This window comes from Methylobacterium sp. SyP6R (assembly GCF_019216885.1).
Lineage (GTDB): Bacteria > Pseudomonadota > Alphaproteobacteria > Rhizobiales > Beijerinckiaceae > Methylobacterium.
In genome coordinates, this window is the sequence record NZ_JAAQRC020000001.1 from 2,703,145 (window position 1) to 2,760,076 (window position 56,932).

The window sequence follows — 56,932 nt, forward strand, 5'->3', positions numbered from 1 at the left end:
CCGTGCTTCGACGGGCGCCACGCCTTGATCGGCAGCTGGATCGTCGGCGACGAGCCCGCGGGCTTATGCCTGCGCGAGGGCGACGGGCCGATCACCACGGACCGGGCCCGCTTCGTGCCGCACATCATCGACCCGTGACCGGCCCGGGTCACGAGCCGTCGGCGGCGCAGCACCGCCCACCTTCCCGGACCGGGCACAGATCGCCGCAGGACGGCACCCCCGGCAGGCGCTGGCGCAGGCAGCAGGTGCGCCGCCGCCGGTCGCACAGGGCCCGGGCGAGCGGGCTGAGGGCGCAAGCCGGCCCGCCGCACCAGCCGAGGCAGGTCGCGACCTCCGGGCGGGCCAGGGTCTCGGGCTCGCCGAGCTCGCGCGCGACGTAGTCGAGGATCACCGCCGCGTTGCCCCAGATCACCCGGGGGGCGATGCCGCATTGCGCCCGGCACAGTTCGACGAAGGGCCGCAGATGATCCTCGATCAGGCCCGCGAGCCCGGGCGAGCCGCCCTCCGGCGCCTCCGGCCGCACCAGGAACCGGGCCGGGCGGCCCGCCCCGTCGAGTTCGAGGCGCGTCGTCGCGAAGGTGAGCGGCAGCGGCCGGCCGAGGCGCACGAGCGCCGTCATCGCCGGGGTGGCGAGCGGCGCGAGGTAGAACTGGCTCCAGTACGAGACGAGCGCCCGCCGGTCGACCGCACCGGACCTCGAGCCGAGCCCGGCCTCGAAGGCGGAGAGGGTGGCGTTAAACACCGCGGGATCGTGCAGGGCGGAGAGCGGTGTCGCCGCGCGGCCCCCGGGATCGGCGGCGACCCCGTCGCGGTAGGTGCCGAGCGAGGCAGGCACATGGGGTGCGAGGTCGGGGATCATCGCGCGGTCCCCCGTCCCGCCGCCCGGTCGGTCCGCAGGGTGTGGGCGATCGTGAGCGCCAGCCAGGCCAGGGCCGCCGCGTAGAGCGGCAGCGTGGCGGTGAAGTAGCCCGGCCAGCCCGCCCAGCCGGCGAGCGCCGGGGCGGCGACGCGCAAAGGCATCGCCGCGAAGAAGGCGGCGCCGAACAGGAGCGCGTAATCGGTGGCGGGGCGCGGCCCCTGCGACCAGCGATAGATCATGTTGAACACCGGCACCCCGAGGAAGCCGCCGAAGACGAAGTTCAGGATCGTGGCCGTCACGGCGAGATCCGCGGAGCGGAGCGCGCAGGACGCCGCCATCAGGCCGCCGGCGGCGAGCACGCCGGTCCCGCCGAAGGCGATCAGCCGCACGGTGCCGAACCGGGCCGCCAGGCCCCCGGCCATCGCTGCCATCACCAGGTTGACCGCCGGCAGGACGGTGCCGGTGAGGAAGCCGACCCGGGTCAGCGGCACCCCGAGATCGAGCAGCGCCAGGGTGTTGGGCCCGCCGATGAGATAGGCGGCGGCGAAATAGGCGCCGAGCGCCGCGATGCGGCCGGCGAGCACCCGCAGGCGCGCGAACCCGCCCGACCGGCGCTCGGGGACCCCGCCGGCCCCCTGCAGCCGCGCCTCCGGATAGGCGAGGATCGGCAGCAGGCAGAGCGCGTCGAGGGCGGCGCAGCCGAGCAACGCCGCCGGCCAGCCCAAGGCGTCGTAGGAGCCGACCAGCACGCCGACGCCCAGGATGCCCCCGAGCGATCCGCCGCAGAGCTTGGCCGAGGCGACGAAGGCCCGCCTGTCCGCGGGCACGGTCTCGACCACCAGCGCTTCGAGCGCGATGTCCATGGTGGCGACGCAGGCGCACGTCGCGATGGCGAGCGCCAGCAAGGCCGGCAGCGGCCAGTCCTCGCCGAAGCTCAAGCCCACCAGCAGCGCGACCGTGGCGCCCTGCGCCGCGACGATCCAGCCGAGGCGGCGGCCGAGAAAAGGCAGGCGCACCCGGTCGAGCACGGCCGCCCACAGGAAGGTCAGCCCGACCGGCAGGTTGATGAGCTGCAACAGCCCGACGCCGCCGAGGTCGAGTCCCCGCGCCCGCAGGATCAGCGGCGCCCCGCCCGACAGGAAGCCGAGCGTGGCCCCGAAGGTCACGTAGAGGCAGAAGAACGGGGCGAGCGGGCGCCATCCGGCGAGGAGACCGTGGGCGTTGCGGATCGCGGCGGCGTGCCTCACCGCGGGGGGAGCCCGCTTGCCGTGAGAACCGGGCGGTACTTTGGAATCACACTAATTCTTCTTTGCGTACAGTGACTTGCAGATTACGGGGGTGGGCCCCGGTCCGCAAGGGCGCCGCCGCATCCGCCGGGTGCAGGCCAAGGGCCCGCGCGCGCAGGCGTCGGCCCGAGCTTACTGCGCGAGACCGTTGGTCACGAGGCAGGCGCGCACCGCGTTGAGAGCGGCCGCGAGGGCGGCGTTGCCGGCGCTCCCGTCCGTGGGGAGGGCACCCGACAGTTTGCACCGTCCGACCGGCGCGGCGCCGTTGAAGCCGACGGCGCCGGCGACGCGCAGAGCGGTGCCGAATTCGTGGGTATCGGGCCCGAGGAACTGGAACCGGTTCGTGGCCGTGTCCACGCGCTGCATGTAGGGGGTCGTGTTGCTCAGATAGGCGAGGCCCGCGTTGCTTTGGTTGGCGACGACCGCGCTGAAGACGGGATGATTCGCCAGATAGGCCCGCGCCGTCGCCGCCGACGCGACGCCGTTGCCGAGGGCGAGGCCCGACAGGCTGCTGCCCGTGCTGACGAAGGTCGCGTTGCCGGTATTGTCGACCTTGATGTTCGGCCCCACCGGCATTGGCGTGCCGTTGCCGCCGTCCAGGTCGATGATGTGGAGGTCGCCGACGGAGACCGCGCCGGGGCGGTCGGCGACCGCCTCGACCTTGATGGCGCTGCCGGCCGAGATGGTGCGCACGGTGATCTGCCCGGCGCTGTCGCCCGGGACGGCCGCCTGGACCAGCAGGGCCGCCCCCGACCCGCCGACCGGCTGGTCCCGGATGAAGGCGAATTCCAGGTTGTCGGCGTTCGACAGCCGCACGCCCACGCCGTCGGCGTGACGGCAGATGATCTCGATCCCCGTCATCAACGAGGTGTTGCCGTTGAAGGAGGTTCCGCCGAAGTTCACGCAGTCGAGAGAGCCCGTGCCGCGCCCCGGATCCTGGCGCATCTGCAACGACACCAGCCCGTATTGATTGTCCCCGGCCTCGCCGAGCTGCTGCGCTTGGCCCTTGCGGACGCGGTAATCCGGGTAGGTGTCGTAGAGCGCCGCTTCGGTGCCGGGGGACACCGCATTGGCCAGATAGAGGCGGTGCAGCGCGTGGGTCACGGAGGTGACATGGAGGAGGCGGGGTGCGATCCCCGCGCCGTCGACCATGAGGTTGTCGAAGCCGCCGCCCACCGTCTTGAAGTTCTGCGCCGGTGGCACGCCGCGCTCGGCGGCCGTCTGCGACCGGTGGCGCAGGACCGTGACCGGCGCCGTCGGGAGAATGCGCGTCCCGACCGGCGGCGCGCCGGTGTCGTGGCTGCTGCCCATGCCCTGCCCGCGCACGAGGACGTAGCTGAACCTGTTGTCCAGGGTACGGTCCACCCAGATGTCGCCCGCGGGAAGCTGGAGGGTGCCGCCGCTGCGGGCACCCAGTGCCGCCATCGCGCGGTTGATGGCGATCCCGTTCTGGGCCGCCTTGGACTCGTCGCCGGCGACGACGCCCCACCACCCGGCGGGGATGACGGGGCCCGAGAGGTCGAGCTGGAACCACGTCCCGGCGGCATCCTGCACGGCCATCGGGCCGGCCGCGGTGCCACGGACGTAGCGGGCGGCGGCACCCTCGTCCCCCGCCGAGGCGAACCCGCTGACGACGAACGATCGCAGCGGGACGGCCCGCCCCCCGATCTCGCCGCGCGTCATGTCGAGCGTCGGGACCACGCTGCCCAGGGCCGCCGTCGCGCCGTCCGCCAGCGTCAGGCGAGCCCCGGAAACGCCGCCCTCTCCGGGCCCTGCCGGAGCGGGGCCGGCGTCGTTGGCCGGACGGTTCGGCACGGGTCCGGGAAGCGCGGCACCCTGGGCCAGGGCGGGCGCCGGCGCGAGGCTCGAGGCGGCGATCATGACCAGAGGGGGAAGACGCATGCCGTACCTCGCTGCGGGATGGGAGCCGACCGCCCGGAATCCTCGCGGAGGGAAGCCGGCCGCACGATCGCGCGGCCATATCACGGAGCCGGGGCGGCCCCGACCCCTGTGCCTGACCCCTGTGCCCCGACGGCCCGTCCCCCGATGAATTCTCGACCTCGCCGGCGTCATTAACGATCCGGTAACCACGCTGCGCGCTTCATGGCTTTCGGTAACAACTCGTCAACCGCCGTGACCAGCATCAGCCTCACCCGCCCCTCCCTCCCGCTGCGCGGCCGCTCGTTCCGGGCGCTCGTGCTCGCGCCGGAGACGCCGCTCGGCGACTGGTTCTCGCACCTGGATGCCCTGGTGCAGCGCTCGCCGACGCTCTTCTCCGAGCGCGCCGTGATTCTGGACGTCTCGGGCCTGGCCAAGGACTCCCTCCGGGGAGATGCGGCCGGCCCCGAGGCGGCCGAGCCCGCCGAGGGCGACCACGATGCCGCGGCGGCGACGCCCGACATCGCCGGCCTCCTCGACGAGCTCAAGCAGCGCGGCATCCGCATCATGGGTGTCGAGAAGGCCGAGCCGGCCTGGCTCGGCCCGGCGCTGCCGCCTCTGCTCAGCGGCGGCCGCCCGGCCGAGATGGCGGAGCCGGAAGCCAAGGCCCCCGAGGCCAAGGCCCCCGAGCCCGTCAAGCCGCCGGAGCCGCGCAAGCCGAACTCCCTCGTCCTCGAGACCCCGCTGCGCTCCGGCCAGTCGGTCTATCACCCGGAAGGCGACGTGACGGTGATGGGCTCGGTCGCCTCCGGCGCCGAGATCCTGGCCGGCGGCTCGATCCACGTCTACGGGGCCCTGCGCGGCCGCGCCATCGCGGGCGCGGGCGGCAATCCCCGGGCACGGATCTGCTGCCGCAAGTTCGAGCCCGAGCTGATCGGCATCGACGGCCTGTTCCGTACCGCCGACACCACCGATCCGAAGCTGCGCAAGAAGGCGGTCCAGGTCTGGCTCGAGGGGGAAACCCTCCGCATCGCCGCCCTGGACTGAACGACAGGACGGCCGGGCAGGCTCGTCGCGGGCGCCCCGGCGCCCCGGTCCGCCCGGCGAGACACGCAACCAATCCCGTGAGCGTGCGGCCCGGATCCCGGGACGCCGCCTCATCCCGATGACTCGGGGGAGCACTCCCAATGGCCAAGATCATAGTGGTGACGTCCGGCAAGGGCGGGGTGGGCAAGACCACCACGACGGCGGCGCTGGGGGCCGCCCTCGCCCAGGCCGGGCAGAACGTCTGCGTCGTCGACTTCGACGTGGGCCTGCGCAACCTCGACCTCATCATGGGCGCCGAGCGCCGGGTCGTCTACGACCTCATCAACGTCGTCCAGGGCGATGCCAAGCTGCCGCAGGCGCTGATCCGCGACAAGCGCCTCGACACGCTGTCGCTGCTCCCCGCCTCGCAGACCCGGGACAAGGACGCGCTCACCGACGAGGGCGTCGCCCGCGTCGTCGGCGAGCTTCGCGAAAAATTCGACTGGGTGATCTGCGACAGCCCGGCCGGCATCGAGCGCGGGGCGACGCTCGCCATGCGCCACGCCGACATCGCGGTCGTCGTCACCAATCCCGAGGTCTCCTCGGTGCGCGATTCCGACCGCATCATCGGGCTCCTCGATTCCAAGACCGAGCGCGCCAAGAACGGCGAGCGCCTGGACAAGCACCTGATCCTCACCCGCTACGACCCCAACCGGGCCGAGCGCGGCGAGATGCTGAAGATCGACGACGTTTTGGAGATCCTGTCGATCCCGCTGCTCGCCGTGATCCCGGAGAGCGAGGAGGTCTTGAAGGCCTCGAACCTCGGCAGCCCGGTCACGCTGAACGCGCCCCAGAGCGCGCCGGCCCGGGCCTATACCGATGCGGTGCGCCGCCTGAAGGGCGAGACGGTCGAGATGATCGTACCGAGCGAGAAGCGCTCGCTGTTGGGCAAACTCTTCCCCCGGAGGGCGGCATGAACCTGCTGAGCCTGCTGTCGCGCCGCGGAACGGCGCCGGTGGCGCGCGAGCGCCTTCAGATCCTGCTGGCCCACGAGCGCACCGCCTTCGGCCGCTCGGATCTGGTGGCGGTTTTGCGCGAGGAGATCCTCGCGGTGATCGCCAAGCACGTCGCGATCGACCAGGAGAAGGTGAAGATCACCATGGAGCGGGGCGACGCCGTCTCGACCCTGGAGATCGACGTCGAGCTGCCGAAGGCCGTCCACCGGGCTGCCTGACCCCGGCATCTCGGTTCCTGCGCCCCTTGCGCTCAAGGCCTGCCCGCGCGATGTCCATCGCCAGGGGCCGGACGGAGCGAGCTGTTGGCGGACGCCTTTCCACTGCACGACAGGCTGGCCCTGGTCACCGGGGCCGGCAGCGGCATCGGCGCGGCCCTGTCCTTAAGCCTCGCCCGGAAGGGCGCCCGCCTCGTCCTCGTCGACCGCGATCCCGACGGCCTCGCCCGCAGCGAGGCCGCGATCCGGGCGCTGGGACGCGAGGTCGGCGCCCATTGCTTCGACCTCACGGATTCCGACCGCATCGCCGGCTTGCCCGACGCGGTCGCCGCCCGGCACGGGCCGCTCGATCTCCTGGTCAACAATGCGGGCGTGGCGCTGGCCGGCCGCTTCGCCGATCTCGAACTCAGCGATTTCGACTGGCTGATGGACGTGAACTTCCGCGCCGTGGTGCGGATGACCCACGCCTTCTTAGGCCAGCTGGAGAGCCGGCCGGCGGCGCAGATCGTCAACCTGTCGAGCCTCTACGGCATCGTCGCCCCGCCGGGTCAGACGGCCTACGCGGCGAGCAAGTTCGCGGTGCGCGGCTTCTCCGAGGCGCTGCGGCACGAATATGCCGGCACCAACCTCGGGGTCAGCGTGGTGCATCCGGGCGGCGTCGCCACGGCGATCGCCCGCAACGCCCGCGCCGGCCCGCGCCTCGACCCCGCCGCGGTCGCGAGCGGCAAGGCCACCGCCGAGCGCTTTCTTCGCTTAGCCCCCGAGGCGGCGGCGACACGCATCCTGCGCGGCATCGTCCGGCGGGAGCCCCGCATCATCGTCGGGCGCGACGCCGCCCAGGTCACGCTGATCCAGCGCCTGATGCCGGTGCGCTACTGGTCGCTGATCGCCCGTGCCATGGAGTAGAGCATGCCGAGCCTGCGCGCCCACGTCTTCGACTGGATCATCCGCTTTCAGGTGAAGCCGAGATTCGCCCGCACCGGCGGCGACATCGCGGCGGTGCGGCGGCTCATGAACCAGGCGAAGTTCCCCGAGCCGCCCGGCATCGTGTTTCGCGAGGGCAGCGTCGGCGGCGTCCCGGGCGAGTGGGCCGAGCGCCCCGACCTCGCAACCGATGCCCCGCGCCTGTTCTACCTGCATGGCGGCGGCTTCATCGCCTGCTCGCCCCGCACCCACCGGTCGGTCACCGGCGGCTTCGCGCTGCGGGGCTTCCGGGTGTTCTGCCCCGATTACCGGCTCGCCCCCGAGCACCCGTTCCCGGCCGCCCTCGACGATGCGGCGGCGGCCTGGTCGGCCTTCGCGGCGGCCGGGCCCGCCGGCATCGCGGGGGATTCCGCCGGCGGCAACCTCTCGCTCGCGCTGATGCTGCGGGCGCGCCGGGACGGGCTGCCGCTGCCCACCGCCGCCGTGCTGTTCTCGCCCTCGACCGACATGCTGGGCGAGGGCGAATCGATGCGCAGCAACGCCCGCCGCGACGCGATGTTCGATCCCACGAAGCTCCAGGACCTCGTCGAGGCCTATCTCGCCGGGCACGATCCCGCCGATCCGCTCGCCTCGCCCCTGCGCGGCGACCTTTCCGGGCTGCCGCCGCTGCTGTTCCATGTCGGCGCCCGGGAGGTGCTGCGCGACGATTCGGTGCGCTTCGCCGAGAGGGCCAAGGCCGCGGGCGTCTCCGCCGCCGTGACGGTCTGGCCGGTGGTGCCCCATGTCTGGCAGCTCGCCCAGACCTTCCTGCCCGAGGCCCGCCGCTCCCTCTCCGAGGCCGCCGCCTTCCTGAAGAGCCACGCGCGGGTGCCGGAGGCCGTCCGGTGACGGCATCGTCGGCCGCGCCGTGGCCGGACAAGCCCCTCGCCGTGCTGGTGATCGGGGCCGGCTTCTCCGGTCTCGCCATGGCGATCCGCTGCCGGCAATCCGGCATCGACGACCTGCTGGTGGTGGAGAAGGCGGGCGCGGTCGGCGGCACCTGGCACGAGAACACCTATCCGGGCGCGGCCTGCGACATCCCGGCCCATCTCTACGCCCTGTCCTTCGCCCCGAAGCCCGACTGGACCCGCACCTATGCCGGCCAGCCCGAGATCGCCGCCTATCTGCGCGAGCTGGTCGAGCGGTTCGACCTCAAGAACCACATCGCCCTCTCCACCGCCGTCACCGGCGCGGTCTGGGACGGGACGCGGTCCCTGTGGCGGATCGAGACCGAGCGCGGCCCGCTGGAGGCCCGGGTGCTGGTCTCCGGCATGGGGGCCCTGCACCACCCGGCGATTCCGGCGATCCCCGGCCTGCACACCTATCTCGGCCCGCTCTTCCACACCTCGTCCTGGGACCACGGCGTCCCGCTTCAGGGGAAGCGCGTCGGGGTGATCGGCACGGGGGCGAGCGCGATCCAGGTCGTGCCGGCCATCGCCCCGCAAGTGGGGCATCTCACCCTGTTCCAGCGCACGGCCCCCTGGGTGATGCCGCGCAACGACCGGCCGATCGGCAAAGGCCTCCAGGCGCTGTTTCGCCGGCTGCCCGCTGCGCGCCGGCTGTTGCGCGCGGTCCAGTTCTGGACCCGGGAGGCGCGGGCGGCCCTCGGCTTCACCCGGGTCTCGGGCCTCACGCGGCTGGCCGAGGCCGCGAGCCGGCATCATCTGCGTAAGCAGGTCGCCGATCCCTCCTTACGGGCGAAGCTCGTGCCTCCCTACCGCCTCGGCTGCAAGCGGGTGCTGCTCTCGGACGAGTACTACCCGGCCCTGACCCGGCCGAACGTGACCCTGGAGACCGACCCGATCCGCACGGTGACGCCGGACGGGGTGACGATGCAGGACGGCCGCCACCACCCCCTCGACGTTCTGGTGCTGGCCACCGGCTTCGACGTCACCGCCTCGCTTGCCCGGGTGCCGGTGGTCGGCCGCGACGGACTGATCCTGGCGCGCGCCTGGGGCGAGCGGGTGGCGGCGCATCGCGGCCTGGCGCTCGCGGGCTTTCCCAACTTCTTCATGCTGCTCGGGCCGAATACGGGCTTGGGCCACAATTCCGTTGTGCTGATGATCGAGGCGCAGGTCGAGTACGTGCTCGCCTGCCTCGCCGAGATGAAGGCGCGCAACCTCGCGGCGATCGAGCCGACGCCGGAGGCGCAGGCGCGCGACCTCGCCGAACTCGAGGCCCGGCTCTCAGACAGCATCTGGCAGCAGGGCGGCTGCGCCAGCTGGTACCAGGATGCGCAAGGGCGCAACGTCGCGCTCTGGCCCGGCACGGTGGTGGCCTACCAGCGGGCGATGCGGGCGCCGGACTGGTCCGAATTCGTGCTGACGCCGGTGTGAGCGTGCGGGCTCACATATCGCCTCTGATGGCCAACCCGTTGTGAGAACGCGCTCATTGCCCTCCCCCTTGTGGGGAGGGGCCAGGGGTGGGGGTGGTGCCGGATAGACCTCGGCAGTGCCTCCTGCACCACCCCCACCCCCGAATCCCTCCCCACAAGGGGGAGGGGAGGCGCTTGATCTTTCAACGACGCAGTACGATCGAGCCGGCTTGGCGGGACCGCTCCGCCGCAAGAGTCGTGGGACGCATGCTTGCGCTGCAGCGATAGCGCTTTGCGCCCGTCACAGACGCGTGCTATCGGCCGGTGCCAACTCAAGACGGGCGGATCGCATCGTGCGAAGCCGATCCCGCGGTTTCTCTCAAGGGTGCTGCACGCACCAGGAGTTGGTTCATGGCCCGCATCAGCACCGATTCGATCATCGAGGGCCTGACCTTCGACGACGTCCTGCTCCGCCCCGCCGCATCCTCGGTGATGCCGGCCGAGGTGAATCTCGGCACCCGCCTCACCCGCACGATCCGGCTCAACATGCCGATCATCGCCTCGGCGATGGATACGGTGACCGAGGCCCGGATGGCCATCGCGATGGCGCAGAACGGCGGCCTCGGGGTGATCCACCGCAATCTCGAGCCGCCGGAACAGGCCGAGCAGGTGCGGCTGGTCAAGAAGTACGAGTCCGGCATGGTGCTCAACCCGATCACCATCCACCCGGACGAGACCCTGGCCGACGCCTACGGGCTGATGCGCCACCACGGCATCTCGGGCATCCCGGTGGTCGAGCGAGGCCCCAACGGCTCGCGCGGTAAGCTCGTCGGCATCCTGACCAACCGCGACACGCGGTTCGCCACCAACCAGAGCCAGCCGGTCGCCGAGCTGATGACCCGCGACCGGCTGATCACCGTGCGCGAGGGCGTGACCCAGGACGAGGCCAAGCGCCTGCTGCACCAGTTCCGCATCGAGAAGCTGCTCGTCGTCGACGACCACTACCGCTGCATCGGGCTCATCACCGTCAAGGACATCGAGAAGCAGGTCGCCTACCCCAACGCCATCAAGGACGAGCAGGGCCGCCTGCGGGTGGCGGCGGCCACCACCACGGGCGATGGCGGGTTCGAGCGGGCCGAGCGCCTGATCGATGCCGGGTGCGACGTGATCGTGGTCGATACGGCGCATGGCCACTCGGCCAAGGTGCTGGAGAGCGTGCGCCGGGTGAAGACCCTCTCGAACGCCGTGCAGGTCATCGCCGGCAACGTCGCGACCCGCGAGGGCGCGAAGGCGCTGATCGATGCCGGCGCCGACGCCATCAAGGTCGGCATCGGCCCGGGCTCGATCTGCACCACCCGCATCGTCGCCGGCGTCGGCGTGCCCCAGCTCACCGCCATCATGGAGGCGGTCGAGGCCGGCAACGAGGCCGACGTACCGGTGATCGCCGATGGCGGCATCAAGTATTCCGGCGACCTCGCCAAGGCGATCGCCGCCGGCGCCTCGGTGGCGATGCTCGGCTCTCTCTTGGCCGGCACCGACGAGGCGCCCGGCGAGGTCTTCCTGTACCAGGGCCGCTCGTACAAGAGCTACCGCGGCATGGGCTCGGTCGGCGCCATGGCGCGCGGCTCGGCCGACCGCTACTTCCAGGCCGAGGTCAGCGACACCCACAAGCTCGTGCCAGAGGGCATCGAGGGCCAGGTCCCCTACAAGGGCCCGGTCGCGGCGGTGCTGCACCAGCTCATGGGGGGGCTACGCGCCGCCATGGGCTATGTCGGCGCCCCGACGATCCCGGAGATGCAGGAGAAGGTGCAATTCATCCGCATCACCAATGCCGGCCTGCGCGAGAGCCACGTCCACGACGTGACGATCACCCGCGAGAGCCCGAACTATCCGGGGCGGGTGTGATCGATTGATCTCAAAGGTCGCAAGACGACGACCTTTGGCTTCATGTGTGGTGTACCGCAGGTCGGTTCATCGATACGTTCGGCTGTCCCGCTCATAGCCTCATCTTTAGATGTCGGTCGATCGAAGATGGACCGACACGATTTTCGGTTGTTTGGTCCAGCTCAGGTTTCGGCTCGGCGGTGTCGGGGAGCCGGTGGAAGCCTTTGGGCCGTGCGGATGATATCGGTCCGCTCGCCCAAGGCCTCGCAGCGCTGCTCGACCACGCGTGCCAGTTCATCCGGAGTTGGCGATGGATCGGTTGACGACGAGCGCATCGACCTGCGGCCGCAGCGTCTCGGCCGGCTGCAGTTCGGGCGTGTAGGGCAGGTAGACCAGCCGCACGCCCTCGGGCACCGCCGGGTCGGGCTTTGCGTGCCAACCGGCATTGTCGAGCGGCACCGATGCCCGGCAACACGTTCCGGCCCCGACCTCGCGAGTCCGATCATCCGGAGGCCGCATGGTCGGCTCGACATTAAAACATGGTGTCGTGCCGGCGAAAGAGGGGATTGGGAATTCCCCGCCTCCCGACACCGGAGCGTCTCCGAGCCCCATTTTCTCTCGATTGCCTCATCGCCCCGTCCGGACCCTCGACGGCATCGGACCCGGTCGAGTCCGGCCTTGTTCAACGGGTTGAGCCGTGCGCGCCGGCAGGTGCGATGACCGGTGTCGGTCGACCCGCGGCGGGACCCCTCCATCCCGACGGCGAAACTCCGCGTTTCGACGAGGCGGGTGAGGATTTCGCTCGCGCCCGTGCCGGCGAGACTGAGCCGGACTGCGCCAAGGAACCGGGACGTAGAGAGTTCGAACGCCTTGAGGAACAGGGTCTCCTTGGCACCGTAGGCATTGCAGAGCGATCCGCGCTGCACGGCCGTGCCCGGGTGAGAGCCGAGATGGACGTCACCGCGGGCCCCTGCTGGTCGAACAAATCGAGCGCCTTTTCGAGGACCGCCGGCTCATCGAACTGCCAAGCGCCGATCATTTTGCGTGACCTGCAAAATTCATGATTGACATCTGCGTCAAGTTTGACAACCATGTCGAACATAACGCGATCCTCGGCCCATCGCGGGGTACGGGACAGTCAGCTCGAAAACTTGGCGCAGAGACGACATGTCGGGGTCCGGCCCCGGCCGGATCCGCGCGCCCGACCGGCATTCGAGGCTAGTTCTGACGAACGTCAGCCATGCCTGCAAAGCCGAGACTCAGCTGGATAGAACCCATGATCATCAACAATGGGAAACTATGATGTCGAGCATTCTCCAGCAGGCGCAAATCATCACAAGCGACATCCTGTCGAATGAAATCGCTCGGCGATGTCGCACAGGAAATGCCTGGCCCTCTCCAGTGCATCTCAGTGACTAAAAATTGGTCGTATAGTTTTATTAAAAACTTATAAGCAAATTGTCTTTGTTGCACTATTTCAGTATTTAGTGAATTGCACTTTGTCGAATATCCAGAACGATCGTATTTCATGCCGCAATTCGCAGCGTTCGATGATTTAATGTCAAATCTATGCTTCGTGGTATCTGCGCGGCTGTAAGAAGATGGAGTTCATCCGATGACCACCGCCTCGTTTTCGAGTCTGACTTTGCGAATCCCCGATGCCGAGATTCCAACAGTCGACGATACCGCTATCGTATCCCGTAACGTCCAGACATGCGCTCTCGAGCGAGACGGTTTTACCCTCATTCACCCGGATGACCTATTTCTCCAAGCCACGATGCAACGCTCGTTGATGCGCCTCGCAACCGAATTCGAGACCCTTCCGGAGGATCCGTACGGTCGCGGCGCAAATCGGTTTCGGGCACATTCCCGCGGCGTATTCATGCCGTGGAACCGGCGCGTCGAGTGGCTTCCGCCGGCCGTCAGCGAGGACGGACATCCGCAGACGGAATATTATCAGGGGCGTTACCACCCTGGCTTCACCGATACACGTCGCAGATTCAGGGCGGTCAGCCATGATGTACTCACGGGCTGCTACCTGCAGCATCTCGTCCAGAGCGACTTCGCACGGACCTTCTGGGACGAGTACGAAGCGCGTCAACCGCATCAGCTCGGCATCAGTCTTGTCAAGCTGTTGGTAGCCCCAGGTGAACTCGCTGCCTTCTCGACACCCGATCACTTGCACCAAGATGGCGAGCGTTTCACATTCGCACATTTGTTTCGTCGCGAGAATTGCATCGGTGGAGAGAATGCTATTGCGGCGCCCATTCACGCTGGCGTCCACCCCGACGAACTAGAAGAAAAAGACATCTTCGCGCGGTTCACGTTGGAACAGGCGCATGCCGGCTACGCAATCCACGACCCCGCCGTCAGTCACCACGTCGGCTCGATCCGGGCTGAAGATCCGGCGCGGCCAGCCGAACGGTCGATCATTCTGATCGACTTCACTCCGCTTCTTGCAGAGCACCACGTGTGACGTCTTTCCGCATGGTCGGCCCGGTTAGTGCCGAGCAACTTTCGCATGAAACTGGAGATACTTCATGTCTCAAGCACGTGAGCAGAGCAATAATTCTCTCGACTCGACAGGGTTGCCATCAATCGCCAATGCTGAGTTGGTTCGCCATTATGATAATGTGTTTGACTCCGACTCGATTTGGCGAATGCGTCAGCAATTACGGCGTGATGGGTATGTTCGCCTGACCAATCTTCTGACAGACGAACTAAAGGCACGACTTCGCCATGAAGTCACGGCGCTCACCGAAACGCGGTCTAGGCGTATCGACATCAAGGTGCAGACGACCGACAACTCTCCGCGGAAAATGCGGACTGTCAATTACACCGAGATTTCCAACGCTTCGCCATTCATCAGCGAACTCTACAGGTTGCCCGGTTTGCGCAGCCTGCTCGACCGGATTGCCGAGAGCGCGGTGCGGGATTGTGATTTCGACAACGAGCGCATGACCATTACGCGTCAGGATCAAATCGGCGACACGCATGGTTGGCATTGGGGCGATTACCAATGGGCATTGATCTTCATCGTCGAGGCACCGCCAATCGATCATGGCGGTATGCTGCAATGTGTCCCCCACACCATCTGGAATAAGGCGAATCCTGAAGTTCACCGGCACTTGGTCGAAAATCCGATCCGGACCTACATGCACGAAACAGGAGATATTTATTTCTTTGCAACCGACACAACTCTACATCGTACGTACCCGCTAGAGCGAGATGGGACCAGAATTATTCTGAATTTCACGTTTGCGGGCCATCGCGATCTCGAGCGCCAACACGGCCACGAGACGATGGACGCGATCTACGATTTCTAACTGGTCGACTGAACCGCGACGCTCCGGAGAGTGGGCGTCGCGGTGTCACTGATCCTCAGCCAGGGGGAGATTTTCCATGAAGATCGCACTTATGGGTACATCATTGAAAGAAAACGAGCATCGTATGCCCGTTCATCCTTCCCATCTAAAAGATATCGATGCCGCGCTCCGGTCGCGCCTCACCTTGGAACGAGGATACGGGTCAGTCTTCGGGTTAGACAGCAAAAAAATCGCCGATCTCGGATATTCGTTTGAGGATCGCGAGAGCCTTTTATCTTCCTGCGACATCGCCGTTCTGCCCAAGCCGATGCCGGGCGATCTTCTTGCTCTAAAGCCGGGAGCTATTCTCTGGGGATGGCTGCATTTCGTGCTCTATGGGCATCTCGCAGATATTTGCATTGCTCGGCGCCACACGGTTGTGACTTTCGAGGGGATGTTCGAAACTCAGAATATGAAAGGCATCGGCTCCAAACGTTCGAGGCACGTGTTCTCCGGAAATAACCGTTTGGCGGGTTATGCTGGTATCCTGCATGCGCTCAGTCTCAAGGGCCTCGACGGCCTGTACGGCCCCTCACAATCTGTCGTTGTCATCGGGTTCGGCTCTGCGGGTCAAGCGGCGATTGAAGCGCTGCTTGCGCGCGGATTTGATAACATCACCGTTTATACGCGACGCCCCGTCGGCGAGGTGACTGAGCGGCCGCCCGGGGTCGCATTTCGGCAAATTTTTCGTGACGAAGCTCATGGGAGTTGTGTCGAGCCTGCCAATTCAAACGAACCTCTTGTGCCATTCGTCGATGTTTTGTCGACCGCCGATATTATCGTCAATTGCGGAGAACAAGATCCGGAAGAACCGCTCATGTATGTTCGTGAAGGTGATCTCGGTGCTTTTGACCATCGTTGCTTAATCGTCGACATCAGTTGCGACCCTGGGATGGGATTTTATTTTTCCCGTACAACAAGCTTCGAACATCCGACATACGAGTATGGGCAGGCGACGATATGCGCCGTCGACCACACACCAGCCTATCTTTGGGATGCGGCAACTTTCCAAATTTCACGCGAAGTCCTGCGCTACCTCCCCATCGTTGCTGACGGACACGACGCAATTTTCCATAATCCGGTTCTTTCAAACGCAGCCGAGATCGTTCGCGGAACAGTGCAAAACAAGAAAATTCTTACGTATCAGAAGCGGTCGACGATATACCCCCACGGACGGATCGGTGAATGAGATGATCGATCAATCTCGTAAATGCTGAATTTGCCAATCGGATTTAGATACCGTGCGCCAGCATATAAGTTTCGGACCAAATGTGCCGCCGTCCCGCGCTGGAATCAGCCATGCGGTCGTTATAAATGATATATGCTATATTGGAGGTCAGCTTTCTGTAGACATGCTCGGACGTTATCGCGCCGGTACGGCCGAGGCTGAAGCTATCAACAGTTTCTTAAATCTATTTGCCGTCCTCAGTGCAGCAGGATTTGAAGTCGAAGATCTGGTTTTCCTCGGCCTGGCGCTTGCGGAGCTCGACGAGCTTCCCGCGATCAGCGCGATCTACAACCGCTTATTCCGCTCCGGCAAGAGACCTGCCCGCACAGTCGAACAGGCTGCCGGGCTACCATACGGGGCAAGGTTCCGTGTGAACGGCGTGGCTATTCGCGAGTCGCGGCGTCTACCGTGCCGCTGTATCTGCTGCAGGCAGAGCGCATGAACTCGATCCTGCACCGAACACTGGGACGCAAACCCCCGCTTGTCGCCAACGGCAAAGGCGTGTTTTTGAACGATCGCGAGGGCCGGACATATCTCGATGCATGCGGAGGCGCAGCTGTATCCTGCCTCGGCCATGGCGACGGTGAGATCGCGGCGGCAGTTTTCGCGCAAATGCGCGATGTTGCCTACGTTCACTCAAGCTTTTTTACCACTGAGGCGACGGAATTACTCGGCGATCGCTTGGTCGGGCTCTGCGGTCCCTGGGCTCGATCGGCCCTCTTTTTCAGTAGCGGCTCCGAGTCGATGGAAGCAGCTCTTAAGTTGGCACGGCAGTATCATCTTGAGCGCGGTGAGCCCCATCGCGTGCACGTCATCGGACGCACCCTGAGTTACCATGGTGCGACATTGGGCGCTCTCGGGTTCGGCGGCCTCGAGAATCGAAAGGTTGCTTTCGCACCCTGGTTTTCGAACGACCATCGAAGCCTTGTCCAGACTTGTTATCCCTACCGCTATAAGCGGCCGGACGAGACTGATGCTGAATATGGTGGGCGTTTGGCTGCAGAGTTGGAACTGGAGATCCAACGCGTCGGAGCCGCTCGGATTGCCGCTTTCGTGGCAGAGACCGTAGCCGGAGCAACGATCGGCGCAGTCCCTCCGGTCGACGGATACTTTCGCCACGTTCGTGACATTTGTAACCGGCATGGCATTATCCTCATACTCGACGAAATCATGTGCGGCATGGGGCGCTGCGGGTCTTGGCTGGCCTGTCATGACGAAGGCGTCGAGCCCGATATCGTTTGTGTGGCGAAAGGATTAGGCGGGGGATTTCAGCCGGTCGGCGCCATGGTCGTGTCCTCTCGAGTCCATTCCGTCCTTGAGGCCGGTTCCAGAAGTTTCATGCATGGGCAAACGTATATGGGCCACGCGACGGTGTGCGCCGCCGCGCTCGCCGTCATCGAAAAACTCGATCGCTTGAAGCTAGTTCGCCGTGTTGCCGATCGGGGCCCCGTTCTAGGCCAACTCTTGAGGGAGGCACTCGGCGGGCACGCTCATGTCGGCGATATCAGAGGGAGGGGCTTTTTCTGGGCCGTCGAGTTCGTCGAAGACAGAGCAACCAAGCAGCCGTTCAATTCGGGCGGCGCTGTCGCGACGCGGATCAAGGCCGCGGCGATGGAGAAGGGACTGCTGTGCTACCCTGGCGGCGGCAACCTCCCTGGCGGCTGTGGCGATCACATTCTCTTGTCGCCGCCTTTCATAACGTCCGACGAACAACTTGAGCAGATCGCTGCGAAACTAAAGGATGCGATCCATCAAGTTTTCGCCAAAGGGACGCAGCCATGAGGTGGGCGTTTTACCAGGGCCGGTTGCAAAGCGGAGATGTGAAGTTTGTCGATCCTGCAACCCAGGCAATGTGGCTGGGTGCTATGGTTTTCGACGGCGCTCGTGCATTTGAGAGTACCGCACCGGATCTCATGGGCCATTTCCCGCACTGTGTACAATCAACTCTGGCCCTGGGACTGGAGCCTGCGATCGAGGTCGACGAGATGTTCGGCATCGCAATCGGGAGCGTGCGCCACCGCCCCTCTGGAACGGGACTTTATATTGGACCTATGGTCTGGGCGGAGGAGGGCGATGTTGTGCCGGATCCTCGCTCCACCCGCTTTGCACTGTCGACCGACGTCGAGCCAGTTCCAAAGATGGATCCTGACCCGAGCCGTATGGCGGACTCCTCCTGCGGGAGGAGGGCCCGATGACGATCGCGCGAAAAGATCTTGGGTTCGGTCCTGGGTTCAGTCTTGTTCGTTCCCTCCAACGAGAGCGAAGACGAGGTGATGGAAATGGCCAACGATATCGTCTGCGATCTCGTTTTCTATATCCAGTCGGCCGACCTCGGTCGCGCGCGGTGGCTGACGGTCGAGATGCGCGGGCAGCGTCGACATCGACGACCGAAGCCAGGATGCAGATGCTCTTCGGCGCCTACAAGCAGTCCGGTAACCGGCGTGGCCATGCGGAGCGTAGCGGAATATTGTTCGATCTCGAAGGCGTGGTCTCAATCTCAAGACATCGAAAAATTATTGCATTCTTGCGTGATATTGCTCTGCGGGTCATTGTATTGTATTTCAGGAGGGCGTGAATGTTGTATGATCATTGATAAAAAATAAACACTTGAAATAAATCATTCCGAAAGAGTGAGATACGTGACCACTCATAACGTCGTTGCCGCGAATCGCTTTCGGGCGGGGTGCTGGATCCTCGCAGGCGCATTTGCGTTCTCGCTGATGAACGCACTGGCAAAATTTATCGCAATCGCCGGACATGCAAATATCCCATCCTTGGAGGTGACATTCTGGCGATACGCTATAGCAACTCTGGTGCTCTTGCCGGCCGTAATGTCAAAGCCGGCTCGGTTGCGGGTGGAGGCACCCTCGCGGTATCTCTGGCGGACCATCGCGGGACTCGGCGGCATCGCCCTCATGTTCGAGGCTGTCCGCAGTATTCCACTTGCGTCGGCAACGGCGATCGGTTTCACAAGTCCGATTTTCGCTATGGTGATCGCAACCTTTGCGCTCGGAGAGCCGATCATCGGTCGGCGCTGGCTTGCCGCCTCCGTGGGACTTTTGGGGGCTCTCGTAATCGCAACGCCGGACTTCAACATGATCAGCACGGGAGCTTTGGTCGCACTGGCTGCGGCTGCCTTTATGGGTGCTGAAGTCGTGGGGGTTAAATGGCTGAGTCAAACGCATGACAGTAAAATAACGATCCTCTTCTACAGCAATTTGGCTGGTTCGGTGCTCGCGGGCATCTTCGCTGCGCCCGTGATGATCATGCCGAGCCTTGAGATTGTCTGGCTCTTTGTGGCGGTCGGCGTTGTCGCCGTTGTCGGTCAAGCTTGTGTCATCCAAGCCGCACGGCTGGCGGAGGCCAGTTTCTTGGCACCGTTCTTCTACGTATCGCTCATCTACGCCGCTGGGATCGGCTACGTCGCATTCGGCGAGCGACCTTCCATGCAGTCGACGATCGGGTGCGTCATCATCATGTTCAGCGCGGCTTTGACGCTGACGACACGATCGCACAGCGGCAAGCTCTCACCCCCTTTACCCGCCGAAGACTGACCCGGCCCCAGCAGTGCAGCGCGATCCTGTCCTTCTCTGCATCGCAGCTTGCATCGTCGAACTCGATCATCGCCTCGACCCTCTCCGTCTCCGCAACGATCACGACGAAGTCCGCGATCGTCTGTTCGAACTGGTTGCGCGTCAGCCAGAACGTCCTGCGGCTGAAAACCCCTCTGCGGCCCCGGGAGCGCACCCGACGGAACCCAACAAGCGACCGAAAATCAGATCGGGCCGCTGTTTGCCGCGCCGAGTGTAGCCCGCCCGGCTCTAACCCGCGGACCTCCCGGTGCTCGTCGTCGACGCCGATCGTGGCCGAGACCGGCGGCCGAGCGCGGCAACAGCAAAAAGCGGGGCCGTCCGCCGCGTCATGGCTCCATCCGAAGTGGGAGCCTTCGGGAAACCCGGCGCGCGTTATGTCGCGAGCCCCGTCGCCGGCTCGCGCAGCGGGTCCTCAGCCCGCCCCGTCCCGTCCCGCCAGGTCCCGACGCACCGCCGCGGCCCCCGCGACCGTCCCGCCGGCCGCCTCGATCGCCCGCCGCGCTGCCTCTACCCAGGCTCGGTTGCCCCGCGCGGATCCCCACGGCGCGTCCTCCAGCCCGACCCGGACATGGCCGCCCCGGGGGACGGCCGCCGACACCAGCGGCAGGATGTCGACGCCGAGGCCCGCCACCATCCAGGGCGATCCCGGCGCGCATTCGGCCAGCAGCGCCAGATGGGCGTCGAGATAGCCCGGCCGCGGCGGGAAACCCCAGGCGAACTCGTCCGAGAACATGAAGCGGTAGACCGGCACCGGCGGGCGCGGCTCCAGCGCCGCGAGGGCGGCGCCGAGGCGGGTGAAGCCCGGCTCGTAGATGGCGTAGCCCGGGCGGATGCGGTGGGTGCGGGCGATGCGCAGGCCCTCGCGAATATCGGCCATCGGGTTCTCGTAGAGGAAGCCGCTCGCCTCGTCGGACGCCTCGTCATGGCGCAGGAAGGTGGTCGAACCCGGATCGCACACCGTCCACTCGATCAGGCCGCGCCGGGCCAGCTCCTCGGTATGGGCGTAGCGCGTCGCCGCGCTCGCGGCATAACCGGAGCCGGCGAGCGGGATCGTCGGGTAGACGATCGCGTCGGCCTTCGCCCGGATGCCCTCGATGATGCGGGCATAGGTCTCCCAGGCGTCGTTCTGGCGCCCGGTTTCGGGATCGTAGGCGTGGACGTGGACGATCGCCGCCCCTTCCGCCACCGCGGCGAGCCCGTCGGCCACCACCTCGTCGACGGTGATCGGGATGCCGGGCTGGCGCTCGCGCCCCCACGGCCCGTTCAGGGCTGCCTCGATCCAGGTCTCCGCCATCGGTGCCTCCCGTGATTTCGTCCGCATCATGCGCCGGGAGCGCGCCGCTGTCTTCCGGGTCGGTTCGGCTCGTGCAGGCACTGGCAGACTCCGCCCGGGAGGCTTTCTTGCCCAGTCATCACGAGATCCCCGCCACACCCGACACGACGGTCCTGGGCTGTTTCGACGCCGCCCCGAAGCCGGTGCTGACGGTCGAATCCGGCGACACCGTCACGCTGCATTCCCATCCGGCCGGCGGGCGCGCGACGCTCCATCCCGATCCCGCCCGCCGCCCGGCCGATTGCCTCGCGGCCCTCGATGCGCTCGCGCCGGGCTTGGGGCCGCACTTCGTCACCGGGCCGATCCATGTCCGCGGCGCTCTGCCAGGCAACGTGCTCCAGGTCGATCTCCTCAACCTGAAATTCCGGATGGATCGGGGTTTCGTCGCGATCCTGCCGCTGCTCGGCACGCTCCCGGACGAGTTCACGGATTACGAGACCATCCGCCCGGACATCGACGTCGGTCGCGGCGTCGCGGGTCTGCCCTGGGGCACGGAACTGCCGCTCGATCCGTTCTTCGGCATCCCCGCCACCGCGCCGCCGCCGGCCTGGGGCACGGTGACCTCGTCGGTGCCGCGCCGCTTGGACGGCAACATGGACAGCAGGGAACTGAAGGCCGGCATCACCCTGTATCGTCCGGTCTTCGCTGAGGGGCGGGGTTCTCTGCCGGCGACGGCCACGGCGTGCAGGGCGACGGCGAGGTCCGCATCACGGCGCTGGAGACCGGGCCCACCGGCACGTTCCGGCTGACGGTGCGCAAGGATCTGTCCCTCGACTGGACCTTCGCCGAGACGCCGACCGACCTCGTGTCGATCGGCCTGCACGAGAACCTGGACGAGGCGATGCGCCAGGCGGTCCGCGACATGATCCGCCACGTCTGCGCCCGCACTCGCCTCTCCCGCAACCCGGCCTACATGCTGTGCTCGCTCGCCGGAAACCTGCGCATCACCCAGACGGTGGACGGCGACAAGGGGGTTCACATGCTGCTGCCGAAAAGCGCGCTTCCCGGAATCGGGTGAGCGCATGGACCTGCGCTTCGCCGACTTACCCTCCCGCGACCGCTACCGCCTGCTCACCGCCCTGGTGACCCCGCGGCCGATCGCCCTCGTGACCACGCGCTCGGCGGCCGGCACCGACAACGCGGCGCCGATCAGCTTCTTCCAGGTGCTGGCCGAGGAGCCGCCGATCGTCGCCTTGAGCTTCAACCTGCGCTCCGACGGGACCCTGAAGGACACGGCTCTTGCCATCGCCGAGACGGGCGAGTTCGTGGTCAACCTCGTCGACGAGGGGCTGGTCGCGGGCATGAATATCTGTGCCGCCGAGTTCCCGCCCGGCGAGAGCGAGATCCCGGCGGCGGGGCTGACGCTCCTGCCCTGCACCGGCGTGGCGCCGGGGCGGATCGCCGAGGCGCCGGCGAGCCTCGGCTGCCGCACCCATACGGTGCTCGATCTCTCGCCCGAGCGCCGGATCGTGCTCGGGCAGGTCGTGTCGCTGCATGCGAGGGACGACCTCTTCACCCCGGACGGGCGCCACCTGCGCGAGGGCGCCTTCCTGCCGGTGGGACGGCTCTACGGCGACCTCTACGCCCGCACCGGCGACCGCTTCGCGGTGCCCCGGGTCACGGTCGAGGACGCGAAGGGGCGCTGAGCACAGTTGCAGACGGGACGCGGCGGAATTTCTGGCAGCGTCGCCACTTCCTCCCACCCGCGACCTCAGGATGAGGTCGCGGGTGGGAGAGCTCGATCACTGCGGGCTTTGCGGTCGTGTCGTGGACGACGGAGTCGCAGGGTGCAGCTCTGCCTAGCCTCTTGATACGCATCGTTTTCACCGCCGAGCCGAAGAGGCTTCGGCGAATGACGCTCACCCCCGGACCGCGTCCGGCACCCCGAACACCGCCAGCGTGGTCTCCCCGGCCGAGAGCCGCTTTTCCCAGCCGATCTCGGCCTGGGCGCGCTCCTCGGCCTTGGCGATCAGCCCTTCCGCAGCCTCGCGCGGGATCACCACGACGCCGTCGTCGTCGCCGAGGATCAGGTCGCGGGGATGGATCGTTGCGCCGCCGATCGTCGCCGGGGCATCGACGGTGCCGCCGTCCTTCGAGGCCGGGCCGCGGGCGGTGACGTGGCGGGTGAACACCGCGAAATCGTCCCAGCCGCCGAGGATGCCGGTGTCGCGCACCGCCCCGTCGGCGATAAGGCCGACGATGCCCTTGCGCCGCGCCGCGGTCGACAGCAGGTCGCCGATCATCGCGACGTCGCTGCGCCCTCCGGCATCGATCACCACCACGTCGCCGGCCTGCGCCACCGCGATGGCGTGGTGCACGGCGCCGTAATCCTTCGGGTCGCAGATTGCGGTGACGGCGCTGCCTAGAAGCGTCGGGCCTCCGGCGATGCGCCGCAGCGGCCGGATCGCCGGATCGACCTGGGTGCGGCCCTCCAGAAGATCGACCACCACCGCCACCGGCACGGCGGAAAACCGCGCGATCAGGTCGGCGGAGAGGCGGGGCGGGGTCTCGGCGATGATGCGGGTCGGCATGGCGTCTCCTCCTTGTGGCCGTCTTCGGTTTTGCGGCCGGTCGCCGATCTCTATAGGCTGGGCCGCACCCCGCCGACAGGCGCGAGGACAACATGGCTCCCTGAAGGGGGCTCACGGGAGGAACGACATGGCGGAGGGCGGGAGCGCCCCGGGCTCGCGGCGGCTCGAGGGCAAGGTGGCGCTGCTGTTCGGCGCCGGCTCCGCGGGGCCGGGCTGGGGCAACGGCAAGGCCGCGGCGGTGACCTTCGCGCGCCACGGCGCCCGGGTGGTCTGCGTCGACGTCCGGCGCGAGGCGGCCGAAGAGACCGCCGAGATCATCCGCCGCGAGGACGGCGCCGCCACGGCGGCCTCCTGCGACGCCACCGATTCGGCCGCGGTGGCCGCCCTCGTCGCCGAGGTGATGGCGGCGCAAGGGCGCATCGACGTGCTGCACAACAATGTCGGCTACGCGCAGATGGGCGGTCCGGTCGAATTGAGCGAGGCCGACTGGCACCGCACCCTCGACCTCAACCTCACCACCTGCTTTCTCACCTGCAAGCACGTGCTGCCGCACATGCTGGCGCAGCGCGCGGGCAGCATCGTCAACATCTCGTCGGCGGCGGCGATCCGCTACACCGGCTATCCGTATGCCGCCTACTACGCCGCCAAGGCCGCGGTGAACAACTTCACCCTAGGCCTCGCGTTGCAATACGCCCGTGATGGCATCCGGGCGAACGCGATCATGCCCGGTCTGATGAACACGCCGCTGATCCACCAGCAGATCTCCGGCCAGTACCAGGACCCGGACGAGATGGTGCGCGCCCGCGACGCCGCCTGCCCGATGGGCCGGATGGGCACCGCCTGGGACGTCGCCAACGCCGCCCTGTTCCTGGCCTCCGACGAGGCCGCCTACATCACCGGCGTGGCGCTTCCCGTCGATGGCGGCCTGACCGGGAGGATCGCGTGAGCCTCCAGGACGCGTCCGACCTGCTCTGGCGCCACTGGCGCGAGGGCCGCCTGCTCACGGCCCTCCCGCCGGACCTCGCGCCCGCCGACCGCGACGAGGCCTACCGGATCCAGGCCCTGCTGGAGCCGCGCAGCGCCGCACCGCTCTACGGCTGGAAGATCGCCGCGACGAGCCTCGCCGGCCAGCGCCATATCGGCGCCGACGGGCCGCTCGCCGGGCGGCTGCTGGCCGAGCAGGTCCTGTCACTGGAGGATGTGATCCCTCTCGCCGGCAACCAGATGCGGGTGGCCGAGCCCGAGGTGGCGTTCCGGATGGGGGCCGACCTGCCGCCGCGCCCTCGGCCCTACACCGTCGACGAGGTGATGGCGGCGGTGGAGGCAGCCCATCCGGCGATCGAGTTCCCGGATTCGCGCCTCGACGCCTTCGAGAGGGCAGGGGAGGCGGCGCTGGTCGCCGACAATGCCTGCGCCCACCTCTTCGTCCTCGGCCCCCCGGCGCCGGAGGGCTGGCGCAGCCTCGACCTCGCCGCGATGCCGACCCGCATCGCGGCCGAGGGAAGGGAGCCCCACCACGGCCGCGGCGGCAACGCCCTCGACGATCCCCGCCTCGCGCTCACCTGGCTCGCCAACGCGTTGTCGAGGCAGGGGATCACCCTGCGCAAGGGTGAGGTGGTGACCACCGGCACCACCACGGTGCCGCTGCCGGTCGAGCCGGGGGACGTGGTGCGGGCTGAGCTGGGGGGATTGGGGGCGCTGACGGTGCGGGTCGGAACGGAATAACCCGCCGGTTCTCGGGGTTGCGGGCGGCTGCAACCCTGGAGCGCTGATCGGGCGCCCGGCTTTGCAGTATACGGGTGTGACCGCGGCCTCGCCGCTCTGCGGGTAACGCCCCACGAAAGCCCGTTCTGATGAGCCTGCGCCTCGCCTTCTGCGCCGCCCTGCTGCTTGCCGGCGCCTCGGCCGGGGCCGCGGAGCCGATGCGGAAACCTGACCCGGAGACGTCCGATGCGGCCTTGCGGCCCTCGGCACCGATCTCGCGGCGCGACCTGATGCTGCCGGGTGATCCAGCCCGGCCGGTCACGCTGGACGTCACCCTTCTGACCCCGTCGGGCCCCGGGCCGTTTCCCGTCATCCTCTGGAATCACGGTTCGGCGAACGGGGCGGCCCGCCGCTCCATGGCAACCAGCACCAACACCTTCGCGACCTACTACTTCTTGTCGCGCGGCTACGCCGTGGCGGCGCCGATGATGCGCGGCTTCGGCCGCTCCGGCGGGGACGTCTCGGTCTCGGGCTGCGCGCTCGACGCCTACGGCGCGGCCAACGCCGCCGACATCCTGGCGGTCCTCGACGGCCTCGCCCGCGACCCGACGCTCGATATGGGCCGCGTCGTCGTGGCAGGGCAGAGCTTCGGCGGCTTCAACGCCCTCGCGACCGGGGCCCGGCGCGACCCGCGCATCCGGGCCGTGATCGATTTCCACGGTGGCCTGCGGGCGACGACCTGCCGGGCCTGGGAGCCGGCTTTGATCGAGGCGGCCCGCGGCTTCGGCGCCCGCAGCCGCGTGCCCTCGCTCTGGATCTACGGCGACAACGATCGCTTCTTCCCGGCGGCGACCTGGCGGGCGATGCGGACGGCCTACGCCTCCGGCGGCGCCCCGGTCGAGGTGGTCGCCTATGGCCGCTTCCGGGACGATTCGCACACGTTGCTCGCCTCGTCCGACGGCCTGCCGCTCTTCGCGCCGCGGCTCGACGCATTCCTCGCCGGCCTCGGCCTGCCGTCGGCGGCGACCCATCCGGAGTATCTGCCGACGCCCTCGCCGCCGCCGAGCGGCTATGCGGCGATCGACGATGTCGAGGCGGTCCCACACCTGACGCCGCCGGCCCGCGACCTCTACCGAACCTTCCTGACGCGACCCATTCCCCGCGTCTTCGTGATCGCGCCGGGTCGGCACGCCAACGAGACCTATGGCGGGTTCGATCCCCTGGCGCGGGCCCTGGCGGAGTGCCGGGCGCTGAGCATGGCGTGCAAGGTCTACGCGGTGAACCGCGACGTGGTCTGGACGCAGCCCTCTTCGGTGCCGCCGCCGAGCGGCTTTGCGGCGATCGACGACGTCGGCGCCGTTCCGTACCTCACCGAGGCAGGCCGCACCGGTTACCGCCGGTTCCTCGCCATGGACCGTCCCCGGGCCTTCGTGATCGCGCCGGGTGGAGCCTGGGGCGCTGCCGCATCGGGGACGGATCCGCTGTCGACGCTGCTCGACGGCTGCCGTGCCAAGCAGCTTGCCTGCCGCCCCTACGCGGTCGACGGCCAGGTCGTCTGGACCGAGCCGAAGGCTGGAGCTTCCTCGCAATAAGAAAGGGGATGCGGGCCCGCCCGCACCCCCTTTCTCAATTCCATCCGTCGCAGGACCGGCGTCAGGCCGCCTTCACCCCCTTCAAAAACACCGCCACCTCCCGCTCCAGCTCCCCGGCATAACGCCCGAGCCGGTCCGCCGCGCCGAGCACCTCGGCGGCCGCCGCCCCCGTGCTGCCGGCCTCGCGCTGCACCGCCACGATGCCGGTCGTCACCGCCTGCGTGCCCTGCGCCGCGTGCTGGACGTTGCGGGCGATCTCCTGGGTCGCCGAGCCCTGCTGGTCGACGGCGCCGGCCACGCCCTCGGCGATCTCCGACATCCGCTCGATCACCCCCGAGATGTCCCGGATCGCCTGCACGACGCCGCCGGTGGTCTCCTGGATGTGGCCGATCTGCTGAGCGATCTCGGCGGTGGCGCGGCTGGTCTGGCTCGCCAGTTCCTTGACCTCGGCGGCGACGACCGCAAAGCCCCGGCCCGCCTCGCCGGCCCGGGCCGCCTCGATCGTGGCGTTGAGCGCCAAGAGGTTGGTCTGGCCGGCGATCGACGAGATCAGGCTCACGATGTCGCCGATCTGGTCGGCGGACTTCACCAGGCGCTGCACCGTCTCGTCGGTCCGGCGCGCCTGGTCGACCGCGTCGCGGGCGATGTCGGAGGATTGCGCCACCTGGGCGGCGATGCCGTCGATCGACACCGACAGTTCCTCGCTCGCCGCCGCCACCATCTGGACGTTGGCCAGCGTCTGCTCGGCGGCGCCCGCCACCTCGGCCGAGCGGCCGTTGGTGGTCTCGGCGGCCTGGGTCATCGTCCGGGCGGTCGCCTCCATGCCGGCGGCGGCCTCCCCCAAGGTCTCGGTCATCGCCACGACGTTGGCCTCGAAGGTGCGGGTCACGGCGTCGAGGCGCGCGGCCCGCTCGGCCTTGGCGGCGGCTTCCGCCCCTGCGGCCCGGTCGGCCTCGTCCTTGGCGATCAGCGCCTCGCGGAACACCCGCACGGTGCCCGCCATGGCGCCGATCTCGTCGCGGCGGCCTTGCGCCGGCACCTCGGTGGCGAGGTCGCCGCCGGCGAGCGCCCGCATGGCGCCCGAGAGCCGGTCGATCGGCCGGGTGATGCCGCGCCCGATCAGGAGGGCAAGCGCCGCCCCGATGGCGCAGGCGAGCGCCACGCCGGCGGCCAGCAGCCACAGGGCCCTGTCGCGCTCGGCGCCGAGCTGGGCGAGCTCGCTCGCGCCGATGCCCTGCGCCGCCGAGACCAGCTCGGCCGAGCGCCGGTCGAGGTCGGCGAAGATCGCGGCCTGTGTTTCGTTCGCCTTCACGATGTCCGGGATGCTGTCCTTGAACGCCCGCACCTTGGTGTTCAGGTCGCGCAACACGCCTTGCGCGGCGGCATCGATGTCGCCGTAGAGGATCGTCTCGCCCTGGTCGATCAGTTCGGCGGCGGTCGCGTCGAGGGTCGCGGCGGCGGCGGCGTCGCGGGCGAGGATCAGGCGCTGCTCCAGCCGCTCGGCCTCCTTGGCGGCGGAGATCGCCTTGCCGCTGGCGACGAGCAGGCTCGTGGCCGAGGCGACCTTGTCCTGCTGCTGGCGCAACGTCACCTGGGCGGCGGTCTGGGCGTTGTTCTGCGCCTGCTCGATCTGGCGCAGGCCGACGATCAGGCTGCCGAACAGGGGCGCGAGGTCGTCGCCGAGCGCCGCCTTGCCGCCGGCCGCGACCGGCTGGTCGATCTTGGCGCCATAGGCGTTGAGGGCCGTCAGGGCGGGCTCGACGGTCTCGACCGAGGTCATGGCGCCGAGGCGGCGCAGCAGCACGGCGACGGAATTCACCTTCGATTGCAGCTCGAGGTTGCCGTCGTCGCCGTCGCCGGCCAGGTAGCCGACCTGGAGCACCTGCATCTCGAGCGCCGAGCGGATCGCGAAGGCCACCACGACGGCCGTGTTGGTGGCGGTCTTCTGGTCGGCGAGGGCCTTGTCGAGGGCCTTGCCGGCCTCGGCGAGCTGGCGCTCCTGCGCCGTGCCGATGCCGGCGACATTGGTCTGCAATTCGGCGATCAGAGCCGCGTGGCGGTCCTGGAGCGCCCGCGCCGTCGCCTTCTGGGTGCCGAAGGCCTTCACGGCGGCCTCGAACCCGTCGAGCGCGCCCGCGATGCCGGCCGCCGCGGCGGCGGCCGGCGGGTCGTCGGCCAGGCGGCCCGAGAAGGCGCCGGCGCTGGCCCGTACCCGGCCGATCGCCGCCGTCAGCGCCCCGTCCCGGCGCACATCGTCGCTCTTCAGGGCACGGTCGGTGGCGAGCGCCAGTTCCCCGATCTCGCCGGCCAGCAGCTGTGCCGCATTGGCCGTGTCGACCCGCCGGGCGAAGCCCGTCAGGCTGTGCCACCCGATCGCCGCAACCGCGACCGTCAGCAGGAGGATCAGCCCGAACCCCCCGAATACGCGCGCCCTGATGGACATTCTTCCGTATCTCCTCACCGCCCGCAGGATAGCGGTGAGGTCTGAAGCAATTCCTACTACATCACTGCAGCCTGCGGTTGAGGCGCCCGATCTGTGCTTTGTCAGCGTCAGGCGGATTGTCAGGGGATCAGCCGGTCGGCGCGTAACCGCGAGAACAGGTCGAGGAAGGCGTCCTCGGTGGGCTGGTAATCGAGGAAGCCGAGGCGGCGGCTTTTGCTCATGTCGGTGACGACCTCGATCGGCCGGCCGAGATCCGCATCGGTGTGCCAGGGCGAGGCGAGACGGTCGAGGTCCGGCTCGGCGAGGCCGTGCCTCGTCGCGATCTCCGCCCAGAGCGGGGCGTCGCCTTCCATCTGCTCCTCGAGCGGCCGGATCGTGCCGTCGAACGGTGCCGGCTCGAGCCCGAACCAGGCCGCGAGGCGCCCCCACATCCAGCTCCAGCGGAAGACGTCGCCGTTCACCACGTTGAAATCCTGGTTCGCCCCTTGCGGCGCGGTCGAGGCCCAGAGCAGGTGGCGGGCGAGCAGCCGCGCGTCGGTCATGTCGGTGAGCCCGTTCCACTGCATCGGCGAACCGGGAAAGCGGAACGGCCGGCCGGTCTCGCGGCAGAGCGTGGCGTAGACGGCGAGCGTCGTGCCCATGTTCATCGCGTTGCCGACCGCCTTGCCGATGACGGTGTGCGGCCGGTGCACGCTCCACGAGAAGCCGTCGCGCCTGGCCGCCGCGAAGACCTCGTCTTCCTGGGCGTAATAGAAATTCTCGACCGGCAGCCGGCCCTGCTCCTCGCGGAACGGGGTCTGGGGCACCGCGCTCTTCCCGTAGGCCTCGAACGGCCCGAGATAGTGCTTCAGGCCCGTCACCAGCGCGACGTGGCGCACGCTGCCGGCGGGCCGCAGCGCGTCGAGGAGGTTGCGCACCATCGCGCCGTTGACCCGGATCATCTCGGCCTCGGTCGGCCGGCGCATCCAGGTCGAGAGCACCACCCGGGTCGGCCGGTGCGGGGCCAAGGCGGCCATGAGCCCGTCCGGGTCCTGCAGATCGGCGGCGACCGGCACGACCCCCTCTTGCGCCGGCGGGTTGCGGGCGAGACCCAGCACGGTCCAGCCGGCCTCGCCCATCACCTCTGCTGCAGCGCTGCCGACGATCCCGCTGGCGCCGACGATCAGCACGGTCTCCGTCATGTCCGGTTCCTTTGTTCGCTCTTGGTCGGCGGGACAACGCGGGCGGGCGTGTCGGGTCCCATGAGAGCTTGCCCCATGCGAGCTTGCCCCATGCGAGCTTGCCCCATGCGAGCTTGCCCCATGCGAGCTTGCCCCATGCGAGCTTGCCCCATGCGGTGGCTTCCCGTCCCGATCTGGCCGTCTGCGAGTTCTTGTTCGAGACATTGCGAACGACTAAATAAATTGACCGTTATACGGCTGATCGAGAGGTGGTCATGGTTGGGGTGGCGACGAAAGTGCTGTCGACGGTGAACACGCCCTATGGGGCCGACCTCTCGGCGCGTCAGCTCGCCGCCAAGATCTTGGATCCGGCCAGCGTCAATGCCAATGATGCCTCAGTTTTTGCGTTTTTCTCCGAGGTAAGCGAAGAGCTTCAGAAGCAGTTCATCGCTTCCATGGGTATCGACGAGGGTCGGGTACGGAGCATCGCCGCTCAGTTTGCGGCCAAGGCTGGATATCCGTTGCCTCTGTCGACTTGAAATCATGCCTCGCGTGCGGCCGAGCCAATGGTCACGACTGTTCGATCTGTCGCTGCGCCTTATCGACCAGGCCAGAGACATTGCGTACGACTTCGATTGGACATTCGGCGGTGGAACGGCCCTGATGTTGCAGATCGATCATCGCGAAAGTCACGATGTCGACCTCTTTCTGGATGATCCGCAAATATTGCCGTTCCTCAACCCAATCGCACAAGATTTGGTGCTGGATCGATGGCCTGATGATTATGAGAGCGACGGCGCGCGGGTGTTGAAGTTGATTTTCGACGGTTTGGGTGAGATCGATTTCATATGTTGTGGGTCGATCACTGATGCGTCCGCGAAAGCATCCGAAGTCCGTGGTCGGAGTGTTCGCGTCGAAACGCCGGCTGAGATCGTTGCCAAAAAGATCTATTGCCGAGGCTCGCGGCTTCAACCGCGCGACATGTTCGACATTGCGGCTGTCGCACAAGAATGCGGCCAGAGCTACGTCGTCGATGCGTTAAAGGCATGCGGGGCGGATCGATGCACCGAGGCGCTGGCCGTTGCCAATGCCATGGACCCGGCATTCGCATCCAGCCTCATGGGGCAACTCATGCTTCGGCCACATAACAGGCATCTGCCGGTCGAGGCGCAATCGACGACTCAAACAATCCTTCGTGTCGCCCTCGGCCTGTAAGCTCGGCACGCCGGTCGAGATCGCCGGCCGTGCCGCGAGCTGGCCATGCCGCTAGGGTATGGCTTCTTCGCCTAGGCCATGCCCCCGACGGAGCCGGACGCGAGGCTCCGCGTTCCTGATCGCGGCAGCGGGGCCTTCGACGGCGCCCCGGCATGCCGGCGGAGGCGCCCGTGGGTCAGCTCGCGACGGTGGACGAGGATCCGTCAAAGTCGGACGCGCAGGAGCCGGAGCGCCGGCTGAAGCCGGCCCTGCTGCTCGGCGCCCTCGGGGTGGTCTACGGCGATATCGGCACGAGCCCGCTCTACGCCTTCAAGGAGGCGGTGAAGGCCGCCGGCCACGGCCAGGCGGAGCCCGCCGCGGTGATCGGCGCGGTGTCGCTGATCCTGTGGGCGCTCCTCGTCGTGGTGTCGTTCAAGTACGCGGTGCTGATCCTGCGGGCCGACAATCACGGCGAGGGCGGCATCGTGGCGATGCTGGCCCTGCTCGGCGCCCGCCACGCCGAGCCCCGCAGCTGGGCCGGCCTCCTCCTGGTGGTCGGGCTGATCGGCGCCGCGCTCCTCTACGGCGACGGGGCGATCACGCCGGCGATCTCGGTGCTCAGCGCCGTCGAGGGCCTGAAGGTCGAGGCGCCCGGCCTCGCCCGCGCGGTGGTGCCGATCACCCTGGCGATCCTGGTCGGGCTGTTTCTGATCCAGAGCAAGGGCGCGGCCTTCATCGGGCGGATCTTCGGCCCGGTGATGCTGGTCTGGTTCGTGGTCCTGGCCTTGTTGGGTCTGGGCGGCATCCTGCACGCGCCGCAGATCCTGGCAGCGCTCAATCCCCTGAAGGCGGTCGAGTTCCTGACCCATGCCGGGTGGGGCGTCAGCTTCGCGATGCTCGGCGCGGCCTTCCTGGCGGTGACCGGCGGCGAGGCGATGTATGCCGATCTCGGCCATTTCGGCGCCCGGCCGATCCGGCTCGCCTGGTTCGGGCTGGTGCTGCCGGCCCTCGTCGTCAACTATTTCGGGCAAGGCGCGGTGCTGCTCGCCGAGCCCGGCGCGATCGAGAACCCATTCTATCATCTCAGTCCCGACTGGGCGCATTACCCGCTGATCGGGCTCGCCACCCTCGCCACCGTCATCGCCTCGCAGGCGATCATTTCCGGCGTATTCTCGCTGACGCAGCAGGCGATGCAGCTCGGCTTCCTGCCCTTCATCCGCATCGTCCATACGGCGCGGGACGCGCAAGGCCAGATCTACGTGCCGGCGGTGAACTGGCTGCTCGCCATCGCGACCTTGAGCGCGGTGCTGATCTTCGAGACCTCGGATGCGCTGGCCGGCGCCTACGGCATCGCGGTCTCGCTCCTGATGGCGATCACGACGCTGCTCGCGGCGCTGATCGCCCGGCGCTGGGGCTACAACCTGCTCCTCGTCCTCCTGGTCAACGGCGCCTTCCTGACGATCGACCTCGTGTTCCTGGGCGCCAACAGCGTGAAGGTGTTCGAGGGCGGCTGGTATCCCCTCGTGCTCACCGCGATCGTCGCCGTGACGATGCTGACCTGGCTCCAGGGTACGCGTCTGACCGAGGCCAACCGGGTCGGCGCCCGCCAGGACGAGGACGCCTTCCTGGCGGCGTTACGCGCCGATCCGCCGATCCGCCTGCCGGGGGCGGGGGCCTTCCTGTCCTCGGCCACCAAGGGCATCCCGCTCCACATGAGCCGGCTGCTCGAGCGCAGCCACGCCCTGCCGTCCCGCTGCACCATCGTCACCGCGCTCTACGAGGAGAAGCCGGTGGTGCCGGCGACGGACCGCGCCGAGGTGACCCAGGTATCCCCCGACCTCTACCGGGTGACGCTCCGCTACGGCTACATGGAGGAGGCCTCGATCCCGGACGGACTCGCCTGCGCGGTGGCCCATCGCGGGTTGCCGGCCGATTTCGTCGAGGACGTCACGGTCTTCATCGGCCATGAGACGATCATCCCCAAGCGCAACCACCGCGGCATGGCGGCGTGGCGCGAGACCCTGTTCGCCTTCATGATGCGCAACGGCGAGCGCACCGGCGCCTTCTTCTGCGTGCCGACCCGGCAGGTGGTGGAGGTGGGGACGGAGATCGAGATCTGAGGAACGTCGGCCGTCCTTGCCTCAGCCGATGACGTTGCTCACCTCGACCAGGTTCTCGTCGGGATCGTAGAAGTAGACCGACAGGATCCGTCCGGTCGCGCCGGTCCGCTCGATCGGCCCATTGATGATCGCGACGCCCTCCCGCGTCAGGTGGGCAATGACCTCGGCGAGCGGCGTATCGGTCAGCAGGCAGAAATCCCCTGCGCCCCGGCTCGGGTGGCGGGTCTGCGGATCGACGCTTGCGTGCAACTGCTGAAGGTTGATCTTCTGAGACCCGAAGTGCAGCGCCCAGCGCCCGGGCGCGATCTCGCGCGCCTCGACGCCGAGCGTGCGCTGGTAGAACGCCACCGTCGAGTCGATGTCGAGGACGACCAGCACGAAGTGATCGATGGCGCGGATGCGGATCGGAGTCATGACGCCCTCCCGGTGGCGGGCCGCTCTCCCAGCTTCGCGCCAAGGCGCAGCAGGTAGCCGTCCGGATCCTGTACCAGGAACTGGCGCTGGCCGACCTCGATCGCGCCGGCCCGGTACCAGGCATCCTCGACCGCCATGAAGAGCGGCCACCCGGCCGCCTCCAGCCGGGCCAGGACCGGCTCCACCGCCGCGACCTCGATCTGGAGGTTGATGCCCCGTCCGAGCGGCCGGTCCATCGGGCCGGTCAGCCAGTGCCGGGCGGTCGGATCGTACTGGTCCAGCATCACCTGCGCCCCGTCGAGGTCGAGATAGGCGAAGCGGTGCTCCGGCCTCTCGTAGGCGATGCGGAAACCGATCAGCTCGACCCAGAAATGCAGGCTTCGCGTGAGGTCGGCGATCAGGAGTTCCGGGGTCAGCCGCGCGAAGGTGAAGGCCATGTCCCTATCCCATCCCCGCCCGGCGATTCGCGCCGGTTGACCGCATGCTGCCGATCCGTGACGCTTGCCGCAACGGCGCCTGAAACGCGCGCCGACAGGACACGCGAAGGGCGGCCGGCGGCCGCCCGGGGGAGGGGACATGAGCCTGTACCACACGCTCGCCGCGCGGGCGGCGGCCGGCCATCCGGTGCGGATCGGGGTGATCGGGGCCGGCAAGTTCGGCTCGATGTTCCTGTCGCAGGCGCCGCGCACGCCGGGCCTGCACGTCGTCGGCATCGCCGATCTCGATCCCCAGCGGGCGCGCGCTGCCCTCGCCCGGGTCGGCTGGCCGGTGGAGCGCTATGACGCCAGGAGCATGGCCGAGGCGATGCGCAACGGCACGACCTTCCTCACCGACGATGCGGAAGGGTTGATCGGTGCGGACGGGATCGAGGTGATCGTCGAGGCCACGGGGCATCCGGGCGCCGGCATCCGGCACGCGCTCGCCTGCTGCCGGCACAAGCGCCACATCGTGATGGTCAATGTCGAGGCCGACGCGCTGGCCGGCCCCCTCATCGCCCGCAAGGCGGCGGAGGCCGGGATCGTCTATTCCTTCGCCTATGGCGACCAGCCGGCGCTCATCGCCGAACTCGTCGACTGGGCCCGCACGGCGGGGTTCCGGGTGGTCTGCGCCGGCAAGGGCACCAAGTACCTGCCGGTCTACCACGCCTCGACCCCCGACACGGTCTGGGGCCATTACGGCTTCACCGAGGAGCAGGTCGCGGGCGGCGACTTCAACCGGCAGATGTTCAACTCCTTCCTCGACGGCACCAAATCGGCGCTGGAGATGGCCGCTGTCGCCAATGCCTGCGACCTGACGCCCCCGCCCGCCGGCCTCGCCTTCCCGGCTTGCGGCGTCGACGACCTGCCGACCCTGCTGAAACCGCAATCGGCCGGCGGCATCCTGCCGGTGGACGGCACGGTCGAGGTGGTGTCGTCGCTCGAGCGCGACGGCCGCCCGGTGTTTCGCGATCTGCGCTGGGGCGTCTACGCCACCTTCGAGGCGCCCTCCGACTACGTCCGCAAGTGCTTTGCGGAGTACGGCCTGAAGACCGATCCGAGCGGCAACTACAGCGCGATGTACAAGCCCTATCACCTGATCGGGCTCGAACTCGGGATCTCGGTCGCCAGCATCGCGGTCCGCGGCGAGGCGACCGGCACGACCCGGGGCTTCTCCGGCGACGTGGTGGCGACCGCCAAGCGCGACCTGAAGGCCGGCGAGCGCCTGGACGGGGAGGGCGGCTACACGGTCTATGGCCGGCTGATGCCGGCGCGCGATTCGCTCGCGGCCGGCGGCCTGCCGATCGGGCTGGCGCACGGCCTCACCCTCACCCGCCCGGTCGCCGCCGGCAAGCCGGTGAGCTGGGACGACGTGGCGTTCTCGGCCGACGACCCGGCGATCCGGTTCCGGCGCGAGATGGAAGAGGTTTTTCGCGGGGAGGCGGGCGGGGCCTGACCCGGGAGCATTCTCCGACAGAGTGGATGCCGGTTCGTCGTAGACAATTTGGCGCAAGGCCCGAGTTCGTTGGGCTTTTCCCATCTGCAACCTCATCCTGAGGTGTCAGCCGATTTTCAATCGGCTGACACCTCAGGATGAGGTCGTGGGCGGGAAGGGGCGGCGACTCTCTGGGCAGCTTCTGCCGCGTACCGTGTGCGATGCGATCGTGACGCTCTCTCGCGTCATTCCTCCTGGGAATGGTTCCGTTCCCGAACGGTCTTGGACATGGGCACGTCCCGCCTCCAGGGTCGGCGAAGCGACGACAGGCGGGAGGACGGCCGGGGCTCAACCCCGGCCCGGCGCTACGCCGGGAGCGCACGGCTCCCGCGTGAAAAGGCCTGCGCAACGTCCGGAGGAGCGACCATGACCGCCACCATTGATCGCGGCGAGACCCGAGCCGAAGCACCCCCCGCCGCCGCGGACGAGGCGGCGCGCCGGCGCGGCGTCGTCGCAGCGGTGATCGGCAACACCCTCGAATTCTACGACTTCACCACCTACGCCTTCTTCGCCGTCACGATCGGCCGGACCTTCTTCCCGGCCGGCGATCCCTGGGTCAGCTTGCTCGCCTCGGTCGCCACCTTCGGCATCGGCTTCGTCACCCGGCCGATCGGCGGCGTGGTCATCGGCGCCTATGCCGACCGGGCCGGGCGCAAGCCGGCGATGATGCTGACCATCGCCCTGATGGCGATCGGCATGCTGATGCTGGCCCTGACACCCGGCTACGCCACGATCGGCATGGCCGCGCCGATCCTGGTGGTGATCGGGCGGCTGATCCAGGGCTTCGCGCTCGGCGGCGAGGTCGGTCCCTCGACGGCCTACCTCATCGAGAGCGCGCCGCCGGGCAGGCGCGGCCTCTATGCCAGCTGGCAGATCGCCAGCCAGGGCCTCGCGACGCTCAGCGCCGGCACGATCGGCGTGGTCCTGTCGCTGGGCCTGAGCCCCGACCAGATGCAGGCCTGGGGCTGGCGGATCCCGTTCCTGCTCGGCCTGCTCATCATCCCGGTCGGGATCTACATCCGCCGCGCGATGCCCGAGACCGCCGGCGAGAGCACCGGCCACGCCGAGGCCACCACCGGCGCCGTGCTCGCCCGGCTGCTGCGGGACCATGGCCGCACCCTGGCGCTGGTCGTGCCGATCCTGCTCTGCGGCACGGTCTCGACCTATGTCGGCAACTACATGACCACCTACGCGATCACGACCCTGAAGCTGCCGGCGGGCCTCTCGATCGCCGCGACGGCGGTGGTCGGCGCCTGCATCCTGGTGTTCTCCGTGCTGGCCGGCCGGCTCGCCGACATTTACGGCCGACGCCTGGTGATGATCGTGCCGCGGGTGCTGCTGCTGCTCTCTGCCTATCCGGCCTTCCTGCTGATGACGCAGGCACCCGGCCCGGCGACGCTGCTCGGCATGTCGGCGCTGCTGGCGACCCTCAGCGCCATGAGCGCCGCGGCGAGCCTGGTGGTGATCCCCGAACTCCTGCCGCGCAGCGTGCGCAGCGCCGGCCTCTCGGTGGCCTACGCCTTCGTCGTCACGGTGTTCGGCGGCACGACGCAGCTGGTGGTGACCTGGCTCATCGGCGTCACCGGTGATCCGCTCGCGCCGGCCTGGTACGTCATCGCGACGAGCGTGGTGGGCGTCGCCGCGATGCTCGCCACGCCCGAGACGAAGGCGATGGCGCTCGCCGCGTAGGCGGGGGGGCGGCCCGGGGCCGCATCCGGCCGCTCGCGGCCATTCGGCATGTCACGCTCGGGTGTTGGAAAACAGGTGTTTTCCGACATCCAGGATTACCGGTAGGGCGACCGAGTCGCGTGATCTGAAAGGCTGGATGAGGCAGGGCTCGAACCCCGCCGGCCCGAAGGCCTGGCGGGGCGTGTCGTGCCCACACGACGAGGAGCTGATACGCGACGCCGCTCGCGGGCAGAATGGCTGGGCGTGGTTACCATCCTCCAAAGAAGCTCACCGGATGGTCTCTCGCTATTGGGTTGACCATGACAGGCATGCCAGGGGGCTGCTTTCGACCCTGAGCGGTCGTCATAACGGAACAGTTCGATCTTATCGCGACTTCTGTTTTCTCCAGAAATAGAAGCCGAACAGGATCGCAGCGTAGAGCGTCCAAAGCGCTAAGCACGCTTGCCTCCACCACAGACTGTCCTTACCAAGTCGCGACATTACGAAGAGCAGCACGCTCACGACGAGGGTTAGCGCGAAGCCGAAGTCAATATCGTGCCGGTGCCAGAACCGTGCGAGCCACGCACGAGTTGGCGACCGACTGGCCTTGACCTTCTTCACTCCGTCGCGGCACATCATCGCCTCCTCACTGCTGGAAAGGTCGGACTTTTGTCGGGAGTGCCCGCTCATCGAAATAGCATAAGCCAGTACTTCCGTTTCCCACCCCATGCGGTCATTTGGCAGGTCCAAGCCTGTGTGCGGAAAACATGTGCTTGACGGCGGTGTGCCGGCCAGCTGGCCACCTGACCGATCTCCGCTGTGGAAGGCGCACGACAAACCCTGTCGGATTGATGCCGTAGACGGAAACCGGGATTGGAAGGTTTTCCGCACAGGCCGGTCGGGGCCATGCGGGCGTCGACCACCGGTCTCCGCCCTCTGAAGCCGCTCACACGGTCGCGCCAACCATGGTTCGCCCTACACCTCGAACTCCCGATCCACCGGCACCTGCATCCCGGTGACGAGCGCGTTGGTGGTGTTCGCCATCCCGATCACCGCCAGCAACTCCCCGTACTGCGCCTCGGTCATGCCCTTGGCGCGCGCGGCGGCGGTGTGGGAGTGGATGCAGTAGCTGCACCCGTTGGCGGTCGAGACCGCGATGTAGATCAGCTCCTTGGTCAGCGGGTCGAGGGCGCCGTCGGCGGCCATCACCTGCTTCAGATCGGCCCAGGTGCGCTCCAGCAAAGCCGGCTGGTTGGCGAGCGCGCGCCAGAAATTGTTGATGAAGTCCGAGCGGCGCAAAGCCCGGATGTCGTCGAACACCGCCTTGACGCGGGGATGGCCTTCCGCCTCCGCGTCGCTCCACAATCTCACGGTCGCCATGCCGGTTCTCCCGAGGAAACCGGCATGGTCGGCCAGGGCGCTCCTTCCGTCGAGGGGGTCAGCGCCGGGAAGCGGCGTCGAACCCGTCCGGCACCCGGCCGGACGGGGTGGCGAGGGCGTAGGGCCCGCGGGCGAGGAACCGGCCGGAGCCCGGCGCGGCCAGAACCTGGCCCTCGCGCACCGCGATCTCGCCGCGCCGGATCGTCATCGTCGGCAGGCCCTTGAGGCGCATCCCCTCCCAGGGGGTGTAGTCGATGGCGTGGTGCAGGTCCGAGTTCGTCAGGACCCGCTCGGCATCCGGGTTCCACAGCACCAGGTCGGCATCGGCGCCCGGCGCCAGGGTGCCTTTCCGCCCGGCGAGGCCGAACAGGCGGGCGGCGTTGGTCGAGGTCAGGCGCACGAAGGTCGGCAGGTCGATGCGCCCGGCCGAGACGCCCTCGGAGAACAGCACCGGCAGCCGGGTCTCGATCCCCGGCACGCCGTTCGGGATCGCGTTGAAGGCCGGCATCCCGTCGGGCCGCGCCTTGGCCCCGCCCTGGCCGTAGCCGCTGCTGCCGGGATCGCGCTTGGCGGTGGAAAAGGAGAAGCCGCAATGGTCGGAGGAGACGACGTCGAGCGTGCCCTCGCGGATGCGGGCCCAGATCCGTTCCGCTTCGCCGGGCGCCCGGAGGGCCGGCGAGCACACCACCTTGGCGCCCTCGAAATTCGGCTTCGCCAGGTCGTCGGTCGAGAGGGTCAGGTATTGCGGGCAGGTCTCGCCCCAGACCTTGATGCCCCGCGCCCGCGCCCGGGCGATCTCCTCCGCCGCCTCGTCGCAGGAGACGTGGAAGACCTGGATCGGCTGGTCGACGAGTTCGGCAAGCGCGATGGCCCGGTGCGTCGCCTCGCGCTCGACCACCGGCGGGCGGGCCCAGGCGTGCTGGAGCGGGTCGGTGAGGCCGGCCTCCAGCAGCGCGCGGATGCGCCAGCCGATGGCGTCGTAATTCTCGCAATGCACCGTCACGAAGGCGCCGAGGCGGCGAGCGGTCGCCAGCACCTCCAGGAACTGCCCGTCGGTGAGCCGCAACGGATCGTAGGTGAGGAAGACCTTGAGGCTGCGGATGCCGCGGGCGACCAGCGCCGGCACCTCGCGCTCCAGCACGTCGGGCGTCGGGTCGGTGATGATCTGGTGGAAGCTGTAATCGGCGCGCGAGGCCCGGGCGCTGGCCTCGTAGCCCTCGGCGGTCGCGGCGATCGGGTGCCCCTTCCATTGCGGCACGAAGCAGATGAACGAGGTGGTGCCGCCGGCGAGCGCCGCGGCCGAGCCGCTGGCAAAGCTCTCCTCCTGCACGCCGCCGCCCTCGGCGGGCTCTTCGATATGGCAATGCGGATCGAGGCCGCCGGGCGTGACGATCATCCCCGTGGCGTCGATCTCCTCGCGCCCGCGCCGCAAGGACCGGCCCACGGCGGCGATCACCCCGTCGCGGATGCCGAGATCGGCTTCGAACACCTCCGCCGGGCCGGCGAGCGTTCCGCCGCGCACCACCAGGTCGTAATCGAAATCGTGGCTCGTCATCGCGGTTCCTCCCTGGAGGCGGGTGTAGGAAGTGCCTTGAAACACTGTCAATTCCGGTCCTGGCCGGATGCCGGCGCGGTGGGCAGCCGGCCTCTTATTTGAGCGCCGGCCCGCGGGCCGTGCCCGCCCGGGCGGCAGGTGACGCAAGCAGCCGGTTCCGCCGGACGGCCGGTTTGACAACCCGTCCGGGCCGGCGGACAACATTCGCACCGCAGAGGTTCCGGCCGCACCGAGCCAACGGGGATTCCGTCGGCACGGGGCGCGCATAAAGGCGCCCGCGGCCCCGACGTGGAGGAACCCCCATGACGATTCGGTTGGATGCGCCGAGCCGGCGCGGCCTGATGCTCGGCGCGGCGGCCGCCGCGGTGACGGCCGGTCTGCCGGGTGCGGCGAGCGCCAAGGCGCCGATGCTGCACAGCCAGAGCCCCTACTTCTACCGCTTCACCCTCGGCGATGCCGAGGCCACCATGGTCTCCGACGGCACCCTGCCGCTCGGCGACCCCCATTCCAACTTCCTCGGCCTCACCCCGGCCGAGATGGACGCGCAGCTCAACAACAACTTCCTGCCGCTGTCGAACGCGGTGCTGGAGCAGAACATCCTGATCCTCAACACCGGCAGCAAGCTGGTGCTGTTCGATACCGGCATGGGCTCGCTCAAGCTGTTCGGGCCGACCACCGGCAAGCTGCTTACCACGATGCGCCAGGCCGGCATCGACCCGAAGGACATCGACGCCGTGGTGATGAGCCACGCCCATGTCGACCATTGCGGCGGCTGCGTCGGCGACGACGGCACGCCGCATTTCCCCAACGCCCAGTACTACATCTCGCAGGCCGATTTCGACTACTGGACCGATCCGGCCAAGGTGCCGGCCTCGTTCAGCGCCTTCCTCGACACGGCGCGCAAGAACCTGCTGCCGATCCGCGACCGCCTCGTCTTCGTCAAGGACGGCCAGGAATTCCTGCCCGGCATCCAGGCGATCGCGGCGCCCGGCCACAGCATCGGCCACACGATGTTCATGATCACCTCGGGCAAGGACAGCCTCTGCTACCTCGGCGACCTGACGCACCACCCGGTGCTGCTGATGGAGAAGCCGCTGACCGAGTTCGCCTACGACACCGACCCGAAGCAATCGGCCCAGACCCGGCTCAGGATGCTGACCATGCTCGCCAAGAACCGGATCCCGGTGCTCGCCTACCACTTCGCCTGGCCGGGCATCGGCCACGTCGCGGAGAACGGGCAGGGCGGGTTCCGGTACTATCCGCAGGCGATGAAGATGGAGCTGTAGGGGCAGAGGTCGACTATCTTCGACCTCTCCGCCGCACTGCGTCATCCCGGGGCTCGTCGAAGCCGAAAACCCGGGATCCATAACCACTGACGATGCTTGAAAAGGCGGACAGCGTTCCGTCTCATCTTGGAGCCTCGGCGGTTATGGATCCCGGGTTCCGCTGCGCGGCCCCGGGATGACGCTCAGGAGGCATCCGGAACGCCTCACCCCGCCTTCGGCCGCGGCCCATACGACTTGAACCGCTCCATCGCCTCCGCCACCTCGGCCTCGCTCAGGATGTGCGGCCGGCCGACCTGGAGCGCCACGGCGTATTGCCGGCACAGGGTCTCGAGCTCGACCGCCAGCCACAGGGCCTTCGCCAGGCTCGGCCCGGTGGCGATCATGCCGTGGTTGGCGAGCAGGCAGCAGGTGCGATCCTCCAGCGCCTCCAGGGCCCGCTGCGACAATGCCTCGGTGCCGAACAGGGCGTAGCCGCCGCAGCGCACGGTCGGCCCGCCGGCGGCGGCGATCATGTAATGGGCCGCCGGGATGTCCTTGCGGCACATCGCGAAGGCGGTGCAGTAGGTCGGGTGGGCGTGGACGATGGCCGAGACGTCGGGGCGGGCCCGCAGGATGTCGCGGTGGAAGCGCCACTCGGAGGAGGGCGCGAGGGCATGCTCGGCCCGGCCGTCCATGGTCATCGGCACGATGTCGTCGGGCGTCATCTCCTCGTAGGGCAGCCCCGAGGGGGTGATGAGCAGGCCGTCGCCGAACCGCGCCGAGACATTGCCGGCGGTGCCCTGGTTCAGGCCCTGCTCGGCCATGCTGCGGCAGGTCGCGACGATGCCGGCCCGCAAGCTCGCTTCGGTCTCAGCCATTCCCCGTCTCCTGCGGCTCCCTCCTGTCAGCCATAGAGTCTTGCCGGCGCCCGAGCCAGAGGCCGTTGACGAGCCAGGCGAGCGACAGCGGCACCGCCAGGACCGAGAGCGCGGTGGCGCTCAGGCCGAGCCAGGCCACGAGGGTATAGGACCAGGCGCCGACCTGGTCGCCGAGGCGGTAGACCACCGTGTCGATGAAGGCCTTGGCCTTGTAGCGGTCCTCCCGCGGCAGCACGGTGAACAGCACCTCGCGCACCGGCCGGGCGATGGCGAAGTTGCCGGCCCGGCGCAAGACCCCGAACACCACCACGCTGGCGATGGTGGGCGCCACCGCGAGCAGCCCGAAGCCGAGCGCGCTGACCAGCGGCAGGATCGCCAGGGTGAGCCCGACGCCGAGCCGCTTCACGATCCGCCCGGTGAGGAAGAGCTGGATGCCGAGCGTCAGCACGTTCACCGCGAGATCGACGCTGGCGAAGAACGCCGTCTGCGATCCACGATCCGGGAAGCTGCGTTTCGCGATGCCGGCCTGCTCGAAGTAGAGGAAGGTCGAGGTGATCGAGAACAGCAGCAGGAACAGGCAGATGCCGAGCAGGTAGGGCGAGCCGAGCACCCGGCTGATGCCGGCGAACGGGCTGCCGCCGATGGCCTGCGCCGCCTCTCCCGGCTCGCGCGACAGGGCGTCGGAGATCCGCGACAGACCCCGCATGCTGATGACCGCGACTTCGAGGAGCGCGGCCGCCGCGAGCAGCAGGAAGGGGATGGGCACGTCGCGTGCCAGCACCGCGGTGACGGCCGAGCCGGTGATGGCGCCGAGCGTGGCGCCCGCCGCGATGAAGCCGAACAGCCTTTTGCCCTGCTCGGTATCGAACACGTCGACGATCGTCGCCCAGAAGATCGAGACCACGAACAGATTGAAGATCGACAGCCAGACGAAGAACACCCGGCCGATCCACACCGCCTCCTCGGGCCCGCTGCGATACAGGACCACCGCGAAGACCAGGATGTTGGCGGCGAAGAAGCGGTAGGTGATCGGGATGAAGCGGGAGCGCGGCAGCTTGCGCACCAGCCAGCCGAACGGCACGTTGAGCACCAGCATGCCCACCAGCGTGGCGGTGAACAGCCAGGGCAGGTTCTCGAGCCCGCCGGCCAGCCCCATCTGGTCGCGGATCGGCCGCATCACGTAGTAGGACGAGAGCAGGGCGAAGATGTAGAGCCAGGCCCAGCCCAGAGCCGGCACCTCCTCCGGCCGCACGTCGGTGAGGCGCCGGAGCCAGCCCGGCACCTTCAGGCCTGCCTGAGCCGCCTGCGCGGCGTCCACGGTCATTCGGTGACCCCGAAGGCCTTGCGCGCCTCGGGCCCGGTCGCGTCCCGCTGGAAGCCGGGGCTGCCCATCTGGAATTTCCTTGCCGCGTCGAGGCCGCCGACCACCACCGGCTCGAAGCCGGCATCGCGCACCAGGGTCGCGGCGACGCTGAGCGCCTGCTTGTTGTCGCCTGCGATCGGCACCGCCATCGGGGCGCCGGAGCGATGGGCGTTCTGGGCGAAGAGCCGGTAATTCGCGGCGTTGAAGGCCCGCACCAGCCGGGCGCCGGGGAGGTACTTGGCCGAGGTGGCGCCGATGCCGGCGCTCTCGGCCTCCGCCGCCAGCTCGCCGTCGCGGGCCTGGGTGGCGTTGCCGGCATCGAGCACGACCTTGCCCTTCAGGGCCGCGCCGTAGGTTTTTCCAAGGTCCGGATAGGCCTTGTAGGGCACCGCGATCAGCACCGCGTCGCCGAAGGCGAGGGCCTGCTCGACCGTGCCGGCCTTCGCCAGCGGCCCGAGCTTTTCCACCAGCGGCTTCAGGTCCTCCGGGTGGCGCGAGGCGAACATCACCGGGTGGCCGGCCTTGACCCACAGGCCCCCGATCGTCCCGCCGATATTGCCGCCGCCGATCACCGCGATCGGACTCTTGGATTCTTGCGCGAAGGCGGGAGCGGCGGCGAGCGCCAGGGCCATCACCCCGGCGAGCAGCAGCGTGCGGCGATCACAGGCCATCGATGAACTCCTCCATCTTGCGGCGGGTCGCGGCGTCGGGCAGGCGCCCGCGCGCGGCGCCGAGATTGTCCTCGACGTAGCGCACCTGCGCGGTGCCGGGGACCGGGCAGGTCACCGCCTCGTGCGACAGGACGTATTTGAGAAAGAATTGCGGCCAGCTCTGGCAGTCGAACTCGGCGGCCCATGGCGGCAGGTCGCGGCCGCGCACCAGGGTGAACAGCCGCTCGCGTCCGAACGGCACGTTGACCATCACGGCGATGCCGCGCTCACGCGCCAGGGGCAGGATGCGCTCGGCGGCTTTTCTGGCATCGACCGCGTAGTTCACCTGGATCACGTCGAGCGTGTCGGCCTTCATCAGGGCTTCGAGGTCGGCGTATTGCGCCTCGGCCCAGGTCGTGGCGCCGAGATAGCGGATGCGCCGCGATGCCTTGAGTTCGCGCAGCAGCGGCAGCTGCGCCTGCGGGTCGATCAGGTTGTGGACCGCGATCAGGTCGATCCGGTCGGTGCCCAGCCGCCGGAACGACTGCTCGATCTGCGCCTGACCCGCCTCGCGGCCCTTGGCCGCCACCTTGCTGCACAGGAAGACCTTGTCGCGAAGTCCCGTCTCCTTGAGGATCCGGCCCAGCACCTCCTCGGCCCGGCCGTAATCCGGCGCGGTGTCGATCACGGTGCCGCCCAAGGCCACGAACTTCGCCACGGTCTCGCGCAACGGCGCCATCGCATCCGAATCCGGCGCCACGTCGTAGCGCCGCGAGGTGCCGATGCCGATCGCCGGCACCGTCTCGCCGGTGGAGGGGATCGGGCGGCGGATCGGGCCGTCGCCTTGCGCGAAGGCGCGGCCAGAGACCAGGCCGGCCAGGGAGCAGGCGAAGGAGCCGGCCAGTACGGCGCGGCGGTGGAGCGTCATGCAAAGGTCCCTTCGGCTCGTCGATCGCCGGCGGGAGAGTAGGGCGCGGCGGGAGGCCTGCCCACGGCGCGCCCGCACACAAGCGCTTGAGGGAAAGCGGCCGGGAATGACTCTCGGCGCAGGCTCGATCCGCGAGGACGTCGCGGAGTTCCTCTTTCTCCCAGTCACGACCTCATCCTGAGGTGCGACCGTAGGGAGCCTCGAAGGAGGGCTCCATTGATCTCGGCGATTTCTGGAGCTCTCCTTCGAGGCTCCGCGATCTGCGATCGCTCCACACCTCGGGACGAGGTCGCGGGTGGGATGCAATCTGCCGATAAATCGGAGCGATCCTCACCCCAGCCGCGCCGGCAACCTCGAAAACCCCCGGAACCGCACCCTTTGCGAGCGCTCCGGCACCCCGTCGAGGTGGTAATCCGGGAAGCGCGCCAGAAAGCGCGACAGCGCGATCCGGCCTTCCAGCCGGGCCACCGCCATGCCGACGCATTGGTGGATGCCGCTCGCGAAGGCGAGGTGGCGGTTGGGGTCGCGGGCGACGTCGAAGATGTCGGGGTCGGGAAACTGCGCCGGGTCGCGGTTGGCGGCGCCGATGCCGAGCGTGATCTGGGTGCCGGCCGGGAAGTCTCGGCCCTCGATCGCGAAATCCGTCGTCGCCACGCGGTTGCCGAGCTGGTTCGAGCTCTCGAAGCGCAGGATCTCTTCCACGGCCTTGCGCATCAGGTCCGGCTCGGCGAGGAGCCGCGCCCGCGCGTCCGGATGCTCGGTCAGCAGGTGCAGACCGTTGCCGATCAGGTTGGTGGTGGTCTCGTGCCCGGCATTGAGGATGAAGATGCAGTTCTGCAGCAACTCCTCCGGCGAGAGCCGTTCGCCGCCGACCTCGCCCTGGATCAGCCGGGTGAGGATGTCCTTGTCCGGATCGCCCGGATTCCGGCGCCTTTCTTCGACGAGGCCGCCGAGATAGGCCAGGAACGCGGTCACCGCCCGGTTGCCGGCCGCCTCCACCTCCGGCGACAGGACGGGTTCGAGGGCGCCGAGGATCGCCAGCGACCAGTCCCGCAGCGGTCCGCGCTCGTCCCGCGGCACGCCGAGCAGGTTGCCGATCACCTCGACGGGGATCGCGGCGGCGAAATCCTCGATCAGGTCGATCCGGCCCCGCGCCTCCGCCGCGTCGAGGAGGGTGTCCACCAGCGCGACGATGCCGGCCTCCATCGCGGCGACCGCCCGCGGCGTCAGGGCGCCGGCGATGATGCGCCGGACCCGGGTGTGGCGCGGCGGATCGTTGAAGACGAGGCTCGTGGTGTGGTGCCGGTAGAGCGGACAAGCTCCCGTCTCCGACGCCCGGAACTCTGCGCTGTTGAACTTGGCTCCGAACTCGACGGTCTTGTCCGAGCTGAAGGTCGCGGCGTCCTTGTAGACCCGCTCCAGGTCGGCATAGCGCGTGAGCAGGATCTGCCCGTTGCCGAAGGCATGGACCGGGGCGTGCGCGCGGAGCGCCGCGTAGAACGGGTAGGGGTTCGCGATGAACCCCTCCGGCAGGCGCCGCAGGTCGAAGCCTTCGGCGAGGGCTGCATCAGCCATCGCTTTACCCGCGCTCCTTCGGGGCGCAGGCCGGGTTCATCGGCAGGAACGCCTCGCCTTGCGGGATGGTGCGCAGCACCTCGTAGAGATCCCAGGGGCCCTTGGAGGCGGCGGGCTCCTTCGCCCGGTAGAGCACGGGGTCGTAGAGCAGGCGCCCGTCGGCCCGCAAGGTGGCGGGATGGTCGAAGAACGCCACCGGCAGGGCCCGCATGGCGGCGTTCGCCGCCACCGCCTCGTCGGTGCCGGCCTTGTCGACCGCCTTCAGGTAATGGGTGACCGCTGCGTAGATCAGCGCCTGGTTCTTCGTCGGCATCGCGCCGGTGCGCTCGAAGAAGCGCTTGGCGAAGGCGCGGGCGGCGTCGTTCTGGTCCCAGTAGAACGCCGAGGAGAAGGTCAGGCCATGCGCCACCGGCAGGCCGAGGCCCTTGATGTCGGTGACGTAGACGAGAAAGCCCGTCAGCGTCTGGCGGCCCCCGGTCAGCCCGAACTCGTCGGCCTGCTTGACCGCCTTGGTGAAGTCGTCGCCGACGCTGGCAAACGCCACCACGTCCGCGCCCGAGCTCTGGGCCTGGAGCAGGAAGGACGAATAGTCGGCGGTGTTGATCGGGTGGCGCGAGGTGCCCACCACCTTGCCGCCGAGCGACTCGACGACGGTGGTCGCCTCCTTCTGCAGCGCGTGGCCGAAGGCGTGGTCGACGGTGATGAAGTACCAGGACTTGCCGCCGCGCTCGAACACGGCGCGGGCCGTGCCGGCGGTCAGCGCGTGGGTATCGTCGGTCCAGTGCGAGCTGACGGGGGAGCAGGTCTTGGCGGTGAGGTCGGAGGTCGCCGCCGCGGTGATCATCACCGTGCGGTTCTTCTCCTTGGCCACCGCCTGGACGGCGAGCGCGATCGCCGTCACCGGCAGGTCGACGACGGCATCGACCTTGTCGACGTCGTACCAGCGCCGGGCGATTGCAGAGGCCACGTCCGGCTTGTTCTGGTGGTCGGCCGAGACGATCTCGACCGGCTTGCCCCGGACGCTGCCGCCGAAATCCTTGGCCGCCATCTCGGCCGCTGCCACCGAGCCGCGCCCGCCGCTATCGGCGTAGGGGCCCGAGAGATCGGTGAGCACGCCGATCCGCACCACGTCGTCGGAGATCTGCGCCGCTGCCGGGCCCGCGAGAACCGCGAGCGTCAGGACGGCCCCGCACAGGCGGGTGGCGAAACGGGTCATCGGTCGGTTCCTCCCGGCGCCCGCGTCGTTCCCGCGCGTGGTCGCCCTGTCGTCACTTCCGCCTTCACAGCCGATCCGCGCCGGGATGGCAAGGGTTTCCGGGATGGCAAGGGTTTCCGGGATCGCAAGGGTTTCCGGGATTGTCGGAGGCGGGAACCCCGCGCCCGGCGGCAGGGGCGGAGATTTAAGCACGATAGCGATCGACCCGTGGGATCGGTGGGTCTTCCCGGGATGCCGGATCGTGGGAGCTTGGGCCGCGGGGTGAAGCACGCTACGGTCGAACCCTGCCGCTGCGTCCAGTCCTCCCGGTCATGGCGGCCGGTGTCGACGCTGACGTGAGCCATCGAGGTCGCCCGTATGCTGAAGCCCAAGCCGAGCCTCGGCCTCCTCGCCGACCTGCTCGACGGCCTCGACATCGGCCTGTGCGCGTTCGACGCCGACGACCGGACGCTCGCCTGGAACCAGACCTTCCTCTACCTCTTCCCCGAGCATGACGGGTTCGTGCATGCCGGCGAGCATTACCGCGAGAACCTGCGGCGCTTCTATCGCGCCCGCCTGACCTCCGACGAGTTCCGCTACGTCGAGGAATACATCGCGAGCGGGATCGCCCGTCACCAGGCTCAGACCCGGCCGTTCGAGTTCGAGCATCGCGGCACCTGGCTGCAGGTCTCGGCCCAGACCATCCCGGGCCTCGGCCGGGTGCGGCTGTGGCGGCAGATCACCCGGGAGGCCGGCTCGTCCCCCCGGTCCCCCGCCGCGGAGGCCGGCAACGGGGCGCCGGACGGAATCGCGGCGGCGAATGCCGACGGGCGCATCGTCTCGGCCAACTGGCAGTTCGGCCAGCTCTACGGCCTGTCCCCCGCCGAGGCCGCGGGCCTGACCCTCGAGGCGGTGGTGGCGCGGGCCTGGCAGGATTCCGGCGAGGCCGCGCCGGCCCAGCTCCTGGCGCACTTGCGCGAATCCCAGCATTTCGCCGGGGCCCCGTTCGAGGTGCCGCTGCCGGGCGAGCGCTGGATCCGGGTGATCGAGCGGGTACGCGAAGGCGGGGCGCGCACCGGCTTCCACTTCGACATCAGCGCGCTCAAGCGCGAGCAGGCGACGCTCCGGGCCGCCGGGGAAGAGGCCCTGCGCAGCGCGAGCCATTTCCGCGGCATCATCGAGCACGCGCCGTCCGGGATGCTGGTGGTCGATGCCGCGGGCCGGCTGGTCGAGGCGAACCGCGCCTTCCGCTCCGCCCTCGGGGAGGGCGCCGACCCGGTCGGCCGGCCGCTCGCCGACCTCGTCGCGCCGGAGGATGCGGGCGTGCTGGCGGAGATGCTGGCGGCGTCGGCGCAAGCCGCCGGGGATCGCGGGCCGGCGGTGCGCGAGATGCGCTTTCCCCGCCCGAATGGCGGCCCGATCTGGGCTCGGGTCTCGGCGGTGGGCCTGCACCTGCCGCAAAACCCGGTCTCGACCCTGCTCCAGGTCGAGGACATCACCGCCCGGCGCGAGGCCGAGCGGCGCATCGCCCACATGGCGCGCCACGATGCGCTGACCGACCTGCCGAACCGCACCCTGTTCCGCGAGCGCCTCGATGCCCTGCTCCGGCAGGGCGCCGGCGCGATCCTGTGGCTCGACCTCGACCGGTTCAAGGTGGTCAACGACACCCTCGGCCACGCCGCCGGCGACACGCTCCTGTGCGAGGTCGCCCGGCGGATGCGGGCGGTTCTGCGCCCCGACGACACCATCGCGCGGCTCGGCGGCGACGAGTTCGCGGTGCTCCTCGGCGACGGCGACCCGCTGGCGGCGTCGCAGGCCGCGGGCCGCCTGATCGCGGCGATGCAGGCGCCGGTCGTCGTCGCCGGCCGGCCGATGCATGTCGGCGTCAGCATCGGCGTCGTGCTCGCCCCCTGCCACGGCCGCGACGCCGACACGCTGATGGCCCGGGCCGACCGGGCGCTCTACGGCGCCAAGGCCGCCGGCCGCAGTACCTTCCGGCTCTACGATCCGGGCATGGATGCGGCGGTCGCCGAGCAGCACGGCCTCGAGCTCGACCTGCGCCTCGGCCTGGAGCGCGGCGAATTCGAGCTGCATTACCAGCCGATCGTCACCGCGGCCGAGCGCCGGCTCGTCTGCCGCGAGGCCCTGGTGCGCTGGCGCCACCCGACCCGCGGCCTGGTGGCGCCGGGTGCCTTCATCCCGCTTGCCGAGGCGACCGGCCTGATCGACCGCCTCGGCACCTGGATCCTGCACCAGGCCTGCCGCGACGCGGCGACCTGGGCCGACGGCACCCGCGTCGCCGTCAACGTCTCTGCCGCGCAGGTGAAGCACGGGCCACTGATCGCCGCCGTCCAGTCCGCCTTGCGCGAATCCGGCCTGGCGGCGGACCGGCTCGAGATCGAGATCACCGAGAGCCTGCTGATCGAGGGCGACGCTGCCGACCTGCTCCTGGCCCTTCGCCGCCTCGGCGTGCGCATCGCGCTGGACGATTTCGGCACCGGCTATTCCAGCTTGAGCTACCTGCGCCGCTTCCCCTTCGACGCGATCAAGATCGACCGCTCGTTCATCGCCGACATCGCCGATCCGGATACCGCCGCGATCGTGCGCGCCGTGGTCGGCATCGCGGCCCAGCTCGGCGCCACCATCACCGCCGAGGGCATCGAGACCGAGGCCCAGTACGCGGCGGTGCGGCGGGAGGGATGCACGGAGGTCCAGGGCTACCTGTTCGGGCGGCCGGTGCCGCTGGACGGGGTGCCGGCGGAGGAGCATCACGTGAAGGCGTGAGCCGCGCGCCGTCTCGCGGCCGTCACCCTTCCGCAGGTCCGCACCCCGATGAGCACAGCACAGCCGAGCCGGGATCAAGACGCCATCACCGCGACGGTCTGGGAGCCGGGCTACGACATTCCGGCCCGGGTGGGCGATCCCGTCGCTGCGGTCGCGACGCCTGCCCTGATCGTCGATCTCGACGCGTTCGAGCGCAACCTCGACCGGATGCGCCGCCGCGCCGCGGAACTCGGGGTTTCGCTGCGGGCCCACGCCAAGATGCACAAATCCGCCGATGTGGCGCAGGCCCAGACCACGCGGGGCGGCGCCGTCGGTGTCTGCTGCCAGAAGGTCTCGGAGGCCGAGGCGCTGATGCGGGCGGGCATCACCGACGTGCTCGTCTCCAACCAAGTCGTCGGCGAGGCCCGGGTGGCGCGCCTGGTGCGGCTGACTGAGCGCGGCACCGTCGCCGTCTGCGCCGATCACCCCGACCAGGTCGCCGCCTTCGCCCGCGCCGTGACGGCCCGCCGGGCCGAGACGGGATCGGACCGCGTCACGCTCGACGTGCTGGTGGAGATGGATTGCGGCTCCGGGCGCTGCGGGACCGGATCGATCGCCGAGAGCGTGGCCCTGGCGAGGGCGATCGACGACAGCCCGGGCCTGCGTTTCGCCGGGCTCCAATCCTATTACGGGCGCGCCCAGCACATCGTCGATCCCGCCGAGCGCCGTGCCGCCCTGGCGACCTCGATCGCGCTGACGGAAGCGACGCGCGACGCGATCCGCGCCGAGGGTCTATCTTGCGACCGGATCACCGGCGCGGGCACCGGCAGCTTCGAGATCGAGGGCGCGTCGGGGGTCTACACCGAGATCCAGGCCGGCAGCTACGCCTTCATGGATGCCGATTACGCCCGGGTGCGGGAGACCGCGCCCGGAGCCTTCGAGCACGCGCTCTTCGTCCTGGCGACGGTGATCAGCGTGCCGGGGACGGGTCGCGCCGTCTGCGATGCCGGCCTCAAGGCCGTGGCGGCGGATTCGGGCCTGCCCCTCGTGCACGGCCTCTCCGGCATCGCGGCCACCGGCCTCTCCGACGAGCATTGCACCCTGTCCGATCCCGAGGCGCAGCTGAGCCTCGGCGCGCAGATCCTCCTGATTCCCGGGCATTGCGACCCGACCTGCAACCTCCACGACTGGTATGTCGGGATTCGCCACGGCCGCGTCGAATGCCTCTGGCCGGTCACGGCGCGCGGCAAGGTGTTTTGATCCGGGGTCGTGGAGGACGTGCGGGCCGAGGGATGATCGGCCCGGGGACTGCGTCACCTGAAAAACGCGTCGGAAAACCCCGCCCCCGCAAAGGCAGGGCTGTTCGGGGAAAGAAATGGCTCGGCGGCCCAACCCTCCCCCCTCTGCGGGGGAGGGTGGCGAGCGGATGCGAGCCGGGAGAGGGGCAGCGCGACGATACCGGACTGGCGCCCTTCACCACGGTCGCGACATTTCCGGAGGCGGCGTCCCCTCTCCCGACCCCTGCTGACGCAGGGGCCACCCTCCCCCGCAGAGGGGGGAGGGGGAAACCCCGCGCTTTACGTTTCCCCGGACAGCCCTGCCGCGAAGGGAGGAGGGTTTGGCGCGAGCCTTGCTCCGTTCCGGGAGCGCACCGCTCCTGTTATCCGATCGCCAGCGCCACGCTCCCCAACTCCGAAAACTCCGCCACCATCCGGGTCGGCGCCGTCACGAAATCCGTGCCGGTGCAGGAACCGGTGGTGACGACCTGCCCGGCCTTGATCCCGCCGAGCGACCGCGCGCCCTCGTTGGCGAGCCAGACCAGCAGGCGCACCGGATCGACCGCCGAGTTGCCGCCGACATGGTCGTGCAGGACCTTGCCGTCGATGGTCAGCCGCACGGCTTGCGTCACCGGGTCGAGGTGGCGCCACTCCGTCAGGCCGGGCCCGAGCACCAGGACGCCGTGGTTCTGCTGGTCGGCGCGCTGGCTGTGGGGGTCGACCGCGCCGAAGACCGTGAAGCGGGTATCGGCGATCTCGATCGCCGGATGCATCGTGGCGACCGCCGCCAGCACCGCCTCGCGGTCGTAGGGCCCGGCCTCCGGGGGCAGGTCGCGGCCGAAGCTGTAGGCGATCTCGGCCTCCGCCCCGATCAGGTGGAACAGCGAGGCCGGCAAGTGGTCGGTCTCGAAGATCGTGTCGGCGTTGAGCGCGGCCCGGGCCGGGGTGGCGGTGGCGCTCGGCGCCCCCACCTTCCAGCCGGCGACCGGGCCGAGCGCCCGGACGACCGCATCCTGGACCGCGTAGGCCTCCGCCTCGCTGCCCGGCCTGGCGCCCTCGGGGAGGGCGCCGAGGCGGGTCCTCGAGCGGCGGGCGTCGAGGAGGGCCGCCGCCGCGGCGTTGACGTCAAAGGGCATGGTCACCTCAATAGCCGAGCGCGCTGCCGTCCTTGCGCGGGTCGGAGCCCGCGGCGAGCACCCCGCGCTCCCGGTCGATCCAGATGATCTGGCCGCCGCCGATCGGGCCGGAGGCCGCGATGATGCGGTGCCCTCGCGCCTCGAGCCCGGCGACGACGCCCTCCCCGAAGCCCGGCTCCATCTCGACCCCGCCGCCATAGGCGAAGCTGCGCGGGGCATCGAGGGCCTCCTGCACGTCGAGGCCGCGGTCGATGAGGCCGGTGAGGAGTTCCACGTGGCCCATCGCCTGGTAATGCCCGCCCATCACGCCGAACGGCGCCACGGTCTCGCCGTCCCGCATCAGCATGCCGGGGATGATGGTGTGCATCGGGCGCTTCCTCGGACCGATCGTGTTCGGGTGGCCGGGATCGATTCGGAAGGACAGGCCGCGATTGTGCAGCAGCACGCCGCTCTCCGGCGCGGTGATGCCGCTGCCGAAGCCCTGGAAGATCGAGTTGATCAGCGAGAGCGCGTTGCCGTCGCGGTCGACGACGCTGAGGTACACCGTGTCCTTGTGGAGGAGCTCGGGCCAGATCACCGGCTCCCGGGCGCGGGCCATGTCGATGGCGCCGTGGGCGCTCGCCCGCCAGGCTTCCGACAGCAGGTGCTCGACCGGCACCCGGTTGAGGACCGGATCGGCGAACAGCGCGTCGCGGTGGTGGTAAGCCTGCTTGCAGGCTTCCGCGAAGAGATGGACCCGGTCGAGTTCCGACAGGCCTGAGATGTCGTAGTGCGACAGCACGTTGAGCATCATCAGCACCGCGAGGCCCTGGCCGCTCGGCGGGCATTCGTAGACGTCGTAGCCGCGGTAGCGGGTGGTCACCGGGGTGACGATCTCAGGGGACGCCGTGGCGAAGTCGTCGAGGGTGTGCAACCCGCCGAGATCGCGCAGGCGGGCCACGATGTCCTCGGCCACCGGCCCCTCGTAGAAGCCGCGCGGGCCCTCGGCCGCGATGCGCTTCAGCGTGGCGGCGAGCTTCGGATGCCGCATGATCGTGCCGACGGTCGGAGCCTGCCCGTCGATCAGGTAGGTCGCCGCCGAGGCCGGGTCGCCGGCGACCCGCTCGACGCTGCGCGACCAGTCGAGGGCGACGCGCGGCTGCACCGGGTAGCCGTCCTCCGCGTAGCGGATGGCCGGCTGCAGCAGTTCGCCGAGGCTGCGGGTGCCGTGATCCTCCGAGAGCTTGGCCCAGGCGGCGACCGCGCCGGGCACGGTGACAGCGTGGGGCGAGGTGGGGGTCAGCGTGATGCCGCGTTCCAGGAACCAGGCATCGTGCGCCGCCGCCGGGCTGCGACCGGAGCCGTTCAGCGCGATCGGCGCCTTCGCCCCCTTCGGCGCGTAGAGAGCGAAGCAATCGCCGCCGATGCCGGTCATCAGCGGATCGACCACGCATTGCACCGCCACCGCGGCGATGCCGGCATCGACCGCGTTGCCGCCCGAGCGCAGCACCTCGATGGCGGCCAGCGTCGAGAGCGGGTGCGACGTCGCGACGGCGGCGTTGGCGGCATAGACGGGCGAGCGCCCGGGCCTCGAAAAATCCCTCACCGTGACGTGTCCTCTGAAGGTCGATCGGGTCGATCGACGGAAATGATGGTTTCAGCGTCGCTCCGGGGCCGTCGGGCCGGCCCGGTTCGATTCACACGCTTTGATCCTACCCCCGACCTCATCCTGAGGTGTGACTGAAAGGAGCCTCGAAGGAGGGGTCCAGGGATCGCAGAGATTGCTGGAGCCCTCCTTCGAGGTCAGTCCATCTTCGATGGACTGACACCTCAGGATGAGGTCGTGGGTAGGGGACGCATAAGCACCCGGTCGGCGCCGCTGGCGCGGCGCCGGAACGACATGGCGGGTATGAAATCGGAGGAAGCACCAAGCAAGCACTCACGCATGCGCCGCCTGCGCCACCCAATGCCCGGGGGCGACCTCCTCCAGCGCCCCGGCCTCCGGAATGTCGACGGAAGGCGCCTCGCGCCTCGCCCGCAGGCGGGCCCGCTCGACGGCGGGATCCGGCACCGGCACCGCGCCGAGCAGCGCCCGGGTGTAGGGATGGCGCGGATCCTCGTACAGGGTGCCGCTGTCGGCCAGTTCCACGATCCGGCCGCGCCGCAGCACCGCGACCCGGTGGCAGAGGTAGCGCACCATCCTGAGATCGTGGGAGATGAAGAGATACGACAGGCCCAGCTCCTCCTGCAGGTCCTGCAGCAGGTTGACCACCTGGGCCTGGATCGACACGTCGAGCGCCGCGATCGGCTCATCGGCGACGATGAAGCTGGGCTTCAGCGCGATCGCCCGGGCGATGCAGAGCCGTTGGCGCTGGCCGCCGGAGAACTGGTGCGGGTAGCGCCCGGCAAAGCGCGGATCGAGCCCGACCCGCTGGAACAGGAAGGCCACCGCGTCGCGGCGCTCCGCGGCCCCCATCTCCGGCCGGTGCAGCCGGAACGGCTCGGCGACGTAGGCCCCGGCGCTCATCCGCGGGTTGAGGGCGGCGTAGGGGTCCTGGAAGATCACCTGGATGCGCCGGCGCATCCGCCGCATCTCGCGGGCCGGAAGACTGGCCAGGTCGGTGCCCTCGAAGGCCACGGTGCCGGCGCTCGGCGGGTTCAGCATCGTCACCGCCCGGCCGATCGTCGACTTGCCGGAGCCGGATTCGCCGACGAGGCCCAGCGTCTCGCCGGGCGCGATGTCGAAGCTCACCCCCTCGACCGCGCGGAAGACCGAGGCCGAGCCTCCGAAGAATTGGCCGCCCCACCAGTGCCGCAAGGGGTAATGCTTGCTGAGGTTCTTCACCGAGAGCAGCGGCTCGGGCTTGACCGGCCTCATCGCCCGGCTCCTTGCGCCAGCAAGGCCGGCAGGTCGTACCACGCCGCCGCGAGATGGCCCGGCACGCTGCCCGCCACCTGCGCCAGCGGCGGCGCTTCCGCCCGGCAGCGCGGCGTGGCGTAGGGGTTGCGGGGCGCGAAGGGATCGCCCGGCGGCGGATGACGCATGTCGGGCGGGCTGCCCTCGATCTGGCGCAGGCGCTGCCGCCCGGCCCGGCCGCGGCTCAGATCCGGCAGGGAGCGCAGGAGCCCCAGCGTGTAGGCGTTGCGCGGATCGGAGAACACCGCGTCGACCGGCCCGCGCTCGACGATTCTCCCGGCATACATCACCTGCACCGTATCGGCGATGCCCGC

Annotated in this window: 49 protein-coding genes and 1 pseudogene (2 of these 50 running past the window's edge); 27 read left to right on the forward strand and 23 right to left on the reverse strand. The window is 68.9% G+C overall.

The window, feature by feature from the left end; genetic code table 11:
• On the forward strand, window positions 1-138 hold the end of the coding sequence (locus tag HBB12_RS12415) for a glutathionylspermidine synthase family protein (protein ID WP_236989619.1). The gene continues 1,038 nt to the left of window position 1, outside the view; 138 of the gene's 1,176 nt are visible here — the last part of the coding sequence; the start codon falls outside the window, past its left edge; its stop codon occupies window positions 136-138.
• A gap of 10 nt (window positions 139-148) precedes the next feature.
• Here HBB12_RS12415 and fhuF read toward each other — a convergent pair whose 3' ends face one another.
• From fhuF to HBB12_RS12430, 3 genes are all read right to left on the reverse strand, one after another.
• Window positions 149-859: a siderophore-iron reductase FhuF gene (gene fhuF / locus HBB12_RS12420; protein WP_236989620.1), complete on the reverse strand. Its 711-nt coding sequence runs from the start codon at window positions 857-859 to the stop codon at window positions 149-151.
• Window positions 856-2,106, reverse strand: coding sequence for an MFS transporter (locus tag HBB12_RS12425; RefSeq protein ID WP_236989621.1), 1,251 nt, complete (start codon window positions 2,104-2,106; stop codon window positions 856-858). Before HBB12_RS12425 ends, fhuF begins: the two co-directional genes overlap by 4 nt.
• Window positions 2,107-2,277: 171 nt before the next feature.
• The gene (locus HBB12_RS12430; protein ID WP_236989622.1) at window positions 2,278-4,047 is read right to left on the reverse strand and encodes a hypothetical protein; all 1,770 of its coding nucleotides are present in this window, start codon (window positions 4,045-4,047) and stop codon (window positions 2,278-2,280) included.
• 231 nt (window positions 4,048-4,278) lie between these two features.
• Between HBB12_RS12430 and minC the strand changes: the two genes are divergently transcribed.
• The 7 genes from minC (at window position 4,279) to guaB (ending at window position 11,462) form a co-directional block, all read left to right on the forward strand.
• Window positions 4,279-5,070 (forward strand): septum site-determining protein MinC, encoded by a 792-nt coding sequence (gene minC / locus HBB12_RS12435; protein ID WP_236989623.1) that lies wholly within the window; start codon window positions 4,279-4,281, stop codon window positions 5,068-5,070.
• Between the two features lie 140 nt (window positions 5,071-5,210).
• Window positions 5,211-6,026 (forward strand): septum site-determining protein MinD, encoded by an 816-nt coding sequence (gene minD, locus HBB12_RS12440; RefSeq protein ID WP_236989625.1) that lies wholly within the window; start codon window positions 5,211-5,213, stop codon window positions 6,024-6,026.
• Entirely contained in the window at window positions 6,023-6,283 is a 261-nt protein-coding gene (gene minE, locus HBB12_RS12445; RefSeq protein ID WP_236989630.1) for a cell division topological specificity factor MinE, read from the forward strand. Before minD ends, minE begins: the two co-directional genes overlap by 4 nt.
• 84 nt (window positions 6,284-6,367) lie before the next feature.
• The gene (locus HBB12_RS12450; protein ID WP_236989631.1) at window positions 6,368-7,186 is read left to right on the forward strand and encodes an SDR family NAD(P)-dependent oxidoreductase; all 819 of its coding nucleotides are present in this window, start codon (window positions 6,368-6,370) and stop codon (window positions 7,184-7,186) included.
• Window positions 7,187-7,189: 3 nt separating this feature from the next.
• On the forward strand, window positions 7,190-8,092 hold the full coding sequence (locus HBB12_RS12455; protein WP_236989632.1) for an alpha/beta hydrolase: 903 nt from the start codon (window positions 7,190-7,192) through the stop codon (window positions 8,090-8,092).
• On the forward strand, window positions 8,089-9,579 hold the full coding sequence (locus HBB12_RS12460) for a flavin-containing monooxygenase (RefSeq protein ID WP_236989633.1): 1,491 nt from the start codon (window positions 8,089-8,091) through the stop codon (window positions 9,577-9,579). Before HBB12_RS12455 ends, HBB12_RS12460 begins: the two co-directional genes overlap by 4 nt.
• A 389-nt stretch (window positions 9,580-9,968) precedes the next feature.
• The gene (gene guaB / locus HBB12_RS12465) at window positions 9,969-11,462 is read left to right on the forward strand and encodes an IMP dehydrogenase (RefSeq protein ID WP_236989634.1); all 1,494 of its coding nucleotides are present in this window, start codon (window positions 9,969-9,971) and stop codon (window positions 11,460-11,462) included.
• A gap of 273 nt (window positions 11,463-11,735) precedes the next feature.
• On the opposite strand, the gene HBB12_RS12470 is transcribed toward guaB, so the two are convergent.
• Window positions 11,736-11,960 (reverse strand): hypothetical protein, encoded by a 225-nt coding sequence (locus HBB12_RS12470; protein ID WP_236989635.1) that lies wholly within the window; start codon window positions 11,958-11,960, stop codon window positions 11,736-11,738.
• Between the two features lie 699 nt (window positions 11,961-12,659).
• Window positions 12,660-12,971: a hypothetical protein gene (locus tag HBB12_RS12475; RefSeq protein WP_236989636.1), complete on the reverse strand. Its 312-nt coding sequence runs from the start codon at window positions 12,969-12,971 to the stop codon at window positions 12,660-12,662.
• Window positions 12,972-13,056: 85 nt separating this feature from the next.
• Between HBB12_RS12475 and HBB12_RS12480 the strand changes: the two genes are divergently transcribed.
• From HBB12_RS12480 to HBB12_RS12505, 6 genes are all read left to right on the forward strand, one after another.
• A complete protein-coding gene (locus tag HBB12_RS12480; RefSeq protein ID WP_236989637.1) occupies window positions 13,057-13,917 on the forward strand; it encodes a 2OG-Fe dioxygenase family protein in 861 nt (286 codons plus the stop codon).
• A 64-nt stretch (window positions 13,918-13,981) separates the two neighbouring features.
• The gene (locus HBB12_RS12485) at window positions 13,982-14,767 is read left to right on the forward strand and encodes a HalD/BesD family halogenase (protein WP_236989638.1); all 786 of its coding nucleotides are present in this window, start codon (window positions 13,982-13,984) and stop codon (window positions 14,765-14,767) included.
• A gap of 76 nt (window positions 14,768-14,843) precedes the next feature.
• Entirely contained in the window at window positions 14,844-15,995 is a 1,152-nt protein-coding gene (locus HBB12_RS12490) for a Rossmann-fold NAD(P)-binding domain-containing protein (protein WP_236989639.1), read from the forward strand.
• Between the two features lie 52 nt (window positions 15,996-16,047).
• Window positions 16,048-16,476, forward strand: a complete 429-nt coding sequence (locus HBB12_RS12495; protein ID WP_236989640.1) for a RidA family protein — start codon at window positions 16,048-16,050, stop codon at window positions 16,474-16,476.
• The gene (locus HBB12_RS12500; protein WP_236989641.1) at window positions 16,473-17,816 is read left to right on the forward strand and encodes an aspartate aminotransferase family protein; all 1,344 of its coding nucleotides are present in this window, start codon (window positions 16,473-16,475) and stop codon (window positions 17,814-17,816) included. Before HBB12_RS12495 ends, HBB12_RS12500 begins: the two co-directional genes overlap by 4 nt.
• 857 nt (window positions 17,817-18,673) lie before the next feature.
• The gene (locus HBB12_RS12505) at window positions 18,674-19,588 is read left to right on the forward strand and encodes a DMT family transporter (RefSeq protein ID WP_236989642.1); all 915 of its coding nucleotides are present in this window, start codon (window positions 18,674-18,676) and stop codon (window positions 19,586-19,588) included.
• Window positions 19,589-20,039: 451 nt separating this feature from the next.
• Here HBB12_RS12505 and HBB12_RS12510 read toward each other — a convergent pair whose 3' ends face one another.
• The gene (locus HBB12_RS12510) at window positions 20,040-20,921 is read right to left on the reverse strand and encodes a beta-keto acid cleavage family enzyme (RefSeq protein ID WP_236989643.1); all 882 of its coding nucleotides are present in this window, start codon (window positions 20,919-20,921) and stop codon (window positions 20,040-20,042) included.
• A 107-nt stretch (window positions 20,922-21,028) separates the two neighbouring features.
• On the opposite strand from HBB12_RS12510, the pseudogene HBB12_RS12515 reads away from it, so the two are divergent.
• Together HBB12_RS12515 and HBB12_RS12520 are read left to right on the forward strand one after the other, a co-directional pair.
• Window positions 21,029-21,978: pseudogene (locus HBB12_RS12515) on the forward strand (acetamidase/formamidase family protein).
• 4 nt (window positions 21,979-21,982) lie between these two features.
• Window positions 21,983-22,606: a flavin reductase family protein gene (locus HBB12_RS12520; RefSeq protein WP_236989644.1), complete on the forward strand. Its 624-nt coding sequence runs from the start codon at window positions 21,983-21,985 to the stop codon at window positions 22,604-22,606.
• Window positions 22,607-22,819: 213 nt separating this feature from the next.
• Here the strand turns inward: HBB12_RS12520 and HBB12_RS12525 are convergent, their stop codons facing one another.
• Window positions 22,820-23,491, reverse strand: coding sequence for an RraA family protein (locus tag HBB12_RS12525; RefSeq protein WP_236989645.1), 672 nt, complete (start codon window positions 23,489-23,491; stop codon window positions 22,820-22,822).
• Window positions 23,492-23,618: 127 nt separating this feature from the next.
• Here HBB12_RS12525 and HBB12_RS12530 point away from each other — a divergent pair, with 127 nt between their 5' ends.
• The 3 genes from HBB12_RS12530 (at window position 23,619) to HBB12_RS12540 (ending at window position 26,787) form a co-directional block, all read left to right on the forward strand.
• The gene (locus HBB12_RS12530; protein ID WP_236989646.1) at window positions 23,619-24,437 is read left to right on the forward strand and encodes an SDR family NAD(P)-dependent oxidoreductase; all 819 of its coding nucleotides are present in this window, start codon (window positions 23,619-23,621) and stop codon (window positions 24,435-24,437) included.
• Window positions 24,434-25,216 carry a 2-keto-4-pentenoate hydratase gene (locus HBB12_RS12535; protein ID WP_236989647.1) on the forward strand — a complete coding sequence of 261 codons (783 nt, stop codon included), beginning with the start codon at window positions 24,434-24,436 and terminating at the stop codon, window positions 25,214-25,216. The genes HBB12_RS12530 and HBB12_RS12535 overlap by 4 nt, the downstream gene beginning before the upstream one ends.
• Before the next feature lie 128 nt (window positions 25,217-25,344).
• Window positions 25,345-26,787 carry an alpha/beta hydrolase family protein gene (locus tag HBB12_RS12540; protein WP_236989648.1) on the forward strand — a complete coding sequence of 481 codons (1,443 nt, stop codon included), beginning with the start codon at window positions 25,345-25,347 and terminating at the stop codon, window positions 26,785-26,787.
• Window positions 26,788-26,848: 61 nt separating this feature from the next.
• Here HBB12_RS12540 and HBB12_RS12545 read toward each other — a convergent pair whose 3' ends face one another.
• Both HBB12_RS12545 and HBB12_RS12550 read right to left on the reverse strand, forming a co-directional pair.
• Entirely contained in the window at window positions 26,849-29,230 is a 2,382-nt protein-coding gene (locus tag HBB12_RS12545; protein ID WP_236989649.1) for a methyl-accepting chemotaxis protein, read from the reverse strand.
• A gap of 119 nt (window positions 29,231-29,349) precedes the next feature.
• Window positions 29,350-30,411, reverse strand: a complete 1,062-nt coding sequence (locus tag HBB12_RS12550) for an SDR family oxidoreductase (RefSeq protein ID WP_236989650.1) — start codon at window positions 30,409-30,411, stop codon at window positions 29,350-29,352.
• Between the two features lie 254 nt (window positions 30,412-30,665).
• On the opposite strand from HBB12_RS12550, the gene HBB12_RS12555 reads away from it, so the two are divergent.
• The 3 genes from HBB12_RS12555 (at window position 30,666) to HBB12_RS12565 (ending at window position 33,704) form a co-directional block, all read left to right on the forward strand.
• Window positions 30,666-30,929: a hypothetical protein gene (locus tag HBB12_RS12555; RefSeq protein WP_236989651.1), complete on the forward strand. Its 264-nt coding sequence runs from the start codon at window positions 30,666-30,668 to the stop codon at window positions 30,927-30,929.
• Between the two features lie 4 nt (window positions 30,930-30,933).
• Window positions 30,934-31,605 (forward strand): nucleotidyl transferase AbiEii/AbiGii toxin family protein, encoded by a 672-nt coding sequence (locus tag HBB12_RS12560; RefSeq protein ID WP_236989652.1) that lies wholly within the window; start codon window positions 30,934-30,936, stop codon window positions 31,603-31,605.
• Between the two features lie 152 nt (window positions 31,606-31,757).
• Window positions 31,758-33,704: a potassium transporter Kup gene (locus tag HBB12_RS12565; RefSeq protein ID WP_442919255.1), complete on the forward strand. Its 1,947-nt coding sequence runs from the start codon at window positions 31,758-31,760 to the stop codon at window positions 33,702-33,704.
• A 21-nt stretch (window positions 33,705-33,725) separates the two neighbouring features.
• On the opposite strand, the gene HBB12_RS12570 is transcribed toward HBB12_RS12565, so the two are convergent.
• Both HBB12_RS12570 and HBB12_RS12575 read right to left on the reverse strand, forming a co-directional pair.
• Window positions 33,726-34,109 (reverse strand): VOC family protein, encoded by a 384-nt coding sequence (locus tag HBB12_RS12570; RefSeq protein WP_236992759.1) that lies wholly within the window; start codon window positions 34,107-34,109, stop codon window positions 33,726-33,728.
• 5 nt (window positions 34,110-34,114) lie between these two features.
• The gene (locus HBB12_RS12575) at window positions 34,115-34,555 is read right to left on the reverse strand and encodes a bleomycin resistance protein (protein ID WP_236989653.1); all 441 of its coding nucleotides are present in this window, start codon (window positions 34,553-34,555) and stop codon (window positions 34,115-34,117) included.
• A 139-nt stretch (window positions 34,556-34,694) separates the two neighbouring features.
• On the opposite strand from HBB12_RS12575, the gene HBB12_RS12580 reads away from it, so the two are divergent.
• A complete protein-coding gene (locus tag HBB12_RS12580) occupies window positions 34,695-36,050 on the forward strand; it encodes an NAD(P)H-dependent oxidoreductase (RefSeq protein WP_236989654.1) in 1,356 nt (451 codons plus the stop codon).
• Window positions 36,051-36,455: 405 nt separating this feature from the next.
• Window positions 36,456-37,778: an MFS transporter gene (locus HBB12_RS12585; RefSeq protein WP_236989655.1), complete on the forward strand. Its 1,323-nt coding sequence runs from the start codon at window positions 36,456-36,458 to the stop codon at window positions 37,776-37,778.
• A gap of 954 nt (window positions 37,779-38,732) precedes the next feature.
• Here HBB12_RS12585 and HBB12_RS12590 read toward each other — a convergent pair.
• Entirely contained in the window at window positions 38,733-39,137 is a 405-nt protein-coding gene (locus tag HBB12_RS12590) for a carboxymuconolactone decarboxylase family protein (protein WP_236989656.1), read from the reverse strand.
• Between the two features lie 58 nt (window positions 39,138-39,195).
• The gene (hydA, locus tag HBB12_RS12595; protein ID WP_236989657.1) at window positions 39,196-40,692 is read right to left on the reverse strand and encodes a dihydropyrimidinase; all 1,497 of its coding nucleotides are present in this window, start codon (window positions 40,690-40,692) and stop codon (window positions 39,196-39,198) included.
• A 302-nt stretch (window positions 40,693-40,994) separates the two neighbouring features.
• Between hydA and HBB12_RS12600 the strand changes: the two genes are divergently transcribed.
• Window positions 40,995-41,978 (forward strand): MBL fold metallo-hydrolase, encoded by a 984-nt coding sequence (locus tag HBB12_RS12600; RefSeq protein ID WP_442919256.1) that lies wholly within the window; start codon window positions 40,995-40,997, stop codon window positions 41,976-41,978.
• 203 nt (window positions 41,979-42,181) lie between these two features.
• On the opposite strand, the gene HBB12_RS12605 is transcribed toward HBB12_RS12600, so the two are convergent.
• The 6 genes from HBB12_RS12605 to HBB12_RS12630 all read right to left on the reverse strand — a co-directional run bounded on the left by HBB12_RS12605 (window position 42,182) and on the right by HBB12_RS12630 (window position 48,567).
• Complete coding sequence (locus HBB12_RS12605; protein WP_236989658.1) at window positions 42,182-42,835, reverse strand: class II aldolase/adducin family protein; 654 nt, start codon at window positions 42,833-42,835, stop codon at window positions 42,182-42,184.
• A complete protein-coding gene (locus tag HBB12_RS12610) occupies window positions 42,828-44,159 on the reverse strand; it encodes an NTP/NDP exchange transporter (RefSeq protein ID WP_236989659.1) in 1,332 nt (443 codons plus the stop codon). The genes HBB12_RS12605 and HBB12_RS12610 overlap by 8 nt, the downstream gene beginning before the upstream one ends.
• Entirely contained in the window at window positions 44,156-44,869 is a 714-nt protein-coding gene (locus HBB12_RS12615; protein WP_236989660.1) for an NADPH-dependent F420 reductase, read from the reverse strand. Before HBB12_RS12615 ends, HBB12_RS12610 begins: the two co-directional genes overlap by 4 nt.
• Window positions 44,859-45,776, reverse strand: a complete 918-nt coding sequence (locus HBB12_RS12620; RefSeq protein ID WP_236989661.1) for an aldo/keto reductase — start codon at window positions 45,774-45,776, stop codon at window positions 44,859-44,861. Before HBB12_RS12620 ends, HBB12_RS12615 begins: the two co-directional genes overlap by 11 nt.
• Before the next feature lie 330 nt (window positions 45,777-46,106).
• Window positions 46,107-47,351 (reverse strand): cytochrome P450, encoded by a 1,245-nt coding sequence (locus HBB12_RS12625; protein WP_236989662.1) that lies wholly within the window; start codon window positions 47,349-47,351, stop codon window positions 46,107-46,109.
• 4 nt (window positions 47,352-47,355) lie between these two features.
• Window positions 47,356-48,567: an ABC transporter substrate-binding protein gene (locus HBB12_RS12630; protein WP_236989663.1), complete on the reverse strand. Its 1,212-nt coding sequence runs from the start codon at window positions 48,565-48,567 to the stop codon at window positions 47,356-47,358.
• A gap of 357 nt (window positions 48,568-48,924) precedes the next feature.
• Between HBB12_RS12630 and HBB12_RS12635 the strand changes: the two genes are divergently transcribed.
• Window positions 48,925-51,330 (forward strand): EAL domain-containing protein, encoded by a 2,406-nt coding sequence (locus HBB12_RS12635; RefSeq protein WP_236989664.1) that lies wholly within the window; start codon window positions 48,925-48,927, stop codon window positions 51,328-51,330.
• Between the two features lie 48 nt (window positions 51,331-51,378).
• Window positions 51,379-52,569, forward strand: a complete 1,191-nt coding sequence (locus tag HBB12_RS12640; RefSeq protein WP_236989665.1) for a DSD1 family PLP-dependent enzyme — start codon at window positions 51,379-51,381, stop codon at window positions 52,567-52,569.
• Window positions 52,570-52,969: 400 nt separating this feature from the next.
• Here HBB12_RS12640 and HBB12_RS12645 read toward each other — a convergent pair whose 3' ends face one another.
• The 4 genes from HBB12_RS12645 to HBB12_RS12660 all read right to left on the reverse strand — a co-directional run.
• Window positions 52,970-53,722, reverse strand: coding sequence for a 2-keto-4-pentenoate hydratase (locus HBB12_RS12645; protein ID WP_236989666.1), 753 nt, complete (start codon window positions 53,720-53,722; stop codon window positions 52,970-52,972).
• A 7-nt stretch (window positions 53,723-53,729) separates the two neighbouring features.
• A complete protein-coding gene (locus HBB12_RS12650) occupies window positions 53,730-55,307 on the reverse strand; it encodes a gamma-glutamyltransferase family protein (RefSeq protein WP_236989667.1) in 1,578 nt (525 codons plus the stop codon).
• A gap of 333 nt (window positions 55,308-55,640) precedes the next feature.
• Complete coding sequence (locus tag HBB12_RS12655; RefSeq protein WP_236989668.1) at window positions 55,641-56,579, reverse strand: ABC transporter ATP-binding protein; 939 nt, start codon at window positions 56,577-56,579, stop codon at window positions 55,641-55,643.
• Window positions 56,576-56,932, reverse strand: partial view of an ABC transporter ATP-binding protein gene (locus HBB12_RS12660; protein ID WP_236989669.1) — the end only. It continues 666 nt past the right edge of the window; the window shows 357 of its 1,023 coding nt (coding positions 667-1,023); the start codon falls outside the window, past its right edge — the gene reads right to left on this strand; its stop codon occupies window positions 56,576-56,578. The genes HBB12_RS12655 and HBB12_RS12660 overlap by 4 nt, the downstream gene beginning before the upstream one ends.

Bases quoted from the DNA above. Each gene is read 5' to 3' on its own strand.
- HBB12_RS12560 (WP_236989652.1), top strand. From the start codon at position 30,934: ATGCCTCGCGTGCGGCCGAGCCAATGGTCACGACTGTTCGATCTGTCG.
- HBB12_RS12475 (WP_236989636.1), bottom strand. From the start codon at position 12,971: ATGAAATACGATCGTTCTGGATATTCGACAAAGTGCAATTCACTAAAT.
- HBB12_RS12620 (WP_236989661.1), bottom strand. From the start codon at position 45,776: ATGACGCTCCACCGCCGCGCCGTACTGGCCGGCTCCTTCGCCTGCTCC.
- HBB12_RS12540 (WP_236989648.1), top strand. From the start codon at position 25,345: ATGAGCCTGCGCCTCGCCTTCTGCGCCGCCCTGCTGCTTGCCGGCGCC.
- HBB12_RS12510 (WP_236989643.1), bottom strand. From the start codon at position 20,921: ATGGCGGAGACCTGGATCGAGGCAGCCCTGAACGGGCCGTGGGGGCGC.
- HBB12_RS12640 (WP_236989665.1), top strand. From the start codon at position 51,379: ATGAGCACAGCACAGCCGAGCCGGGATCAAGACGCCATCACCGCGACG.
- HBB12_RS12575 (WP_236989653.1), bottom strand. From the start codon at position 34,555: ATGGCCTTCACCTTCGCGCGGCTGACCCCGGAACTCCTGATCGCCGAC.
- HBB12_RS12590 (WP_236989656.1), bottom strand. From the start codon at position 39,137: ATGGCGACCGTGAGATTGTGGAGCGACGCGGAGGCGGAAGGCCATCCC.
- HBB12_RS12645 (WP_236989666.1), bottom strand. From the start codon at position 53,722: ATGCCCTTTGACGTCAACGCCGCGGCGGCGGCCCTCCTCGACGCCCGC.
- HBB12_RS12470 (WP_236989635.1), bottom strand. From the start codon at position 11,960: ATGCGGCCTCCGGATGATCGGACTCGCGAGGTCGGGGCCGGAACGTGT.
- HBB12_RS12530 (WP_236989646.1), top strand. From the start codon at position 23,619: ATGGCGGAGGGCGGGAGCGCCCCGGGCTCGCGGCGGCTCGAGGGCAAG.
- HBB12_RS12565 (WP_442919255.1), top strand. From the start codon at position 31,758: ATGCCGGCGGAGGCGCCCGTGGGTCAGCTCGCGACGGTGGACGAGGAT.
- HBB12_RS12525 (WP_236989645.1), bottom strand. From the start codon at position 23,491: ATGCCGACCCGCATCATCGCCGAGACCCCGCCCCGCCTCTCCGCCGAC.
- HBB12_RS12610 (WP_236989659.1), bottom strand. From the start codon at position 44,159: ATGACCGTGGACGCCGCGCAGGCGGCTCAGGCAGGCCTGAAGGTGCCG.
- HBB12_RS12490 (WP_236989639.1), top strand. From the start codon at position 14,844: ATGAAGATCGCACTTATGGGTACATCATTGAAAGAAAACGAGCATCGT.
- HBB12_RS12580 (WP_236989654.1), top strand. From the start codon at position 34,695: ATGAGCCTGTACCACACGCTCGCCGCGCGGGCGGCGGCCGGCCATCCG.
- HBB12_RS12550 (WP_236989650.1), bottom strand. From the start codon at position 30,411: ATGACGGAGACCGTGCTGATCGTCGGCGCCAGCGGGATCGTCGGCAGC.
- HBB12_RS12600 (WP_442919256.1), top strand. From the start codon at position 40,995: ATGACGATTCGGTTGGATGCGCCGAGCCGGCGCGGCCTGATGCTCGGC.
- HBB12_RS12585 (WP_236989655.1), top strand. From the start codon at position 36,456: ATGACCGCCACCATTGATCGCGGCGAGACCCGAGCCGAAGCACCCCCC.
- HBB12_RS12545 (WP_236989649.1), bottom strand. From the start codon at position 29,230: ATGTCCATCAGGGCGCGCGTATTCGGGGGGTTCGGGCTGATCCTCCTG.
- HBB12_RS12635 (WP_236989664.1), top strand. From the start codon at position 48,925: ATGCTGAAGCCCAAGCCGAGCCTCGGCCTCCTCGCCGACCTGCTCGAC.
- HBB12_RS12615 (WP_236989660.1), bottom strand. From the start codon at position 44,869: ATGGCCTGTGATCGCCGCACGCTGCTGCTCGCCGGGGTGATGGCCCTG.
- HBB12_RS12655 (WP_236989668.1), bottom strand. From the start codon at position 56,579: ATGAGGCCGGTCAAGCCCGAGCCGCTGCTCTCGGTGAAGAACCTCAGC.
- HBB12_RS12630 (WP_236989663.1), bottom strand. From the start codon at position 48,567: ATGACCCGTTTCGCCACCCGCCTGTGCGGGGCCGTCCTGACGCTCGCG.
- guaB (WP_236989634.1), top strand. From the start codon at position 9,969: ATGGCCCGCATCAGCACCGATTCGATCATCGAGGGCCTGACCTTCGAC.
- HBB12_RS12430 (WP_236989622.1), bottom strand. From the start codon at position 4,047: ATGCGTCTTCCCCCTCTGGTCATGATCGCCGCCTCGAGCCTCGCGCCG.
- HBB12_RS12500 (WP_236989641.1), top strand. From the start codon at position 16,473: ATGAACTCGATCCTGCACCGAACACTGGGACGCAAACCCCCGCTTGTC.
- HBB12_RS12555 (WP_236989651.1), top strand. From the start codon at position 30,666: ATGGTTGGGGTGGCGACGAAAGTGCTGTCGACGGTGAACACGCCCTAT.
- minD (WP_236989625.1), top strand. From the start codon at position 5,211: ATGGCCAAGATCATAGTGGTGACGTCCGGCAAGGGCGGGGTGGGCAAG.
- HBB12_RS12455 (WP_236989632.1), top strand. From the start codon at position 7,190: ATGCCGAGCCTGCGCGCCCACGTCTTCGACTGGATCATCCGCTTTCAG.
- HBB12_RS12605 (WP_236989658.1), bottom strand. From the start codon at position 42,835: ATGGCTGAGACCGAAGCGAGCTTGCGGGCCGGCATCGTCGCGACCTGC.
- HBB12_RS12520 (WP_236989644.1), top strand. From the start codon at position 21,983: ATGGACCTGCGCTTCGCCGACTTACCCTCCCGCGACCGCTACCGCCTG.
- HBB12_RS12485 (WP_236989638.1), top strand. From the start codon at position 13,982: ATGTCTCAAGCACGTGAGCAGAGCAATAATTCTCTCGACTCGACAGGG.
- minE (WP_236989630.1), top strand. From the start codon at position 6,023: ATGAACCTGCTGAGCCTGCTGTCGCGCCGCGGAACGGCGCCGGTGGCG.
- HBB12_RS12480 (WP_236989637.1), top strand. From the start codon at position 13,057: ATGACCACCGCCTCGTTTTCGAGTCTGACTTTGCGAATCCCCGATGCC.
- fhuF (WP_236989620.1), bottom strand. From the start codon at position 859: ATGATCCCCGACCTCGCACCCCATGTGCCTGCCTCGCTCGGCACCTAC.
- hydA (WP_236989657.1), bottom strand. From the start codon at position 40,692: ATGACGAGCCACGATTTCGATTACGACCTGGTGGTGCGCGGCGGAACG.
- HBB12_RS12625 (WP_236989662.1), bottom strand. From the start codon at position 47,351: ATGGCTGATGCAGCCCTCGCCGAAGGCTTCGACCTGCGGCGCCTGCCG.